This is a genomic window from Nocardia pseudovaccinii NBRC 100343 (assembly GCF_001613225.1).
Classification (GTDB): domain Bacteria; phylum Actinomycetota; class Actinomycetes; order Mycobacteriales; family Mycobacteriaceae; genus Nocardia; species Nocardia pseudovaccinii.
This window is the reverse complement of the sequence record NZ_BDBY01000228.1, coordinates 1-55,487: the sequence shown is the minus strand read 5'-3', so window position 1 is coordinate 55,487 and position 55,487 is coordinate 1. Positions and strand designations below refer to the sequence as shown.

Here is a 55,487-nt window from a genome sequence, read left to right as displayed (position 1 = left end):
GGACAGCCACCTACAAGGAGGTCATGATGACCTATACCTTCGATATGACCGATTACTCCGACGAACGCGCTGTCGTCGCCGAACGCGCGCTCTACAACCTCGGCGGCGTGCAATCGGTCGACGTCGACCGCACCTCGGAAACCATCACCGTGAATTCCACCCTTTCCTACGGTGAAGTGCTCGACGCGATCCGCTCCGTGGGCGTCGGCGCGAAGTAGGCGGACCTGGTGTATTCGCTCGGGCTCGCCCCGCGCACGCGTTTGAATGCCGTGCTGAATCCGAAGGCATCCGCGTAGCCGACCCGGCGGGCCACCGCACTCACGGTGGCGCCGGGTTCGGTCAGCAGGTCCGCGGCGATCGTCATCCGCCAATCCGTCAGATAGGCCAGCGGCGGTTCGCCGACCAGTTCGGCGAACCGCTTGGCGAGCGTGGTGCGCGAGACTCCGGCGACGGCGGCCAGCGTGGTGAGTGTCCATGGTGCGCCCGGTGTTTCGTGCATCGCCCGCAATACCGGACCGACCACGTCATCGCTCGCGGCCCGGTACCAGGGCGGGGATTCCCGGTCGAACCAGTCGCGCAAGGTGCACACCAGTAGCCAGTCAAGTAGCCGGTCCAGTACCACCTGACGTCCAGGGCGCGGACCGGACAGCTGCACCTCCAGGTAGTCGCGCATCGGACCGCAATCGTGGTCATCGCTCACGACGGCCACCCGCGACAGCACGCGCAGCAGCCGATCGGGTACCGCGCCGCTGAGTTGATAGGTGCCCGCGAGCAGGACGGTGTCGCCGACCGGCTCCTCGACCGCGGTGCAGCACACGTCGACCGGATTGCCGGTGCCCGCCGGGTCATCGGTGAACACGAACGGCTCCGGACCGCGCACGATGGCGGTCTCCCCCACCCCGATACGGTGCGCCGCGCCGTCGACCACCAACCAGCCCTCGCCACGCAGCGGCGCGAGCAGGGTCAGCGCGGCGGCGTCGGTGAAGCGCACCGCGAACGACGCGGTCAGCACCGATGTACCGAATATCGCGCCGGTCGCGCGCACACCGCGCAGCAGATCGTCGAACGGGTCCACATCCCAACGATATCCACCGCGGATGATCGGACATGGACGGCGGACGCTCGTCCATGGTCGTCCGCCGCGGCGCCCGGTTGACTCGAATCATGACGATTCTGGTTCTCGGCAGTACCGGCAAGACCGGGCGACGGCTTGTCGCCCGCTTACGTGCGGCGGGCGAAAAGGTCCGCGCGGCCTCGCGTTCCGGCGAGGTGCGTTTCGACTGGTCCGAACCCACCACCTGGGCGGGTGCGCTGGAGGCCGCGGAGGCGGTCTATCTGATCGCACCCGATGATCCGGATCCGGTTGCCGCCTTTGTCGCAGAGGCGGTTTCGAGCGGTGTGCGGCGCTTCGTCGTGTTGTCGGGGCGCGGAATAGAGCATGTCAACGAGGAGTTCGGGGAGGGCATGCGCGCCGCGGAGGCGGCGGTCCGGGCCAGCGGTGCCGAATGGACCATATTGCGCGCCAATAACTTCGCTCAGAATTTCGACGAAGACCTGTGGTTCGACCCGCTGCGCGCCGGTCGGCTCGGCCTGCCGATGGGCGAGGTCGGTGAGCCGTTCGTGGATGTCGAGGATGTGGCCGAGGTGGCCGCCGCGGTGCTCACTCGGGACGGCCATGCGGGGCGGGTCTACGAGTTGTCGGGGCCGCGTGCGCTGACATTCGCGCAGGCCCTCTCGGAAATCGCCACGGCGGCAGGGCGCCCCATCGAATACGAGACTTTGACACCCGACGCCTACCGCACCGAACTGCTCGCCCATGGTCTTCCCGAGGAGGTCGCGACAGCGCTGAACGCGATGTTCGAGCTGATGCGCACTGGGCGCATCGCCGAACCGTCGGACGGCGTGCATGCGGTACTGGGCCGACCTGCCACCGATTTCGCCGAGTACGTCGAACGCGTCTGGTCCGCCCGACCGGTCTAACGCCGACCGAGGTCGAGGCGTCGAGTTACCCGGTCGACCAAGTCCGGAGGCATGCCGGGTTCGCGGCGGGCGGCCAGAGCTTCGCGGCGGCCCGCTTCGAGGACATCGGCCTGGATATCGCGAATCTTCATCACCAGATTCAGATCTCGGGCCGCGTGGGCCTTGGCGTCCTCGTCGGCGGCCTCCGGATCGGCGCGAGCCACGCGTTGGCGGAGTTGGCCGCGCAGGCGTTCGTGAAGGTCGTCGGGGAGCCCTTCGGTTTCGGCGATCTGCTCGAGGCAGTCGAGTTCCGCGCGGACGACACGTTCCCAAAGGCTCCGTTCGAGCAGCCGTTCCTTCTGGGAGTCGGCCTGAACACCGGTGAGCCGCACGACAAGTGGCAATGTCGGGCCCTGTAACAGCAGGGTGAACAGGACGACGGCGAAGGCCGTGAAGAGGATCTGGGTGCGGCCCGGAAACGGTTCGCGGGCATCGGTGAGCAGCGGAATGGCCAGTGCCAGTGCGATGGTCGCGACGCCACGCATGCCCGCCCACCAGGTGACGACCGTTTCCTTCCAGGTGTAGGGCTCGTCGGCGTCCTCGTCGCGCCACCACCACCTGCGCAGGGAAAGGGTGGTCAACAGCCACACCAGCCGCAGTCCGACCACCACCCCGACAACAACGCTCGCGACGCCGAGCAGTCGCGGCCAGCCGTCGCCCGTATCGTCGAGTACGACACCGAGTTCCAGGCCGATCAATCCGAAAGCGAAACCGCTGATCAGCATTTCGGTGATCTCCCAGAAGGCATCGCCGACCAGGCGATAATCGCGATCGCCGAAATTGGTGCCCGCATCGGTCAGATACAGCGCGCACACCAGTACCGCCAGCACCGCCGACCCCGAAAACGCCTCGGCCACACCGTAAGCGGCGAACGGCAACAGCAGGGTGAGCGCCACCTGCCAGGACGCCTCCGCCAGCTTGCTGGTCAACTTGCTGCCCGCATAGCCGAGCGTCATCCCGACCGCGATCGCGACGACCGCCGAGATCACGAACTCACCGGCCGCATGCCATGCCGAGAACTTGCCGGTGAGCACGGCCTGCACCGCGACGCTGTAGATGACGATCGCGGTCACATCGTTGAACAGCCCCTCGCCACCGAGCGTCACCACGAGGCGGCGCGGCAGGCCCAGCTTGCCCGCCATGGCCGTCGCGGCCACCGGATCAGGCGGGGCGACAACAGCACCGAGCGCCAGGCAAGCCGCCAATGGCAGCGCCGGATACCAGGCGTGGAAGACCGCCGTCACCGCGGCGGCCGTCGCGAACACCAACCCGACCGCGCGCAATGCGATCGGACCCCAATTCTCCGCGAACTGCCGCCATGAGGTCCGCCGTGCTGCCGCGTACAACAGCGGCGGCAGCACCAGCGGCAGGATCAGGTCGGGCGGCACATCGACTCGAGGAACCGCGGGTATCAGCGCGAGCACACATCCGAATACCGTCATCAGGACCGCCGATGCGATACCGAGTCGCCGCGCGAGCGGTTCGGCCAGGATCGTGGCGAACAGCAAGACGAACATCAGCACCAACTGGTCCATGACGCCCCAGTCTGCGGTGAGTTGCTGAGATTTCCCTAGCGACCGCGCCCATACGGCACTGTGAGTTTCCGGCGTTCCTGTCGCGTCAAACGGTTGGGCACCAGCTGCCACCAGGTCACACACCGCCACACCCATTCCATCGGGCCGTAGCGGAACCAGCGCAACCAGTAACAACTCCACAGTGCCTGCACCGCGATAATTGCGGCGGCCGAGCCGAGCAGTGCGCCGTAGCGATTGGAATCGGATAGGCCGAGCCATGGATCAGCGGCCAGGACAAGTCCGGTTGCCGAGACGTAATTGGTCAGCGCCATCCGCCCCATCGGCTCGAGCATCTCCGCGAAGACCTCACCGGTCTCGGTGCGCAGGAATAGCAGGAATCCGGTGAGATAGGCGAGCGCGCCGAGCAGTCCGGCGACCGGAGCCACACTGCCGGTCCACAGCGCGCTATACGGCATGCGGTACTCCCATACCCCTGCGGCCGCCGCCGCGGGCACTGCCAGCACGAACACCACCGCGATCCGCCAGCCGCGATAGCGCAGGTTATCCGCGAGGCCGAAGCGGTCGGCGGCCAGACCCAGCAGGAACAAACCGGGTACCAGGCCGAGCCCGCCGCCGATCGTGACCGGAACCCCGATCGTCGCGACCAACCCGCCGAGCAATATTCCATAGCGCGGTAGTCGTGCGGCAGGCAGCAAAACCACCAACCCGACGATCGCATACGGCAGCAACGCCTCACCCGGCTGGAAAACATGGTGGATCAGACCGAACACACCGAGCGCGACGAGCCGCCGCGCAAGTACCAGCCGCGGCCGGTCATCGCACTCGGCCGCGCGATCCAGGAACAGCGAAAAGCTGAGCCCGAACAGGAACGAGAAGATCGGAAAGAATCGTCCCTCGAACAGCACGCACAACACGTGCCGTGTCGGATCCACAGTTCCGGACCCGACCATCGCCCGCATATCGGTGATCTGCCAGATATTCACCACCAGAATCCCGCACAGCGCGAAACCACGCACGGCGTCGAGCTCGTGGATGCGCGGGCGCGCACCGGCGGGATCCATGCATCCACGCTATCGAGGGCCCGCTCCAGATCCGGTGAAGACAACGCCGCTCAGCCGAGGTTGGCGACGACCAGCGCGCACAGCTAAAGCATCCTTCGCCTGCCGCACCCATGCCGGTGAGCTCGAACACTAACACTTCATGCATTAACTATTCATGCGCTAAGTTTGATGGCGAACCTAGGAGGTGCCATGGAGATCGACGATCCGTTGCGGCTGGATCGGCAGGTGTGTTTCGCGCTGGCCGTGGCCAATCGGTCGGTGCTCGGTGTGTACCGCCCACTGTTGGAGCCGCTCGGGCTCACGCATCCGCAGTATCTGGTGATGTTGGCGCTGTGGGGTGAGGCGCCGATGTCGGTGAAGGCGATTGCCGAGGCGATTCAGTTGGATTCGCCGACGCTCTCGCCGCTGCTCAAGCGGCTGGAGTCGGCCGGGCTGATCACACGAGGTCGCGATAGTCGTGACGAGCGCAACCTCGTGGTGGATCTGACCCCGGCCGGGCGGGCGCTGCGCAAGCAGGCCGAGCGGATTCCGCCCGCCGTGGTGGAGCGGCTCGGCGTGACATTGGCGGATCTGGAGGAACTGCGCGAAGTACTGACCCGGGTCAACGAGGCCGCGCGTCGCGCGGGTGACCCTGCCACCGCACGAGGAGTGCACGCATGACCCGACCCAATCCCATCCAGTGGATCGGCTACGCCTTCGGGCGACGCCTGCCGGATTCGTTGCGCGAATGGGTGCGCAACGACCTCACCGGCAAGTACGCGACGCCACGTCATATCGTGCGCGGGCTGGTGCCGTTCACCCCACTGTTCGCCGTATTCCTGTTGTTCCCAGGCGAATTGTGGTTGCGCGGGTCGATGGTGCTGTTGGCACTACTGCTCGCACTGTTCTACACAACGGCCTTCATGCCGATGAATCGGGCGCATCGCCTGGCGAAACACGGACTCCCGGCGGATTTGCAGAATCCGGAGCGGGCGCGGCGGCGGGCGCTGGAGCGGGCGACCTACGCGGCGCAGCATCCGCATTGAGCAGACCAACCTGTCAGTGGACGGTGAGGTCCAGACGACGGTGGCGGCGCACGAAAATGCTCGGAACCCATTGGGCTGCATCGGGATTCGACGCACGGCCGAATGACGTGCCGCGGGTCAGGAGGGTTTGCAGAGCAACGCGGGCCTCCAACCGGGCCAAGGCCGCGCCGACGCAGAAGTGGATGCCTTTGCCGAAGGCCAGGTGATTACGTTGAGCCGGGCGGTCGAGGCGGATTTCGTTGGGCGCGGGGAAGATTGCGGGATCGCGATTGGCGGCCGACCACAGTAGGAGGAGGTGGCTACCCGCGGGGAGATCGGTGTCGCCGAGGGTGGTGTCGCGGACGACGTGGCGGTGGTGGGCGCGGAACGGAGACTCCAGGCGCAGAACCTCTTCGAGGAACGCGGCGAGCATGTCGGGTTCGGCGCGGAGACGGGTCTGGAGCGCGGGATCGATGGCGAGGATGCGGGTCGCATTGCCGATGAGGCCCGCGGTGGATTCGCCGCCCGCGCCGACGAGTTGGATGAGGATCAGGACGGCGACATCGCGGGCGAGTTCACCTGTGGCACAGGCTTTTGCCAGGTCACCGAGAAGGTCGTCGCCCGGATGGTCGCAAGCTCGGACGAGTTGGCGGCGCAGATAATCGGCGAGTTCGGTTGCGGCGGTTACGACGACAACCAGCCGGTCGGTGGTGACCACGCCGTCGAGCAGTTCATTACTCGTATAGCCCCAGGCCAGCAACTGGGGAATGTCCGCATCGGGCAGGCCGATCAGCTCGGCCACCAAGGTCATCGGCAATCGGTCGCCCATGGCCGACATCCACTCGATGTGTCCGTCACGGAAACCCTCCTCCCACAGTCGGTCCGCCGCAGCGGTAATGGTGGGTTCCAGTGCGCGAATGCGTTTCGCGACAAGCGCGGGCAGTACCAGTTTGCGGTGCGCCTGGTGGGTCGGATCGTCACCGGTGGCCAGGACGTGGATGGCCTGTCCCCCGCCGTCCAGATCGAAGACCGCCGCCGAACCATCGGGTTGGCGCACCAGGGCGGCGGTGAGGTTGGCGGAGAAGTCGGCGGGGCGGGTGGTCGCCGCCGTGACCAGATCCCAGCGACTGACCAAGTAGAAATCGGTGTCGGCGATGCGGTGCACCGGCGATTCGGTGCGCAGCCGGTCGTAGAGCGGATACGGATCGTCGAGTATCCCGGGGTCGAACAGGTCGATTTCAACTCGGGTCATTCGCTCGCCTCTCCGGCACGGTTTCGGTTTCCGCACACCAGATTTCGCGGTGCCGCCCGCCCTCGTCAATAGCCTCGGAAAACTGAGATTCCGGTACCGAATCCGCAGGTCGGACGCTGTCTCGGAGCCTGCCGCCCACCTCCTGATGTACTGCGAATCCACACCTAGAATGTCTCATCCTGAGACAAATTTCTGGAACCGTATCTGGAGGTCGCGATGACCGGACACCCCGACTGGCTCACCGGCGGCCACCGCCGCGACCTCGCGATCGAACGCATCCACGCCGCCGCGGCCGACCTCATCGCCCGCAAGGGCATGGCCGGACTGAATATCGACCACGTCGCCGCCGCGGCCGGATGCTCGCGCGCGACGGTCTACCGCTACGTCGGCGGGAAGTCGGCATTGCGCGATGCCGTATTGAGCGAGGCCACCGCCCGCAACGCCGAGATCATCCGGCGCGCCGTCACCGCCCACACCGGCCCCGACCGCATCACCCACGCGATACTCGCCGCGCTCGCAGCGGTCCGCGCCGACCCGGTCGCCACGGCCTTCCTGACGACGACCAGCCCGAACGAGGTCGACACCTATCTCGCGGGCAATCCCCGATTGGCCGAAGTCGCAACGGAACTCACCGGAACCAGCGGTGACCCGCTCGCCGGACAGTGGATCGTGCGCGTGGTCCTCTCGCTATTGTTCTGGCCCGCAACCGATCCCAGCGCCGAGCGCGCTCTCGTCGAACGCTACGTCCTCCCGGCCTTCGCGATTCACCAGTAGCGACGACGCGCGGAGCGTCGAGCGGTGAAGTTCGGCGGCCTGGTCTCGGTCGGCCTGGCGCGCCGACGGCTGCGCCATGGGGCGTCTGCGGGGCGGGTGGCGTGGAGTCGTTTCTTTCGCATAGCCGGGAGCGTCAGCGCAGGGCCCACGGGGCAATGGCCTGGACGGCGGGCCAGCCGAAGTCTTCGGTGTCCTCGTCTTCGACGAACCACAGCCAGTTCTGCACGGCTCGGACCAGCGTCCAGGCGCGGGCGCGATCCGGATCGAGTCCGGCGATATCGACGACGGCGGCGAATCGATCGTCGAGGGCGGACTCGGCGCGCCGATTCCACAGCAGCGACAGCGTGGTGAATTCGAGATCGCCCGCCAGGGGCTGCGGATCGATGACCAGCCATGGTTCGCGGGTGCCGCCGAGGACGTTCTCGTAGTGCAGATCCTCATTCACCAGCAGCCGGTCCGCACTCGGACCGAGCTGAGCGCAGACGTCGACGGCCGCGTCGAGCATCGTGCGCGGGAAGGGTCTGCCGAGGCGCTGCCAGTTCTTCGGTAATTCCTCGACCATGCGCCCGGCCTCGGTACGCAGGTCGCGAGAGATTCCCGGCGGAGCGGGGATGGCGAGCCGACGCAGCAGGACGGAGATGATCCGAACCGCGTCGTCGATGGGCTCGAAGTCCAATGACCGGGTGGGATCGAGTCGTTCCAGCAGGAGCGCGCCGTGCTCGGCGTCGCTGTCGAGCAATCGCACCGCGCCATTGCCCGCCCAAGCGGTCAATGCGACCGGTTCGTCGCGAGTCTCGGGAGTGAGATGGCCGAGTTTGAGCACAACCCGATTGCCATCCGAGCGCACGGCGGGCAGCACCAAGCCGCCGTAGCCATACATGGGTGCGCCCTCGAACCGAAGCCCCCAGCGCTCGGCGAACCGAGCCGCGAGTGCGGGCAGACCATCCAGCCAAGCCCGAGCCGCAGGCTCAATCTTGACGAGACGATCGGCGAAGAATTTGGGGACAACGATCACCAATCGAGCATCTCAGCCGTGTCGAACGAATTTCGTCGTCGTTCGGCTACGGGAATCCGGGCAGCGGGGGCAGTGGCGGCAGGAAAGGGAACGGATTCTCAGGCATCGGATTGGGGACCGGGTTGGGATTCGGATTCTGCGGGACTGGATTCTGCGGGACTGGATTCTCCGGCACCGGATTCTCCGGCACCGGGTTCTGCGGGACCGGGTTCTGCGGGACCGGGTTCTGCGGGACCTGGTTCTGGGGGACCGGGTTCTGGGGGACCGGGTTCTGCGGGACCTGGTTCTGGGGAACCGGATTCTGCGGAACCTGGTTCTGGGGAACCGGATTCTGCGGAACCTGGTTCTGCGGGACCGGCGGCGGTTCCGCGACGCCCTGACCTTGCGGTATGCAGGTCCAGTGGCCATCCGGCGACTGTCCCCATTGCGCGACGACCCCTTCGTGGGAGCAGTCGTCGCCGCTCCGGTGCGCCTCGCGCGCCTGTTCCTGCGGCGCGCAAACCCACAGGCCGTTGCGCTGATCCCATTGCGCGACGACCCCTTCGTGCGAGCAATCGTCGCCACGCTTGCGCGCCGGTTGCCCCGCGGAGGTCGTCGCACGGTTCGACTGTGGCACGAGCGGGGGCGCTTGACGGGCGGTGCTGCCTTTTGCGCTCGACGTGGCCGATGTCGGTGCGTCGTTGTTCGAATCCTGATTCGATCGCAGCAGCGCGATCGCGACCACCAGCGCGAGCGCGGCGGCGATAACGGCCGCGATGGTCAGGACACGACCGCTATCGTTTCTCGATGTCGTACCGCCGCCGGGTTCCACCATCACACCGCCTTCGTGCCGAGTAGGGACTACCTTCACGAAAAGCTCTGCTGGCAGGCTACCGAAGATCGCAGTGCGAAATACCAACTTTTGCGACCTGCGTTTGCGCAGGTAGTGCCTTATTTGATGCCGACGCGCACCTTGACGGCGTCATCGCCGGTTTCGTGCAACGCCTGACTGATCAGACCGCTGAGATCGATGCGCGGCGCACTGGCCGCGACCGCGTCGGCCAGCGGCCGCAACCCCGGAATGAGCGATTTCAGCTCGGGCCCGACCTTGTCCATCCATTCGGTCACCCGCTGCAGGAACGGCACCAGTCCGTCGCCCTCCAGATACATCTCCGGACTGTTCCCCGCCGTGACCAACCGACCGACCGCCTCGACGAGATCGTCCAGCGACTGACCGAACCGCACCAGATCGGGCGCACCGATCGAGGTGGCCGGTCCGGCCCATTCGATATCGCTCGCGGCCAGCTGAAAGCTATTGAGCAGTTCGGCGATTTTCGAGGCCCTGGTCATGATGGTGGCAGCGAGCAGATCGCCCGAGCGTGCCAGTTCCGGCATTACCGCGGACGTGCCGGAGATGGACTTGCCGAGCGTATCCACGATCGAGCCGACCACAGTGGGGTCCAGCTGGTTCATGGTCTTGGTGACCAGCCGCGCCACCTCCGGAATCGATAGCGGTGTGCGAATGTCTTTGGTATCGAGCCGCTGTCCGTCTTTCAGATACGGCCCGCCGTCAGTATTCGGCACGAACTGCACATAGGGCTCGCCGAGCGCGGAGAGCTGTTCGATGGTGACAGTGCTGTCGGTCGGCACCTGCTGGCCCTTGTCGACGCGGAAGCCGACCTCGACGCCAGCGGCCGTATTCTCCACCGATGTCACCTTGCCGATCGGGATACCGGTGAGCAGAATCGGTGAACCGACTCCCAGGCTGCCCGAATTCCGCAGCACCATGGACACATTGGTGTAATCGGCGAGCGGATCGAACCGCACCACACCGAAGGTAAGATAGCCCGCGCCGAGGATCAGGATGGCGGCGATGCCGCCGAGCGAGGCCAGCGAACCCACCTTCATCGGACCGCTCCGATCATGCGCAACGTTTGAATGATCCGATCCACCTGCTCGGGTTCGGATACCGCGGTGCCATCGGTCCTGATATTCAGCTTCGGCCCGCGCTCCACGAACGGAATGATCTTGTCGCGCAATAACGCGACGAGCATGGCCAGATTCGAGGGTGACCGCAGGTCCAGCGGACCACCGGTCAGCATCGGCACGAAGGCCTGCAGCATCGCGTCATCGGCCTGCATCAGCGGCGCCAGCCAGGTCATCGAGCGACCGACCGGGCCGAGTACGCCGAAGATATTCGCCACTCCGGCAAACGAATTCGTCGCCGCATTCACCTGCGCTACCGACTCCGCACTGAGGATATTGTCCAGTTCGGGCCGAATATCATGCAACACTTCGGAATTGGTGAGCAGGCCGTACAGCAGCGAATCCACCTGGTCGAGATTCGCCGCCAGATCCGCGGCATCGCCGCCCATCACCTTCGAAATGCGCGCGGTCTCCCGGGGATCCCGCGGCAGTACGGAATTGAATCGAGTGATGATGTCCTGCAGCTGGCCGATCGCACCGCCCTGCACGAAGAAGGCCATGGCGGCCATGGTGTCCTCGAGCTGTACCGGCGGCTTGGTCCGCTCGATCGGAATGGTGCCGTCGGGTCCGAGCAGCGCACCGAAACCATTCGACGGCGTGGTCAATGCGATGTGGATATCGCCCAGCACGGTGTTCTGCCGCAGCTCCGCAATGGTCGTGGTGGGCAGTTGCACCGACTTCGCGATATCGGCGTCGACTACCACGAATCCACCGCGGCCCGTTGGCGCATCGGCCGCCGGGACCACGGTCACCTTGTCGACCGTGCCGATCTGCGCACCATTGGCGATCACCTTGGCCTTGGCGGGCAGGTTGAGGACATTCGCGAATTCGATCCTCACGCGATAAGTGGCTCCGGATACCGATGTGCCGGGGACCGGCACCGATGACGGATCGAAAGCACAGCCGCCCAAGGCGATTCCGGTCGCCAGCACCGTCGCCACGAGACGCTTTTTCATCGTCCACCTGCCAATCCCAGTACCAGCGGGACGAGGTGCATATCGACCAAGCCGTCCGCGGCGCCCAGGCATTCGCCCGGCGCGAGGGCATTGACCGCGGCACAGACCTCTTCGGCGTTCTGCTGCGCAATGGCCACCTTCGGCGGCGCATAGCTGATGCCCGGCGCACCATCGGAAATCACCGTGCGGAATGCCGAGGTGAGCGCGGGCGTCATGAGCACCACATCGCGCAGCGAACCGACATTGGCGCGCAAGAGTTTGATCAGCGGCACACTGGCGTCGAGCGCGCGCATGATCGGATCACCGAACATGGTGGTGATGTCATTGAGCATGGGCAGAATTTGGCGCAGACCGTCGAAGAGTTGCACTGCGGGACCGAGCAATTCGGTACTGGCCTGATCCAGTGCGGGGCCGATGCGAACCAGCATGGACTGCAGGTCGCCCCAATACTGAGTCACCTTCTGCGATACCGAAGCGAACGCATCGAAAATGCCTGCCAGATGGCCGATATCGGCATCGGGGGATTTCAGTGCCGAGCCGAGTTTGCGAATCAGCTCGTTGACCTGTGGACCGGTGCCTGCGGTCGCCGCATCGATCGAGGCGAGCCCCTTGGCCAGCGAATTCTGATCGGATCCGTTGAGCTGATCGGAAAGCGAGGACAGCGCCGTCAACGTTTCGGTGAGGCTCTTCGGGGTGAGCGTTTTGGTGATGCACTGACCGCTGTCCCAGGGCCGCATGTTCTTATCACTGGACAGCACGGCCAGATTGCGATCGGCGACCACGGTGTCGGACACGGTGGTGGCCGAGGCATCGGCGTACACCGGATGGTCGGCATCGACATCGAATTCGACCCGCACGCTCTTGCCCTGGTTCCGCACCGAGGTCACCGTGCCGACCGTGATGCCGCGCATCGTCACCTGATTGCCCGGATAAAGTCCGATGCTGTCGGGCATTATGGCGCAATAGGATTCGGTCTTCCGCAGCGGATCGAAGGCGATGGAATACCCGCCGACGGCAAGCGCGGCGACAACGACGGCACCGGCGATCGACATGAACGCCTGCGAGCCGAGCACCCGATTCAGCATCAGCACGCCTTCCCGGGGAGCGGCACGCACACTGCACCGGACTGATCCACCACGATCCCGCCCTCAGGAATCACCAGGCCCCGCAATTTCTGACTCAGGTCGTGTGCGGAGGAGATGATCGGCTCGAGCTGACCGCCCATCTGCTCCAACCGCGGCAGGGCATCGGCCAACTGCTGCGCCTTGGGTTTCAGTGTGGAATCCCAGAACGGCGCGACGGCAGCGACCCGCTGAACCACGCTGTTGAGCAAGGCAATCGATTCGCGCAGCTCGGCGCGCTTATCGAGGAGTACGGTCTCGAGCAGATTGGCATTCTCCATCAACCTGCGCAGATCGCTCTTCGCGCCGTCGTACATGGTCACGTATTCATCCGCCACCGCAATGGCATTGGAAACCTGGGTGCGCTGGCGGTCGATGGCATCGATATAACTGCCGACCGTGTCCAGCGTGGTGCGCAAGGTATCCGGCGCACCCTCGACCGACTTGTCGAGTGCGGCCAGATTGCGCCGCAAGGTATCACCGTCGATCTTGCCGATCGGGGTCGTCGCATCCTGGAAGGTCTGAATCAGGCTGTAGGGCAGGCGAACTCGATCGGCCGGAATCGGCTTGTCGCCGAGCGGCTCGGTGCCCGCCGGGAACAGCGCGATGTAATGGCCGCCGACCACGGTTAGCATGCGCACGTCCAGCGAGGTCTGGTCGCCGACGAAAACATCGGAGTCCACGGTGAATCGCATGACGACTTTATCCGGTTTCAGCTCCAGCGATTTCACGGTGCCGACCGAGATGCCCGCCAATCGGATATCGTCGCCGGACTTCACCGACTGCGCCTCGGACAGCTCAGCGGTATAGGTCGTCTTGCCGAACGGAATCACGTAAAGCGCTGCGGCAGTGCCCATTGCGATGACCACGAGCACCGCGCCGATAATGCCGAGCCGCACTTCTTTGCGCAGCCGGGCCGGTTCGTCGAGGATCGGCCTGTTTCCGCCGAACCACCGTCTCACCCGTTGCATACGGCCACCTTCTGTCCGCCGATCAGCACCTGCACCGGATTCGGCAGCTCCGCTTTCCCTCTGCTGCACTCCGGTTTCCAGTCCGCGATGGTGCGCGGCACGGCATTGTCGATCGAGGCGAGCAGCCCCGGTAACTTGCCGAAAACGTCGACGGCTTCCTGCGGGTCGGGAAAGAGTTTGCGGATGAGCCCGTCGATATCCGCGCCGCTGTCGGCGGTCAGGCCGACGGAGGCGAGCAGCCGGTCGAGCGGTCCGAGCACCGAGGGCGCGTTCATCGCGAATTCGGCGAGGCCGCCGATATTCGCCTGCAGCGCTTGGAAAATATCGGTCAGCCGGGCCAGCAGCGGAACCAGATAGTGCACCCGGCCACCGACCCGGTCGGCGAGTTCGGACATATTGCGCACCAGCGTCGCGATCACCGTCTGCCGATCGCCGACGTATTCGCTCAGCTTGCCGATGGCATCCATGGCCGGACCCAAACCCGAACCGTCGCCCTCGAGCACCGCGAGCATGCTCTCGGTGAACTGGTTGACGGCTTCCGGAGACATGGTGGCCAGCACCGGTTTCAGGCCGTTGAACAGGCTGGTCACATCGAAGGACGGCAACGTCATCTCGGTATCGACGACCGCGTTCGCGGGCAGCCGGACACCGGGATTCGGCTGCTGCTGCAGGTCGATATACCGCTGGCCGGTGAGGTTTTGATAGCGGATCGCCAGGGTGCTGTTGTCATAGATCGGCGTAGAGGTCTTGACGGTGAGCCGGACCTTGGCCTCGAGGCCGTCGAGCGATAGGCCCTCGACCTTGCCGACCTGCACGCCGTACATGCGCACGTCATCACCGACCTTCAGGCCGTTGGCATCGGTGAACAGCGCATCGTGCACCTCGGTATCCCCGGCCACCGGCCGCTTGATCGCCGTCAGCACGAGCGAGAGCACCACGATCATCACCGCGGCGAAAACCCCGAGCCGCCAGGCCGCGCCACGTACCGTCATCGCACACCCGCCTGACCGAGCAGCGGGACCGCGATACCGGGCACACCCCGCAGATCGACATCGAGATTCAGCACCGGACCGTCGGGCGTATCCGGCATGGCGGCCCGCAGCCGCTCGAGCAGGGCGCGCAGTTCGGCCGCGGACTGCTGGGGCCTGGGGACCATCTGCGCCAACACATTCAGTATCGGCGCGAGCATGTCGGCGCCCTCGGCGAAGTGGCCGCCCGCGGTGGTCAGCGTGGTCCCGAGCGCGGGCAGGATGCTGCCGGTCAGCGCGGCGACACCGCGGTCGTAGCGTTCGCGATCGGTCTGCAGGATCTTGATATCGCGGATCTGGTCGAGAACCTGGATGGTCGCGCCCGCGAATTTGCCACCGCCGTCGAAGGCCGGGCCGAGTCTGCCGACGAGTTCGGAGGTCGGCATGGTCTGGTTGTCGGCAATGGTGCGCGCCACCGTGATCAGCGCCTGCACCAGTGGGGTGAAAGCCTGGAAATCCGCGGAGACCTGGGCGATGACACTGGCCAGCTGCGGTGTGAATATGGTCGCGCCGACCTGGGACAGGCTGCGCAGGATGCTGCCCATCGTCGCGTCGTAGACATCCGCCGCGCGTCTCCCGGTCAGCTCGATGACCGCATCCGGTCGCAACGGCGAACCGCCCGGGCCACGGCGCAATTCGAGTTCGCTGATGCCGAACAGGTTGGCGGGCGCGTAGTCGACACGCAGGCTGTCATCGATGCCGAAGAGCCGAGACTGGTCCAGCTGCAAGGTGATTCGCTGGGTGCCGCGCTCATCCGGCGCGACCCGCGCGACCGTGCCGACCAGTACACCGTCGAGACGCACCTGCGTGCCCGCACTGACACCGTCACCGATTTCCCGGGTGTGCAAGGCGATCCGCAGGCCCTCGTCGGCGCGCAGGTTCCGATAGAGCGTAGTCGCAAGGGCGACGACGGCTATCAGCGCGATGATCGCCGAACCAACCGTCCGCGAACGCTTCTTATCCGCGGCAACGCCGGGCATTCCATACTTCGGCATCCGCTACCCCGTAAAACTGATCGCCGCGTTGAAGCCCCACAGCACAATGCTGAGCACCATGTCGATCGCGATAATGGCCACGAAACTCGTGCGCACCGCGCGACCCGACGCGATACCGACGCCCTCGGGGCCGCCCGTGGCGAAGAATCCGTAATAGCTGTGCACCAGGATCACCACCGTCCCGAAGATGGCGACCTTGATCACCGCGGCGATCACGTCGAAGCCGGAGACGAACTGGAAGAAGTAGTGGTCGTAGACACCCGCGGACTGGCCGTGCACGAGCGTGATGATGCCGCGGCAGGCCGCGTAGCTGAGGATCAGCGCGATCAGGAAGGTCGGCACGATGGCCAACGCACCCGCGAGCACCCGGCTGGTGACCACGAACGGCACCGAGCGCAGACCGAGCGCCTCGATGGCGTCGATCTCCTCGGAGATGCGCATCGAACCGATCTCCGCGGTGATCCGGCAACCCGCCTGTGCCGCGAAACCGACCGCGGCCGCGATCGGCGCCAACTCACGAGTGGTGGCGTAGGCCGAGACGATGCCGGTGACCGGCCCCATCCCGAGCATGCTCAGCGTCGCGAACGATTCGACCGCGACGGATGCGCCCATCACCAGACCGAGCACGATCATCATCGGCACTGTCCCGCCGCCGACCACGACCGAGCCGCGACCCCAGGTCATATCGGTGATGGCACGCATGGTCTCACCGCGATACCGCTTCAGCGTCAACGGAATCGCCGCGAGCACCTGCCACACGAATACCGCGACGAAGCCGAACCCGTCGACCGCACCGAGCACCCGACTACCGCGACGGAAATACCGCGTGATCCAGCCGAACCCCTTGGGGGCGTAGGACGAAATCGCCATCACGCCAGCCTCGTCGGCAGGAACATGGCGGTGACCTGCGTGAGCACCAGATTCACCACGGTGATCGAGACGACCGAAAGCACCACGGCGGCGTTCACCGCATCGGCGACACCGCGCGGTCCGCCCTTGGCCTCTAGCCCGCGCTGGCACGCGATGACCACCACGAGAAAGCCGAATATCAGCGCCTTCACCAGCGAGACCCACACATCCGCGGTAGTGGTGAACGAGCCGAAGGTGGCCCAGTAGCTACCCGGCGTGACGCCCTGTCGGCCGATGGCGACCGCGTATCCGGCCATGATGCCGACGAAAATGATCAGGATATTCAGCAGCGGCGCGACCACCAGCATCGCCGCCATTCGCGGGATCACCAGGCGGTGGATCGGGCTGATGCCCATGGTGTTCAGCGCGTCGATCTCTTCGCGAATGGTGCGCGCGCCGAGGTCCGCCGCAATGGCGGCCGCGCCTGCGCCACCGAGCAGAAAGCCGGTCGCCATCGGTGCGCCCTGCTTGATGACGCCGAGTCCACCCGTCGCGCCGAGCAGCGAATCGGCGCCGAGGGTGTGAATGAGATTGCCGACCTGGATCGAGACGATCACACCGAACGGGATCGCCATCAAGATCGCGGGGACGGTCGTGACGGTGATCAACCGCCAAGCCTGGAGCAGGGCCTCGCGCCATTGGAATTGGCCGCGGGCGATATCACCGACCGCGCCGAAGACCGACTCCTGCGCGACGCCGAACGCCCGGCCGAAGGTGCGCAGCGACGAGCCGACCGTATCCGAAAAGTTCTTCCGGACAACCGAACTCGCGGATTCGCGGGTATGCAGGTCCGGCGTCATAGTCCGTATCCCGGTGTCGCGCCTGCGGCACGGGCTGTGTCGAATTTCATGCCGCACTCTCCGGATTCGGCGTCGATGCCAACATCCAGCAAGCTAATCGTTACGGCGAGTAACAACAAAATCAGCGAGCTGTGATGCTCGACACCTAGTCGCCGTTTCCCCGCTCAGCGTGGTCATTCATGGATCCGGTCACACCGGCTACGGACTGGCGGCGAGAAACACAAAAGCCGAGAACAGAGCCACATGGACACCACCCTGCAGCAGCGTCGCGCGACCCGGCACCACCGTCAGCACACCGGCGACGACCGTCAAAGCGAGCAGCACCATCTGCGTCGCACCGAGCCCGAGGACCAGCGGACCGTCTAGCCAGATAGTTGCTAAGGCGATCGCCGGAATAGTCAAGCCGATGCTCGCCATGGCGGAGCCGAGCGCGAGATTGAGGCTGATCTGCACCTGATCGCGGCGAGCGGCACGCACGGCCGCGAGAGTTTCCGGCAGTAGGACGAGCAGTGCGATGACCACGCCGACCGCGGACTGCGGCAGACCAGCCGAGGCGACGGCTGATTCGATCGACGGCGAAACCACCTTGGCCAGACCGACGACCGCGACCAAGGCGACCATCAACATGGCCAGGCTGAGCAGCGTCGCGCGCACGGTGGGCCGATCGCCGCGCTCATCAGCGCCATCGGATTCCTCGACGGGCAGGAAATCATCGCGATGCCGGACGGTCTGCACCATTACGAACAGGGCATACAGCAGTAGGGAAGCCGCCGCGGCGAAGGCCAACTGCGCTGGGGAGAATTCCGGCCCGGGCTTACTGGTGGTGAAGGTCGGCAGGACCAGACTGAGGGTGGACACGGTCGCAACCGTGCCGAGCGCCGCGCCGGTGCCCTCGGCATTGAATACCGCCACCCGCCTGCGAACCGCACCGACCAGCAACGCCAGACCGAAAATACCGTTGCAGGTGATCATGACCGCCGCGAAAACGGTGTCGCGGGCCAGCGCCGCGGACTTCTCCCCACTGCTCACCATCATCGTGACGATCAGCCCGACCTCGATCACCGTCACCGCCACCGCGAGCACCAGGGACCCGAACGGTTCACCGACCCGATGCGCGATGACCTCGGCGTGCTGCACCGCCGCCAGCACCGCACCGGCCAGTGCGGCGATCACCACGACCACGCCGATTCCGGGTAGCGATCGCCCCCAGGTGGCGGCCAGGATGATCGCGGCTAGTAGCGGGATGAATACGGTCCAGCGGGAAGTCGACGCACGGAGCATGACTTCCATCGTGTCAGCAAATTATTCGCGCTCGATCGCGTGTGATCGGGCGCATGCGGTGCGTCAGTCGTCGAGATCGATCCGGACGGTCAGCAAGTCGGTGCCGAGCAATCGAACACCCGCGCTGTTGGCCTTGGGCAATGTTTGCAACCGCGCGCGCGGATCGTCATCCGGCAGTAGGTGCGCGGTACCGGTGTGCCAATGTCCGTGCAGCCGCAATCGAACCTGGTTGTCGGCCTTGATATTCCGAATGTATTGGGACTTGTCACCGAATTCGGAGACGAGCCAGAACTCCTTGCCGACTCGTCGCCCCCCGATCGGCGTGATACGCGGCTGCCCGCTCTTGCGCCCGACGGTCTCCAGCAACTGCTGCGTCGGCAATCTGCGCAGAATCGGATTTCCCAACCGCCGCTGAAATGTAGTCACGACTCGGTGCTGAACATCACGCAAGTTCGCCATGTGCCGACGCTAGCACCGGCCGATCGCATCTGCGGCGACCGTTGCTCGCCACGCCGACATCCGATGCCGGTTCGATGTTCGCCGCGACAACGGTCGCGCTGTAGTGCACGCACAGATGGGCCGAGACATCGCGCTTCACCTCACGATCCCGCCAGCCGAACACGCACGGATTTCGGCCATTGCGACGATCGACTCGAGATTCGTGTACTGGATAGCGCGGCGATAAGCGACAATGTGCGGAGTGCGGACCCAGTTCACTCGCGAGCTCATCGCGTTGACCAATGATTTGACGCTCATGTGTCGGCTCGCCCACGATGCCGCCGAGCGTGCCACGGCCGCGCTCGGCGATGCCGATCTCGCCGCCACCTATGAGGCCTTCGCAATCGACGAGCAGCTACAGAAGATGTACTCCGCCTGCGAGGCGAGAACGGTGGTGCTGCTCGCACTGCAGGCGCCGGTCGCGCGCGACCTGCGGCATGTGGTCACCGCCATCCAGATCGCCGGTGAACTGTCCCGGATCGGCTCGCTGATCAACCGCGTCGCCGATCAGGTCTACAAGTACCATCCGGAACCCGTTGCGCCCCAACCACTGATGGATATCCTCACCGCCATGGGTCGGCTGGCCGCACACCATACCGCGCTCGCAGGCGAATCGGTCGCCACCGGTCGTCAACCCGTCACTCCCGAATCCGGGGCCCCCGCAATGGATCAACTTCAGCAACAACTCCACTCGGCCCTGACCGAACGAACCGCCACCGAAGCCGCCATCGATATCGCCATGGTGGGCAATAACCTCGAACGCTGTATCGACCACACCATCCGCATCGATCGCCTGATCCGCTTCCTGGACACCGGAATTCCGCCGACAGCCCAAACTTCCGACGCAGGTTAGGAGTTGCGGCGGGCAATGGTGTAGAGGTCGCGGGCGGGGCCGGTGAGGCGGCGGCCCGTCGGCCAGACCGCACGCAGGGTTCGAGTCAGATCCAGGCCGGTGACGGTCAGGGAAACGAGAGTGCCCGAGGCGATTTCGGCGGCTACGGCCAGGGAGCTGAGGACGGCGGGCCCGACGCCGGAGGCGACCGCGGTTTTGATCGCGGTGGTGGAGGACAGCTCCAGCGCGACCGTGGGTTCCCAGCCCGGAATGGCCCGCGCGACAGCATTTTCGAACCAGGTCCTGGTGCCCGATCCGGGTTCGCGTTGGATCAGCGCGGTTCGAGCGAGTTCGGCCAGGTCGACCGAGCCCTGCCCGGCCCAGCGGTGCTGCGGGGCGACCACGACGACCAGCTGATCGCGGGCGACGATATGACTGTCCAGCCCACGGAAATTCCGCGGGCTCTCGATAAAGCCGATGGCGTCCTTGCCGTCGAGCACCGCCTGCGCGACCTCGACGGAATTGCCGGACTGCAGCGCGATCGCGGTATCGGGTGCCGTGGCGCGCAGGGTCATGAGCCAGCCGGGGAACAGGTATTCGGCAATGGTTTGACTTGCCGCCACCCGCAGGTGCGAATCACGCTCGGAGCGCAAGCTGTCGATGCCCGCGTCCAATTGCTCCGCCGCATCGACGACCCCGCGCGCCCATTCGGCGATTAATGCCCCGGCGGGCGTGGGCCGGGAACCGAGCGTGGTGCGCTCCAGCACCGGCACGCCGACCAGCTTCTCCAGATAGCGGATGCGGGAGGACGCCGAGGGCTGGCTGATGCCGTGTGCCTGCGCCGCGCGTCCGAGACTGCCTAGTTCGATGACCGAAAGCAGCAGGTCAAGCGCGGCCAGGTCGGGGACACGCGGCGACAGGGGCATAGAACGAGTCTATGCATCCATAGGAACGCGGTGGCTACTCGACACCGCCGAAGCCGACGAACCTGGACTCATGACCGCCATAGCGACCCTGCGCCCCGCACCCACGCGGCAACTGCTCGGCGAGAGCGCGACCCACCGCATCGAATCCCCCTCACTGCGGCATTTCGCGCCCAATTGGTTCGCCGCCGTCATGGGCACCAGCATTGTCGCCAATGCCGCCGCCACGCTGCCGCTGCAGTTGCCCGGACTGCGCGGCGCGGCGACCGTCGTATGGGCACTGGCCGCACTGCTGCTGGTGGCATTGAGCGCCGCCTGGATCGTGCACTGGGTGCGCTACCCGAAGCAGGCCCGCAGCCACAAGGATCACCCGGTCATGGCACATTTCTACGGCGCACCGCCCATGGCACTGGTGACCGTCGGCGGAGGCACCCTGGTGCTCGGCCGCGAGGTGATCGGCCTCGACGCCGCGCTCACCATCGATTGGCTGCTGTGGTCGCTCGGCACCGCGCTGGGCCTGCTGACCGCCGTCGCCATTCCCTACCGGATGTTCACCCACTTCCACATCGAGCCCGACGCCGCCTTCGGCGGCTGGCTGATGCCCGTGGTGCCGCCGATGGTATCGGCGGCCATGGGGGCACTGCTGGTCCCCTATCTGCCCGAAGGCCAGTTGCGGCTCACCATGATCCTGCTGTGCCTGGCCATGTTCGGCCTGAGCCTGATCGCCGCACTGGTCACCACCACCATGATCTGGTCACGCCTGGTGCACCACGGCGTCCCGCAGTCGGGCATGGTGCCCACCCTCTGGCTCGTGCTCGGCCCGTTCGGCCAATCCGTCACCGCCGCGGGCCTGCTCGCCACTGCCGGTCCCTCGGCGCTGCCCGACCTCTATGCCAAGGGGCTGACCGTCTTCTCGGTCATCTTCGGCGTCGTCACCTGGGGATTCGCGATGCTGTGGCTGGCGCTGGCCACCGCCGTCACCGTAAAGACCGCTCGCGCAGGCGAATTGCGGTTCAACCTGACCTGGTGGGGCTTCACCTTCCCGCTCGGCACCTGCATTACCGGCAGCACCGTGCTCTACGGCCACACCGGCGCCGATCTCTTCGCCGTCGCCGCGGTCGTGCTGTACGTCGGACTGGTCAGTGCCTGGGCCGTCGTCGCCGCCAAGACCATTCGCGGTGTACGCACCGGGCCGCTGCTCCGACCGGCCTGATCCGTCAGGCCTTGAAGTACACCAGCTGATGACTCGTCGCGAGCAACCCACCGTCGTGCGCCCAGAGTTCGGCCGACTGATCGAAGAACCCCTTGCCGAAATGCTGGGAGCGCGCGGTGGCCAGCAGCGGGTGATCGGCTTGAGCGGCGAGGCGATCGGTATCGGCGTGGAAATACACGGTCAGCGTGACGGTTCCGGCGGGGACGACGCGGCCGAGTCGCAGCATCACCCGCGGGAAGAACACATCGCTCAGCGCGGTGAGGGCCGGATAGTCCAGTGGGCGCGCGGGCCGGTCGCGGACCCAGAGCGTCGTGGTGGAAGTCGGTTGTGCCGCAGCGCCGTCGAGTTGGGTGATACCACCCTCGATGAAGCGCATCTCGTAATTGTCCACCCAGGCAATGAATTCGGGCAGCGCGTCCGGCTCGACGGTATCCGGTGGCGGTGCGGCGGGCGCGGTGGCTTCGGTAGCGGTCCAGGTCTCGCGGCGGGTACCGAAAACCGCCGTGGCCGTGGTGGTCACGATGCCGTCCTGGCTCATCGACAGCGTCCAGTGCTGGGTGTTGCGATTGGTCCGCACCGGTTGCGCCGCAATGGCGAAGGGGCCCTCGGCAATCGGGCCCGCGAAGTTGACGGTGAGCGAGATCGGGTCACCGAGACATTGCGGATGTTGTTGTACCGCACGCAATATCGTTGCCGCGGTGATGCCACCGAACGGGCCGACCATATTGCCGTATTCGGGAGTCGTCCGACCGCTGAAGTTTCCGGCGCCGTCGGAGGTCAGCGCGACCGCGCTGTCGAAGGCGTGCGGTGCGGTGACGGTCGGACTCATCGTGTTCTTCTCCTCGAGGTAGGCGCCGGTCGATCGCGGGGGCGCAGACCATAGGTCAGCTGGGTAATCGTTTCGGTCAGTGCCACGTCCACGTTCTCCGCGTCGACGAACCCGGACCCTACAAAGGTGGCCAACCCCTGCAGCGCGGCAATGGCGGCGATACCGATCCGCATCGGATCCCCCGCAACGACTTCGCCACCCGCCTGCCCCTCGGCGATCAAGGCGATGGGCACGGTGAATGCCCGCCCGACCGCGGCAAGCATTTCCTCGCCCGAACTAGGACTGTGCTTGCGTGCGAACATCAGCGCGAGCAGCGCCGGATTGTCGATCGCGAAATCCAGGTAGGCGCGCGCGACGGCATGCAGCCGCTCGGAGAACGATCCGGTCGGGCCGACCTCGCCGTACACCGCGGCGAGCCGGTCGAAGCCGACCAGAGCGAGCGCGTCGAGCAGCGCCTGCTTGTCCCGGAAGTGCCTGCTCGGGGCGGCATGGCTGACGCCGAGGTCGCGGGCAAGCTGACGCAGCGAAAGCCCGTCGACGCCGGACTCGCGCAATGTGGCCTCGGCGCGCTGGAGCAGCTCGGCACGCAGGTCACCGTGGTGATAGGAGCGGGAGCGGACAAAACTCATGGTTGCTGCAGGATATCCGATATCGCGACATTGTTGGCATTGACTACTTTGTTGTCGCTGCCTACATTGGGCGCTATGACGAACCACAAGTGGACTTCCGCAGATCTGCCCCGATTCGACGGCCGCACCGTCATCGTCACCGGCGCCAACAGCGGGATCGGCCTGGTGACGGCCCACGAACTGGCCCGCGTCGGCGCCCGCGTCGTGCTCGCGGTGCGCGATATCGCGCGCGGCGCGGAAGCGGCGAAGAGCATGTCGGGTCGCACCGAGGTGCGCGAACTCGACCTCGCCGACCTGGCCTCCATTCGCCGCTTCGCCGCGGACTGGTCCGGCGATATCGATGTGCTGGTGAACAATGCGGGCATCATGCTGGTCCCCGCCGGACGCACGAAAGATGGTTTCGAACGCCAAATCGGCACCAACCACCTCGGCCATTTCGCGCTGACGAATCTGCTACTGCCGCATATCACCGATCGCGTGGTGACCGTCTCCTCGCAGGCGCACCGACGTGGCAGCATCGACCTCGACGACCTCAACTGGGAAACCCGGTCCTACAGCTCCGCCGCCGCCTACGGGCAGTCCAAACTGGCCAACCTGCTGTTCACCCTCGAACTACAGCGGCGGTTCACCGAATCCGGATCCCGGCTCGCGCTGAGCGCCCACCCCGGTTGGGCCGCAACGAATCTGCAGGGCCATTCCGGCAACCGGATCCTGCACGAGGTCATGCAGGTGGGCAATAAACTGCTCGCCCAGGATGCGAGTTTCGGCGCGCTGCCCACACTGTTCGCCGCCAGCCAGGAGTTGCCGCCGGGAAGCTATATCGGCCCCGACAGCTGGTTCGAATTCCGCGGTCACCCGAAGCTCGTCGGCCGCAGCACAGCCGCCGCGAATGCCGACCTCGCCGCCGCATTGTGGACCAAATCCGAAGAACTGACCGACGTGCGCTTTCCGGCCAACGCGTAATCAGCCGAGCATCGGGAACCTGCCCGAATTCAGTAGCCCGGCGATCGCATCCATTTTCGCCTGCGGCGCAGCGTAATCCGGATGCAGCCGGATTACCGCCGCGGCGTCGTGCAGCCGGATCATCTGCTGTTCGGCATCGGTGACGCTGCGGCCGCCCGCACTCACCGCATGCCGGGCGAATACCGGCCGCTTCGGATCGACGCGCCCCAGCGCCAATGCCTTGTCCACCCGACGGGAGCAGCGACAGAAGGCCTCGGGATTTGCCACCCCGCAGGTCGCGTTCAGGAATGTGCCGATGCGTTTCTTGGCTCGTTCCAACCGCTTTCGGAAGGCGGGTGCGGTGATACCCAGAATCCAGGCCGCATCGGCGGAACCGAGTTCGAAAACGTCACCGAGCACGAAGGCGACCCGCTCGTCGCGGGCCAGGCATTGCAGCATGGCCTGAGTACAGTTCAACCGCACCTCATGGGAGAGCAGCTCGGCCTCGGGGCCGCGATAGTCGTCGGCGGCGAGACCGTCCGACAAACCGTCGCGGTAGGTGTCGAGGCTGAGCTGCGCCGCCTCCTGGGGCGTCTGCCGTTTCAGGTTCAGCAGATAGTTGACACCGATCCGATATGCCCAGGTCAGCAGCTTGGCCTCACCCCGCCACGTCGCGAGATTGCCGACCACGCGCAGCAGGATTTCCTGCGTCGCATCCTCGGCCTCGGCGGGCCGCCACACCATGCGCAGCGCCAGCCGGTACAGCGGATCCTGTAGCCGCCGCACCACATCCGAGATGGCTGCCGCGTCACCGGCAATCGCCCGATCGACCAGTTCCCGCTCCCGAGCGATGTCTTCGGTGTTTTCCGCCGTGGGCGGGTCAGGGTGCGATAGCTCGGGTTCCACCGCACAATCCTTCGGCGGTATCCGCCGTTACGCAAGTCCTATCTGCGCCGCGCGGGTGACTCGCACCCGCGCGGCGCACCCGGCTCATGCACTCGCGGTCGCCGCCGTCAACGAGTGCGCGCGCAACCACGTCGCGACGGCGGTCCCGATGGCATCGGGCTGATCCTCCGGAGCGTGATGTCCCGCCTCCCCGACCGACACGACCTCGGCACTGGCGAACATCTCGGCAGCCCAGCCGATCACCTCCGGCGAACCGAGGCCGACGCCATTGTCGAGCGCCATGATGAGCTTCGGCACCTCCGGCGAGTCCGCGGCCCACCGGTCGTAGTTCTCCACCAGCGCGACCACATCGGCGGGTTCGCCCTCCAGCGGAAATTCCCGCGACCAGGCCAGCATCGGCTTGCGCGATTCCGGCGTCGGGAAGGGTGCGCGATACACATCGTGATCTTCCTGCTTCAGATCGACAATGCCCCTCGGCAAGTTGAATTCGATGAACATATTCTCCGCCAGCACCATTCGCTCCCCCTCGGCCGTCCGGAATTTCCGGAACAGTTCGGCGCCGAGCGGCGGGAGTTCCTCCCAGCGCATCGGCCGCAGGAACGTCTCGATCAATGCGATGCCCCGGATGCGCTCGGGATGCCGTGCCGCCCAATGCATGCCGAGCGCGCCGCCCCAGTCGTGGCCGACAATGACGACCTGGTTCAGGCCCAGCGCATCGAACCAGGCGTCCAGATAGCGGGCGTGATCGGCGAGGCGGTAGGCGCTTTCCGGCTTCCCGGATGCACCCATTCCGATCAGATCCGGTGCGAGCACCCGGGTTTGATCGGCGACGTGCGGGATCACATTGCGCCACAGATGCGATGAGGTCGGGTTGCCGTGCAGGAAAACCACCGGTACCGAACCGGTACCGAGGTCGGTGTAGTTGATGAACGAGTCGAGAACGTCGACGGTGGCCATGATGTGGGTCCTTCCTGGATCCGGCTGTTTGTGCCTGCACCCGGTTTCGACACACGTTTCTGCCGCGCTGTGACCGCCACCGAATGTGACGCTCGTCACCAGCCTGGAAGGCGCCTGTACGGCCGATCTCAGCGCAACCGCAGGTAAACCTAACTTCCGTATGTGAGCCGTACATGTTTCAACCGGCCAATGCACCATTCAGGAGATTCTCAGACTTAAGTAAAGCGATTGCAAAGGAATCCGGAATGATCTACTGTCTCTCTACGTAAGAACAATGAAGTTCACACAGACCGTCACGAGGAGTTATCCGCAGTACGACACGGCACGACGAGACTTCCCTCATCAGCCTCGTGGCGCCGCGAGAACGGATCATCCGGCCTGGACAACCGGCCCGTTCATTCGGCCGCGCACGAGCTCATTCGTGACACGACCACCCCTGGAACGGCGCCGGCACGCCGAGTCAGGGGTGGTTCCATGTCTGCCGTCGAGTCCCCTTGCCACGCCATGCGTTCCTCGACTAGCTGTGCCGAATGTCATACGCGACAATCACATACGGGACGAGCCACCGCAGGTAGCTTGACGCCCGACAAATTCATCGGTGCGAGGCTAGGAAGTTCGATCTTTGTGAAGTGGTTGTCGTCCCACACCGCGCGTCGCGTACTCGCTGTTTGTGCACCCATCGTATTGGCTGTCGTTGTCGCAGTTGGCTGTTCCTCTACCGGCAAGGGATCCGGACCCGCGAATGCCGCGAATGCCGCGACGGTCTCCGGCAAGGACATCAACGATCTGCTCGGCCAGCTCGTCGATGCGCCCGAAGAGGCGATGGAAGGCTACAGCCGGGAGAAGTTCCCGCACTGGGACACCAATAAGACCGAGCACGGCTTCGGCCCCGATTTCGCGCAGTACAGCAAATGCACCAGCCGTGACGTGATGATGCTCAGGGACGCGACGGGATCGGTCAAACTCGACCCGAAGACGTGTGAGCTCACGGTGGGTAAGGGTGGTGGCTGGCAGGACCAGTACGGCGTCATGGACTCGAAGACCGGAAAACTCAAGCCGTACAAGTTCATAACCGACCCGGCCGGTGTCGACGCCGAACACATCGTGCCGCTGGCCGAGGCCTGGCGTTCGGGTGCGAATAAACGCGATGAAGATACCCGTCGGCGGATCGCCAACGACGCCGTCAATCTGATCGCCTCCGATCCTTCGGCCAACAGGTCCAAGGGTGATCAGGACGCCGCGAACTATCTGCCGCCGGGAAAATTCCGGTGTGGCTATCTCGAGCATTACGTCAAGATCAAAGTAAAATATGCGCTGAACGTTGATCCCGCCGAACACACCGCACTGCGCAACGCAGTCGCCGACTGCGTGAGTCGAGGAGAGTTCAAATAAGCGACATCATCGAGATTTCCGCCAAGGCGGCCGTCATGACCGAAGAGGAAGGGACGGTCTCCGGCGAGCTCGATGTGACCGTCGATGCGACGGGTAAAGGCCTGGTTCGCTATCGCAAGACCGAGACCTGGTACACCATCGGCAATCTCGAGGCGGAGCCGCCGCGCACCTGGACCACCGTCACCGAGCTAGCGGCCGCCATCGAAGCCACCGCCGGAACCCGCGATGCGGCAGGCAATACCGTGCCCTTCGAGGCCTGATCGGGGCTACGGCATGGTGATGACGACCTTGCCGAACGGATTGTCCTCGCGGAAGTAGCGGTACGCCTGCACCGCCTGGTCGAGCGGAAATGTTCGATCGATGACCGGGCGCATGCGGTGTGCCGTGATGGTGCGGTTCATCGCCTCGAAATCGTCCCGGCTGCCGACCGCGATCCGGCGGATCGCGAGATACGGTCCGACGAACGGATTCTCGAATGCCTCGCCTTCCGCCAGCTGTGTGGCGCCGATCATGGTGATCATCGCGTTGTAGCCCGCGGAGCGCACCGATTTCGACAGGGTGGGCAGTCCGACGGCCTCCACCACATGTTCGACGCCGTGGCCGCCGGTGAGTTCGAGTACCTTCTCGTCCCAGTCGGGCGTCGCACTGCGGTCGATGGTCTCGTCCGCGCCGAGCTTGTGCAGCCGCTCGGCCTTATTCGGGCCGGAGGTGATCGAAATGACCCGTGCGCCGAGCATTTTCGCATGCTGCACAGCGAACAACGCCACGGTACCGCTGCCGACAGTCAGTACCGTCTGGTCCGGCGAAACCGGTACCGGTGTGGTCAGCGCAGCCCACGCGACGACTCCCGCGCAGGTCAGCGTGGCCGCCTCGATATCGGTGAGGTGGTCGGGGACATGCACCACCGAATCCTCTTCGATCACCGCGTAGGCGGCGAGCATCCCGTCGAAATTGGCGCCGTACTGTTCGGCGACCTGCGCCAGCCGCTGCGGGCCGTTGATAAAGCGCACGAAGTACGACGCGGTCACCCGATCGCCGAGGGCGGCGCGAGTCACGTTGTCGCCCACCGCGATGACCTCACCGACGCCATCGGACAGCGGGATGATGCCCGGGGTGGCGGGCAGCGGGTAGATGCCGTCCATGAGCATGAGGTCCCGCCGATTCAGCGAGGCCGCGCGCACCCGGATGACCACCTGATTCGGTCCCGGCTGTGGCAGTTCCTGGTCTCGGACGGTCAAACCGGCGAGGCCCTGTAGTGGATCGAGGTGGTAGGCAATGGCTTTCATGATCTGCTTCCTGTGGTGGGCACGAACAGCGCCTCGAAGGGCGCTGCTCCGATACCGGTGGTGATGTGGCCGTGGCCGTCGGTGTCCTCGACATGGACCAGGTCGCCGGGCCCGAATCTGCGCCGAGCGCCGTCGCTCGTCGTCACTTCGATCACGCCGCGCAGCATCACGACCCACTGCCGCGCCGGAGCGGGATGCGGTTCGCTGTCGAATTGCGCACTGCGCAAGTAGGTTACGGTCGCCGCCGCCGACATTCCGGCGACGGCCATCGCAGGTACACCTGCGGCGACGGTTCGTCCCGTCAATGCGAGTTGCGCATCGACGAATCGGGAGCCGCCGTCCGCAGTGCGCACGATTCGACTGAACCGCAAGGTCGTGCCGTCGGTCACCGCACGCCTTCGATGAATTGGTGGTCGAAGGTGATGCGGCCGTCGGAGTCGAGGCCGATCACCTCGTAACCGCCGCCCGCGACGGAGCCGTCGGCACGCGAAATCATCGACCAGGGCAGGCCGATCAGACCGGCGGGCAGCTGGGTGGCAACGCCCACCTCGAAGGTGTACCCGCCGGGTGCCACGAACATCTCGTAAGCGCGGGACACCCGGGCATCCATCGCGTCGTGGCCGCGCACTTCCAGGGCGGGGACGCCGAAATTCAGGTTCGCCGCCGCCTCGCGGATCTCCACCGGCGGGTCGACCAGGGTCTGCGCACCGGCGGGCGCCCAGATCTCCTCGATCATCTTGCGGCGGATCGCCGGATCGGATTCGTTCCACTGGGCCATGTAGCGCTCTGCGAAGTGGGCCAGGTTGTTGTCATCTCGGTTGCTCATGGCACCGAGTTTTGCGAGCGCGGCGCTGCGGCGCGATTCCCTCCAGGGAATGAAGCCGATGTGGGTTCGGTGATTCCCTCCGGGGAATGGCGCGGACACCGCGGGTCGGATATCACTGAACTCATGACGACAGTGGTGGAGCCGAATCCGTTCGCTCAGCAGTTGCGGCACTGGCGTACGCAGCGACATGTGAGCCAGCTCGATCTTGCCATTCGCGCGGACACCAGCCAGCGCTATCTGAGCTTCCTGGAGCAGGGCCGCTCGCGTCCGGGACGCACCATGGTGGTGCGGCTGGCCGAATCGCTGGAGTTGTCGCTGCGCGAGCGCAATGCACTGCTGCTCGCCGCTGGTTATGCCCCGATCTTTCCCGAATCCGACCTGGACACACCGGAATTGGGCCCGGTGCGGGTCGCATTGGAACGCATTCTCGAGGGGCACATGCCCTATCCCGCGGTCGTCACCCGCCCATACGGCGAACTGGTCGCCGCCAATGCCGCCTTCGATATCCTCACCGAGGGTTCGGCGGCGGAACTGATCACCCCGCCGATCAATGTCCTGCGCCTCGCCCTGCACCCGAGGGCCTGGCACGACGCGTGCTGAATCTGCCCGAATGGGGCCGCCACGTCACCGAAAGCCTGCGCGGCAAGGCCCTGCGCAGCCCCGACCCCCACCTCGACGACTTCATCGCCGAACTCGAAAGCTACCTCCCCGCCGCCACCCCCGGCCCCGACCACCTCGGCTTCGCCGTCCCCCTACGCCTGACCAGCCCCGGCGGCGAACTCCGCCTCATCACCACCATCACAAGCTTCGCGACTGCGGTAGACATAACCCTCTCCGAACTCCACCTTGAAGCCTTCCTCCCCGCCGACGACCGAACCGCCGAATTCCTCCGCCGCCGCTCCGAACAGCGCCGAACGCACGCCAACTAGCGTTTTGTCGCGCGATGTGAACTCGGAGGCGACGACGCAGCGGCCGACCTCGGCTCGACAGCCGTCGGCATCGGCACCCGGCGGCTCTGCAACCCGGGACACCGCTGGACAGCGGACCTTGGCCCCGGTGCTGGCGTCAGCGTCAGTCACCTCACCAGCAAATCCCCTGGCTGCCCCACCGCTCGCAATCGACCGCGGACCGACCCGCCGGACGGACTTTGGCGGCGACGGGTGCCGACGTCCACGTCGGCGCGGGGTTCACCAGGCTCGGGCGGCGGAACGAAGGTGGTTGTGGACCAGGTCTATGTGGGGGCGGGAGTTCGTGCCGGGGCGGCGGACCAGGAAGCCGGTGTTGATGGGCGGGTCGTCGGGTTCGAGTAGGGGGACCAGGGTGCCTGCGGCGAGTTCGCGGGCACAGAGGTAGCGCGGGAGGACGCTGATGCCCGCGCCTGCGGCGACGGTTGCGGTGATGGCGCGCAGGTCGGCGACCACTACTGCGGCTTCGGCGGCGAGGCGGACGCCGAAGACGTGTCGCCAATAGCGGCGGAGAATGGGGAGGTCGGCCGAGTAGCTGACCAGGGGTAGACCGGTGAGGGCGGTCGGTCCGTCGGTGCGCAGTCGCACGGTATCGATGCGGGCGGCCAGCTGGGGGGCGGCGACCAGTACGAATTCCTCGTCCGCGAGCGGCTCGGCGACCAAAGCGCGGCCGCGCGGGCGGATCGTGGACACGATGAGGTCGTAGTGTCCGGCGCGGAGTCCGGCCAGCAGCTCCTCGGAAAGACCCGCGGTGACCGTCAGCCGCACACCGCGCTCGATCAACGGTGCGAGGGCCGGAAGTGCCTGCACCGCAAGCAATTCGGCGGGTCCGGCCAAGCGCACCGGCGGCTGTGGCACCGGTTCGGCGGGAACGGCCCGCGCCGTAACCGCGTCGAGCGCATCCAACGGCCCGCCGACCCGCGCCGCCAGCTCCAGGGCAGCGGTGGTCGACGCCACCCCGCGCGGCAAGCGCTCGAACAGCCGATACCCCAGCCGCTTCTCCAGCGCCTGCAACTGCGTCGTCACCGTCGGCTGGGACAGCCCCACCAACCGCGCCCCCGCCGTAATGGATCCGGCACGATGCACCGCCAGGAACGTCCGTAGCTGATTCAGATCGAGACTGCCATCGGAATCCCTATCGCCCACCCAACAAGTGTATTTCTCTCCCAATACTCGACCAGCCGATCACCGCTCCCATGCCCCTCCGCCCCTCGCCCGAATCCCCGCCATGACCTCTGGGCCATTCGATTCGCGGCCAGGCGTGACGAGTGCGCATTGCGCTGATTGCCCCAGCCATGTCCCGTTGGCCCGATCCAGCTCGTACCCCGTCCAGATGGGCGCTATCCGGTTCGCCGAGCGCAATCGAAACGCGGCACGACACGTCCGGCGGCACCGCCTCCGGCGGCACCGCCATACGACTGCGCTCGACGGATCGCGATTGCTTCGGCTGGACGCGGCGCTAGCTGCCCCTGGGCGCAATCGTCGACGGGTCTACCCGACTCCCTGAACTTCCGGCCTCCAGACGATCCGCTGCTCGCACGCACAAACGACCGCGCCCGCCGATCGCGTTCCTGACCAGTGTCAACGCGGCTGCACAGCGGCAAGTATTTCCGGTCCACGAGCGGACAACCGCTCCTCGGCGAGGCGTGCACCGACCACTGCTCCGATGATCCCGATCGCGATCCCGACCGGCAGGGCCAGCCACAGCACGGAGGTCAGGTCGAGGACCAGGCCGATGATCAGCACGATCAGGACCGGGATCAACGCGACCAGTTGGCCCAGGCAGGCGGCGATTTGCACCAAAGCCTTTGCACAGCCTGGATTTCCAGAGGACGCGAAGGGGTTTCCGGTGCGCGGCGGTAGCGGGTAGGGCGCGGTTACCGACAGGAATACGGCCGATCCCGCGCCGACGCCGAGCACGGCGAACAGCGTCGACAGCGTCCACGGGTACATCGACCACCGGCCGAGCGCACCCGGCAGAACCACGGCCAGCAGCACGGACGGCAAGCCGATCACCAGCAGCAGGGCCAGCAGCCGCCCCCGCACATCGGCGCGCACCGCGCCGGGCGTCACCAACGTCTGCCAGAGCGCGGTTCCGTCATAGCCGTAGAGATTGTTGACGGCCAGGCCCGCGAACCACGCGGCACTCACACCCGCGAACACCGCACCGCCCGAGCCGTTGCCCTGTATTGCCGGAAAGACCGGCAACAGGGCCCCTACCAGCAGCAAGGGCAATAGCGCCGCCCGGCGTCGACTGTCGCAAGACCACGTCCGCAACTCCTTGATCACCACCGCACCCACCGGCCCGGACGTCCGCACCCGGCCGAGCAGCATCCCACGCCCGCCCGTGCCGGATACCGAATCCAGCGGTGCGGTCAGCCGCCGCCGCAACAGCACCGACCATGCCTGCCACAGCACCGCCGTCAAGGCCAGCAATCCGGCCAACGCGCCGAGCGCCATCAGCCAATCGCCGCGCGCGGCTGCCCCCACCGCAACAGGTGCCCACCCGGATGGCAAGGCGCGCAGTACATTCGCCAACCACGGTGCCGATTCCCGCACCGAATCCACATGATTCAGCAGGAGACTCATCGGGTAGTAGGCCAACCCGGCAAGCCCGGCGAGCAGCACCCCGAGATCGCGCCCCCTCCGCGAACGCATCGCGGCACCGATCCACGCCAGCACCACCCGCGAGAGCACCACCACGAATATCAACTGCAGCACCACACCGACCAGCGCCACCGCAGCCGCACCCCAACTCAATTGCACTGCAAGCACAATCAGTCCGGAGAAGGCGAGCAGATTGATCACCGGCGCGGGCCCGACGAAGGCCGCCGCCAATAACCCGGTGGCCAACTGCCGATGACTCAGCGGCAACAGCCGCAGATGTTCGGGCTGCACGGTCTCATCGCTGCTGCCCATCAATACCGGACCGCACAGCCAGCCGAGCGTCCATATCCCGAACCACGCTGCGGCCACCGTGATGCCACCGGCCACATCACCGTCCCGGACCCCGAATCCGACGAGACCCGCTGTGCCCAGCGCGAACACCAGACCGATGATCACACCGCTGACGAACGTGACGCCCTGCCAGCCATTGCCCAGCGCGCGCTTGGTCAGCAACAACCGCATCCGAATCAGGACGCCAACCACGACAGCCCGTCCTCCCCGCCGACCCGGCCGCCGACCAGATGCACGAACGCCGTCTCCAAGGTGCTGTCCCCGCGCACTTCGTCGAGCGTCCCCGCGGCCACCACCCGCCCGGCGGTGATCACCGCGACCCGATCGCACAGATTCTCCACCAGCGCCATCACATGACTCGACAGCACCACCGCACCGCCCGCCGCGACGAACCGCTGCAGAATGGTGCGAATCGTGCTCGCCGATACCGGATCCACGGCCTCGAACGGCTCGTCGAGCACCAGCAGTTTCGGTGCGTGCAGCAGCGCCGTCGCCAAGCCGATCTTCTTGCGCATGCCCGCGGAGTAGTCGACGACGAGCGTCCGTTCGGCACCGGTCAATTCGAAAACTCCGAGCAATTCCTCGGCACGTTCGGCCACCGTATTCGCGGGCAGTCCGCGCAGTAAACCGGTGTAGGTCAGCAGTTCTCGGCCCGTCAGGCGCTCCGGCAGGGCGAGTCCATCCGGCAATACGCCCGCCAAAGTCTTCGCCGCGATCGGATCGGCCCACACATCGACGCCGAAGATCCGCGCCTGTCCGGCGTCCGGGCGTAACAATCCGCAGGCCATCGACAGGGTGGTCGTCTTGCCCGCACCGTTCGGGCCGACCAGCCCGAAGAACGAGCCCGGCGGCACGGTGAGGCCGACATCGTCGACCACCCACGGACCGCCGAATCGCTTATAAAGCCCCGTCAGCTGCAGCGCAGGATCGGCGTGCACCATCTATCCCCCCTGGTGTTCGGTTCCATCTCCTACGTTACGGACGAACCGGCCATCGGGTTCGAAAATAATGCCGCCTGCCCCTGGACGAGGCAGGCGGCACCAGCCCTACGCCTGCACAGTCGCCAGCTCCTGCTGCACCGGCGCATCCCAATCGATCCGATACCGCTGCTCGACCCCCATGGTCTTCTCCGGGTTCATCCCTTTGATCAGCAGCGGCATCAGCATGGACATCATCCGGCGCGCCACCGGCCCCGGCGTCTTGCTGTGGTTGATCTTGCGCGCCCGCGCCGCGACAGCCTCCACCCGCGGCCGCCGCACCCCTTCATAGGCGGCAAAGGCCGAGGAGTGATCCGGCAGGTCCCGCAGACACCGTGCCAACTGCACCGCACTCTCGATGGCCAGCGACGCACCCTGACCCGAGCTGTTGGACGGCGCATGCACCGAATCCCCGACCAGCACCATGCGCCCCCGATGCCAGGTCGGGACCGGCGGCATAATGTGCAGGGCCCCAGTCGTTTCCAGGCTTTCCGCAGTGGTCCTGCGGGCGAATTCACCGCCCGGGGTGTCCTCGGCATAGGTCTCCCGCAGGATGGCCAACCAGTGCTCGGCCGGAATCGCACGCGCCTCGGTCAGCGACAGATACTCCTTGTGCGGCAGATTCGCACCCCACATGACCTTGTTGCCGTCGACGGCTCCGTAGAGGTAGTACGCCTTCTTCCCGAAGGCGAAAACCATTGTCTCGGGCGGAATTCCGAAATCACCATCGAGAATCGCGCCGAATCCGATCATCCCGGTGTAGTCCGGTCCCGGATTATCCGGGTCGATGAGACCGCGCACCGTGGATCGAATACCGTCCGCGCCGATCAGCACATCGGCGGTCGCGCGGCTGCCATCGGCGAAATGCGCGGTGACACCGTCAGCGTCCTCCTCGACGCGCACGAGTCGCTTGTTGTATTCGAAAGGAACACCGGCCGCGACCGCGTGATCGTGCAGCGTCCGGTGCAATTCATTGCGGTCGACCATCTTCAACGACGGAACGTCCGGCATTTCCGGCATCCGCAGCACTTTGCCACCGACCGACAACTGGGTATGCGATATCGGACTCGCTATCTCACGAACGAGGTCGCCTGCACCGACAATGTCGAGGGCGGCAACACCATTCGGTGCCAATGCCAGCCCGCTGCCGATGCCGTAGGTAGGACCCGGATAGGCCTCGTAGACGCGAGCGGCAATGCCCGCCTTGTGCAATGCGGTGGCCGTGACAGGTCCGGCGATACCACCGCCGATAACGATGGCCGTTTCTGTTTTGGACATGGGTGTACTCCAGTTATATGCGATACGGGTTTCTTCGAAAGCCCGAACCGACCGCCCCACCGCACACCCAGTTATCCTGTGGTTGCCAGCCTTGTAGCCGGGTGCGCGCATGCGGACACGGTTCGAGACGGTTACATCGAGCTCGGCGGCGGTGTTGCCGCACCCCGCCGGGCTCGGTCTCTAATCCGTCATCCCCCTTTCCACGACCTCCGTGACCTCGGCGGGCGTCATGCCGACGGCATGCATATGCCGCCACAGATCGACACCGGGGAAAGTGCCCGCGGCGATCTCGTCACGCAGCGACGCGGCCCACGCCACCTCGGCCTCCAGCATCGCGACACCGTATTCGGCTTCGACGACGAACAGCCTTGGCAGATTGGCAGCCGCGAGTTGATCGAGTTCTCGGCGCGCGGCTTCGATGGTGCGGCCCAGCGCATCGATGCGCCGACCGAGCAACTCGACGACTTCATCCGGCGGCAGTGCCGCCACGACAGAGAGTCCGGCCGTGAACCGGTGGTGTTCCGGCGCTGGCTCGGCAATCAATTCCCTTGTCCAGTCAGCCATTTCGGCGCGACCGGCATCAGTTATCGCATAGATCGTGCGTTCCGGCCGAGCACCGTCGCGCTCATTGCCGACGACCTCGAGAAAGCCCGCCTTCTCCATGTTCTGCACGACGGTGTAGAGCGAGCCCCATTTGATGTCCATATCGCGGTCCTTGCCGCGCTCACGCATCTGCGAGGCGATTTCGTAGCGGTGCATCGGCCGTTCGATGACGGTCGCGAGCACCGCCAGCGCCAGCAGATTGTTCACCTTGCGCTTCGTGGCCATGGACACCTCCTTACTCGCATACGAATATACGTCCACGATTATTCGGGCACAAGTATCAGGCGTGAACAGGCTCGCACTCTCTGTCGGTCCAGATCGCGTGTCGCTCTTTCGCCGTAACTTACTCCAGAGTAAGGTCGGCTCATGGCATGGAACCCGAAAGATATGCCCGACCAGAGTAGGCGCACCTTTATCGTCACCGGAGCCAACGGCGGCCTCGGCGTCGAGACCACCACGGCGCTGGCGAGCAAGGGCGGCACCGTGATCATGGCCTGCCGCAATGTCGCGAAGGCGCAGCCGATCGCCGACCGGATCGACGGCGACGTCCGGGTCGAGCAATTGGATCTGGCGGATCTGGCATCGGTGCGCGAATTCGCCGCCAAGACTGTCGAATTCGATGTGCTCATCAATAATGCCGGTCTGATGAACATTCCGTTCTCCCGCACCAAGGACGGGTTCGAGACCCAGTTCGGCGTCAACCATCTCGGACATTTCGCGCTGACCGGACTGCTGTTGGATCGCCTCCGGGACCGGGTGGTGAGCCTGGCGAGCATCGCGCACAAGCAGACCCCGAAGCTGTGGATCGACGATCTCAACTACGAAAACCGCCGCTACCAGCGCAATCTCGCCTACGCCCAGTCCAAGCTGGCCAACCTCATGTTCGCCCGCGAACTGCAGCGGCGACTGACCGAAGCGGGCTCCGACAAGCGCTCCTACGCGGTGCACCCGGGCGTCTCGGCGACCGATCTGTTCGCCAGGACCGAAACCCCACTGGACCGGATCAGCAAACCCTTCATCCGCATCGTCGGCCATCCCCCGGCCAAGGCCGCCCACTCCACGCTGTTCGCGGCCACCATGCCCGATGCCGACCCGACCACCTACTGGGGTCCGAACCGATTGTTCCAGAGCCAGGGCCCGGTCGAGCCCTCGCCGTCGAGCAAGCTGTCGAACAATCCGGAACTGCTGCGCCGCCTGTGGGAGGAATCCGAACGCATGACCGGGATCACCTACAAGTTCTGAGGCCCGACCTGCTCCTACGTATCGTGTAGTAGACGGGTACCGTGGTATGCGTGTCCGCTCCACCTCGCCGCTCGGCACACAATCGCCCGGCCCTCATCGTGCTGGTGATCGTGGCCGCCCTCGCCTGCCTGGCATTGGGATGGTGGCAGTGGGAGCGGTTCGAATCCGCGAGCGGCACCGGTCAGAATCTCGGTTACGCATTGCAATGGCCGCTGTTCGCGGGGTTCGCGGTCTTCGCGTACTTCCGGTTCGTGCGGCTGGAATCGGAAGCGGATAAGGAGCCGGAAGCCGAACCGGCTCCCGCGAAGGCGCGCCGACCCGCGAAAGTCGAGGCACCGCGCGAGATTCCGGCCGGACTGCTGCCCGAGCGGCCCAAGGCCGCCCGCGACGATGATCCGGTGCTCGCCGAATACAACAAATATCTGGCCGAGCTGCACGCCCAAGATATCGACCAACACGTCCGTGATGCGGGCCTGGCCCACGACACACACAGGAGCGCCGGTTGACCACCAGCGAGAACTCGACCGAATCCGCCGCGACGCTCACCCCCGAGCCGACGGCCATGAACGTCGCGAAGATCAAGCCCGCGCTGCTGCGCTATCGCGTGCTCGCCTGGACGACGGGTCTGTGGCTGTTGCTGCTCACCGGCGAAATGATCGCCAAGTACGGCTTCGATGTGCACACCCCGAACTGGATCGCGGTCGTGCACGGCTGGGTCTACTTCGTCTACCTGCTGGTCACCGCCGACCTCGCGGTCAAGGTGCGCTGGCCGATCCCGCGCACCGTCGGCACCCTGATCGCAGGCACCATCCCGCTGCTGTCCTTCTTCGTCGAACACGTCAACGCGAACAAGGTCAAGCAAGACTTCAACCTCTGACCGGACGATGTCGCCGGATCCGCACCCGCTGTGGAGCCGAACCCGGCGCCCGCACGCGTCGTCGGGATCCGCCTCCATGGCCGGAGCACAGCCCCCGTTGCGCGGCGCACATCCGTCGCCGGGATCCGCATCCATTGTGGCCCCGAGCGTGCCGCTGATTCAGGACTCGGCGAGGGCCGCGAGCGCAGGGAGAAGTTGGGTGAGCGCGCGTCCGCGGTGAGATACGGCGTCCTTCTCGGCGGGGGTCAGCTGAGCAGCGGTGATATCGCCGCCCGCCGGAATGAACAGCGGGTCGTAGCCGAAACCGCCGTCACCCACCGGTTTCCGGCCGATCGCACCGGGCCACTCACCGCGCACCACGATCTCGGTACCGCCGGGCACCACCAGCGCGCAGGTGGAAACGAACTGCGCACCGCGCCGCTCGTCCGGTACGTCACCGAGTTGCGCGAGCAGCAGCGCGTTATTGGCCGCGTCATCGCCGTGCCCCCCGGACCAGCGCGCGGACAGCACACCGGGCATCCCGTTCAGCGCATCCACCGCGATACCGGAATCGTCTGCGACACAAGGCAATCCGGTGGCGGCGGCGCCATCGCGCGCCTTCGCCAGCGCATTCTCCTCGAAGGTCGCGCCGGTCTCGGGCGCCTCATCGTAGGCGGGCACATCGCCGAGTCCGACGATCTCGATGCCCGCGATACCCGCATCGGCGAGAATCCGACGCAGTTCGTTCAATTTCTTGGCATTGCGACTGGCGACCAGGACGCGGCGCGACATCACTTCTTCTTCGACTCGGCAGGCTGCGGCAGCACACCCGGATACGGCAGTGCGAGCGCCTCTTTCTGGATGGCGAACAGCCGGTCGCATCCCGCGAGTGCGGAGTCGAGCAGCTTGTCCAGGGTGGAGCGCGGGAAGGTGGCGCCTTCACCGGTGCCCTGGATCTCCACCAGGGTGCCGGTATCGGTGGCAACCACATTCATATCGACCTCGGCGCGCGAATCCTCTTCGTACGGCAGGTCCAACCGCACCCGGCCGTCGACGACACCGACGCTCACCGCGGCGATCGCACACGAGATCGGCTGCGGGTCGGCCAATCCACCCGCCGCGCCGAGGTAGGTCACCGCATCCGAGAGCGCGACATACGCGCCGGTGATGGCCGCGGTCCGCGTACCACCGTCGGCCTGCAGCACATCGCAGTCGATGGCAATGGTGTTCTCGCCGATGGCAGCCAGGTCGATGCATGCGCGCAGCGACCGGCCGACCAACCGGCTGATCTCCTGGGTGCGCCCGCCGACCTTGCCCTTCACCGATTCCCGGCCGCTGCGGGTATGGGTGGCCGCGGGCAGCATCGCGTATTCGGCGGTGAGCCAGCCGAGCCCGGAATCGCGACGCCACGGGGGCACGCCCTCGGTGACGCTCGCGGTGCACATCACCCGGGTCTGCCCGAACTCCACCAGCACCGAACCGGCTGGATGCGTGGTGAAGCCACGGGTGATCCGTACCTCGCGGAGCTCATCGTCCGCCCTGCCATCGGCTCGTCTCGACACGCGCCAAGCCTAGTCACATGGCTTACCGCGCGCGGCAACCGGTCAGATGTCGAAGGTTTCGCCCGGTGCGACGGCGTGCACCGGCCCGGAGAACTGCGCCTTCGCCTCCGCGATCACGTCCTCGCGGGAGGTCCACGGCGGAATGTGGGTGAGCAGCAGCTCTTTCACGCCCGCACGGGCGGCGATAATGCCCGCCTCGGTGCCGGAGAGATGAATGCCGGGAGGCCGGTTGGCCGGGTCGTGCGTCCACGACGCCTCCGACATGAGAAGGTCGGCGCCCTGCGCGAGTTCGAGAACCGCATCGCACATCGCGGTATCGCCGGTGTAGACGAAGGTCCGCCCGGACGCGGTCGCGATGCGCAGCCCGTACGACTCCGGCGGGTGATACATCCGACGCGCGAGCACCGTATGGCCAGGACCGAATTCGACCGCCTCGCCGTCGACCCACGTCTGGTGATCGATGACGTCGGACCAGTCGTCGCATTCACCGCCGATCTCGGCGGAGGCATTGCCGATGCGCACCGCGCTATCGGACGGACCACGCACGATCGCCTGCCCCACCGGGGGGGACGGGTGGTAGCGCCGCCAGACCAGCAGTCCTGGCAGATCGAGGCAGTGATCGGCATGCAGATGGGTGAGGAAGATGTCGACCTCACCGGGATCGGCATAGCGCTGCAATGCGCCGAGCACGCCTGGTCCGAAATCGATGACCACCGGCGACATATCCGGCCCGGTCAGTAGGTACCCCGACGCTGGGGAGTCCGGGCCGGACACACTGCCCGAGCACCCGAGGACGGTAAGGCGCATTCCCCCATGCTCCCACGACGAATTCTCACTCAAGAACCGATCCCCCACATTCCGCTGCGCGCCACGCGAGTACCACGGCTACGCATTGACTCCGGCTCGATCCCCGCGACGGTGTCGACGTTCATCACCAGAGAGTACCCAGGCGGCCAGCACCCCACCCATTGCCCCGAAAAGATGCCCCTGCCAAGAGATTCCGGGTTGTCCGGGCACCACACCCCACAGCACCGACCCGTAAATCGCCAGTACAACCAGGCCGATGCCGATCTGCACGAGATTGCGGGCAAACCAGCCGCGACAGATAAGGAAGGTCAGCCAGCCGAAGATCAGCGAGGACGCGCCGAGGTGCACCGATCCGGTGGCGCCGGTGAGCCAGACGCCGACTCCGGCCACGATCCAGACGATCGCGGTGGCGGCGAGTCCGCGCCCGATGCCCGCGAGCAGGGTGATGAAGCCGAGGACGATAACCGGAAGCGTATTGGCGAACAGGTGGTCCCAGCCGTGGTGCAGGACCGGGGCCCAGAGAATGCCCCACAGACCGTCCGCCTCGCGCGGTTCGATGCCGTTGTAATCGAGTTGATTGTGGTCGAGCTCGTCGACGCCTTCGACGCCGTAGAGCAGTGCGACGAATGCGGTGACGATGATGCCCGCGCGCAACCAGAGCTGTTTGACCGGCGCGAAGCTGTTCGCCTTCGCGGGAGTCGAACCGATCGGTTGCCCCAGTTGGGCGCGTAGTGCGGCGATCCGCTCCGGATCGAACGACGAACCGATTCCCGAACCGCCGGTCATCGCAACCTCCTCGTGGAGCGAGTCCTCGGCGCGCGAAGGCCCGCTCCTTCGAGGGTACCGGGCCTATCGCGACCCGGCGGCCGATGAACTCAGGCCCAGAGCTGGCCGTCGAGGCGTTCCTCGGCCTCTTCGAGAGTTCCGTCGTACGCGCCGGTGGACAGGTACTTCCACCCGCCGTCGGCCACCACGAAGGCGATGTCCGCCCGCGTGCCCGCACGCACGCATTTGCGCGCGACACCGAGCGCCGCGTGCAGAATCGCGCCGGTCGAAATGCCCGCGAAGATGCCCTCTTCCAATACCAGCTCGCGCGTGCGCTTCACCGCATCGAAGGGGCCGACCGAAAAGCGAGTGGTCAGCACCGACTCGTCGTAGAGCTCGGGAATGAAGCCCTCATCGATATTGCGCAGTCCGTACACGAGTTCGCCGTAGCGCGGTTCGGCCGCGACGATTTCGATGCCGGGCACCTTCTCGCGCAGGAAGCGACCGGTGCCCATGAGCGTGCCGGTGGTCCCGAGACCCGCTACGAAATGCGTGATCTCGGGCAGGTCGGCGAGGATCTCCGGGCCGGTGGTCTCGTAGTGCGCCAAGGCATTGGCCGGATTGCCGTACTGGTAAAGCATCACCCAGTCCGGATTCTCCGCCGCGATCTGCTTGGCCAGCGCGACCGCCTGATTCGAACCGCCCGCGGCCGGGGAATCGATGATCTCCGCACCGAACATGGTCAGCAGCTGACGGCGTTCGACCGAGGTGTTCTCCGGCATCACGCAGACCAGCCGGTAGCCCTTGAGTTTGGCCGCCATGGCCAGCGAAATGCCGGTATTTCCGCTGGTCGGCTCCAGGATCGTGCAGCCGGGCGTCAGCAGGCCGTCGGCCTCGGCCTGTTCGATCATCCGCAGGGCCGGCCGGTCCTTGATGGAACCGGTCGGGTTGCGGTCCTCGAGCTTGGCCCACAGCCGCACCGGATTGTCACCCTCCCACTGCGGGGACAGGTTGCGCAGCCCGACGAGCGGGGTGTTGCCGAGGGTCGCGATCAGCGATTCGTAACGCGCCACGGGGTCGATCAGCCTCCGGCGACGGCGGGCAGGATGGTGACGCTCGCACCCTCGGGCACCTCCGCCTCGAGGCCGCCCGCGAAGCGCACATCCTCGTCGTCGACGTAGATGTTGACGTAGCGGTTCAGCTTGCCGTCCTTGAGCAGCCGCTCCGCGAGGCCCGGATGGTTGGCCTCGAGGTTGTCGATCAGCGCGGACAGGGTCGAGCCCTGCGCGTCGACGCGCTTCTCGCCTCCGGTAAGGCCACGCATGATGGTCGGGATGGACACGGTTACCGGCATGGGAACTCCTCGAATTCGACGAACATAGCCAAAACAATCTCGGAAAACACGGTCTAAACGGTCTCGTACGCATCGACGATCCGGACCGGCTCCTCGGTGACCCCACCGTCCACGATCCGGTAGCTGCGCAACTCGTGCTGCTCGGGATCGCGGGTGGAGATCAGCACATAATGCGCGAACGGCTCGGACGCGTAGGAGATATCGGTGCGGCTCGGATAGGCCTCGGTGGCGGTATGCGAGTGGTAGATCACCACCGGAGTCTCGTCGGCATCGTCCATCGCCCGCCACACCTTCAGCTGTTCACCGGAATCGAACCGGTAGAAGGTCGGCGAGCGCTCGGCATTGACCATGGCGATGAACCGCTCCGGCCGATCCGAACCCTCCGGACCGGCGATGACGCCGCAGGCCTCGTCCGGGTGATCGGCGCGCGCGTGCGCCACCATCGCCTCCACCAGGTCGGTCCTGATCACCAGCACGAGTCAAACCCTTCCGCATTCGGCATGTCCGCTGCCGACATATCGCACCCGACAACGATCCAGAATATTCGGCTATTCCCGCCCACCTGTCGGCCGGTACCCTCCCCGGCGCTGTTGCCATGGCTCCCGCACACTTTCGCGGAGTCTGCTCGGCGGGTCGATATGCGAGGCGTCCGAAGCTCTGCGGGACTCCGCCAGCAACGCGGGACGATGCGCGCGGCCGTTCGAAGCTGCGCGCGCGACCGCTAGGAGTGGGGGAAGAGGTCGGAGTAGGCGGGGATGCCCGCTACGGAGTGGGCGGACAGGATCGCGTCGACGATGGCGCGCTCGACGCAGACGGCGGCGGCGGTGCAGACCTCGTCCAAGACCAGGAGGTCGGCCGGGAAGGCAGTCGGCATCGGGGCGGCGGTGATTTCGGCGGTACCCGTGGACAGGGCAAATATGGTGTCGCCATCGAGCGGTGAGTGAGCGGGTCGGATGGCGCGGGCGAGTCCGTCGTGGGCAGTAGTGGCCATTCGTCGACAGTTGGCGGGGTCCAGGGGTGCGTCGGTGGCGACCACACCGATGGTCGTGTTGAGAACGGTGCCCTTGACCGGGAGGGCGTTGGCCACGGCCAGTTGCTCGGGCGTCGCGGGATACAGGCCGAATACGTCGGGGCCTTCGGTCCCGACGCCCCATGGCAGGCCGGTACGCGGATCGAAGACCGAGCCGACCGGATTGGCGACGACCAGCGCCGCCACCGTGACGCCCGCGGCGTAACCCTCGCTGAGCACGACGCTCGCGGTGCCCACGCCGCCCTTGATCGAACCGGCACGCGCGCCGACGCCCGCGCCGACGCACCCGCGCTCGAACTCCTCCGCCGCAGCTTCGGCCGCCAAGAAACCGAAGTCGGCGGTCGGTCGAATTCGCCAGTCCCCCACCGGAAGATCGAAGATCACCGCGCCGGGGACGATGGGCACCACCCGGCTCGGGTCGGCCGGATCCATCGGTATGCCCTCGTGATGTTCCTCCAGCCAACGCATTACGCCGTCCGCGGCCGCGAGTCCGTAGGCGCTACCGCCGGTGAGCAGAATCGAATTCACTTGGCGCACAGTGTTGCCCGGGTCGAGCAGATCGGTTTCCCTGGTCCCCGGTCCGCCGCCGCGCACATCGACCGCGGCGACCGCACCGCCGGGTACGCGCACGACGGTACAGCCGGTCGCCGCGCCGGAACCCAACGTCGCATCCGGATCGAGCACATGATGATGCCCGACCAGCAGGCTGGGCACATCGGTGAGCGAATTCCGCTGTCCCGCTTGCACATTCTCCTGGCTGTTCGTCACGATCAACCCCGGACCGTCAGGGCGCGAGGGCCTGCAGCAGGGAATCCTGCATCCAAGTCAGCCAGTGATAAACATCCAGATGCGGCCCACGCGGATCGTCGGGTTCGAGGTGATCCGGTGTCTCGGCATCGATTCCGAGCACCGTGCCCAATGCCAGCCGCACATCGGTCAGCGCGGTCAACCAGGCGTCGGCCTGCTCCGGCGTCAGGACGACCTTCCCGCCGTCGGTCGGCACCGTTTTCAGCACCACCGATCCGGCCGCCAATTTGGCATCGATGATCTCCGGCTCGTGTAAGCCGCGCAGCGCGCTGTTGAGATCGGCGCGATCGGCGTCGGGAGAGCCCGGTTCACTCCGGTGGAAATCCGGCAGCAACCGGTGCAGCCGGGGATCATCGGGCGGGGTCGTATTGCCGCTACGCAGCCCGGTGAGCTCGGCGAGCTCATCATCGGGTGCGGATTCGGCCCGCTCGGTCAGCAGGCCGGAAACGGCGCCGACCAGGGACCGCAGTACGCTCGCCTCACGCGCGTCCATTTCGGATCGCAATTTGAGGCCGCTCAGCGAGTTCTTCCGGCTCCACTTACGCACTGACGTCAGGGTAGTCGTACCGGTCAGTCGTCCCGCTGCATGGTCGCCCAGAGTCCCGCGGCGTGCAGCCGTCGCACGTCCTGTTCCATCTTGTCCCGCGAACCCGACGACACCACTGCCTTGCCCTCGTTGTGCACCTTGAGCATCAATTCGGTCGCCTTCGCTTTGCTGTAGCCGAACAGCTTCTGGAAGATGTAGGCGACGTAGTGCATGAGGTTGACCGGATCATCCCAGACGACCGTCACCCACGGACGGTCCTCGGCCTCCAGGATCTCGGTGTATTCGACCGCCTCCGGAGTCGCCTGTGCCGCCGACAGTGTCGCGTTCACTTCGCACAAGGCCATAACACTCAGGGTACGACTCGACTCCGGATACACAACACCCGCGCACCAGGAATCGACAGACGCCCCGGCCACACCGGCCTATCATGCCCGCCACGGCTGTCTACAGTGGCTTGCGTGGACATGCGCAGCACCGCACTGCTGACCGATCAGTACGAACTGACCATGCTCGCGGCCGCCCTCGGCGACGGCTCGGCGCACCGCCGCTGCACCTTCGAGGTGTTCGCAAGGCGCTTGCCGAATGGTCGCCGCTACGGCGTTGTCGCGGGCACCGGCCGATTGGTCGACGCGCTGGCGCATTTCCGTTTCGAGGAATCGGAGCTCGCGATCGTGGCCGGTTTCCTGGACTCGAAGACCATCGATTGGCTGCGCGACTACCGCTTCACCGGCGATATCGATGGCTATCCCGAGGGCGAGCTGTATTTCCCGGGCTCCCCGATTCTTTCGGTGCGCGGCAGCTTCGCCGAATGCGTCCTGTTGGAGACCCTCGCCCTGTCGATCCTCAATCACGACAGCGCGATCGCCTCGGCCGCCGCCCGCATGGTGAGCGCGGCCGACGGTCGCCGGATGATCGAAATGGGCTCGCGCCGCGCTCACGAACTCGCCGCGCCGTCCTGCTCGCGCGCCGCATATCTGGCTGGCTTCGACGCCACCTCCAATCTGGAGGCCGTGCGTCGCTTCGGCGTGCCCGGCGCGGGTACCAGCGCGCATGCGTTCACCCTGCTGCACATGGGGATGGCAGTCGGCGGAGCCGACGGGGTGAGTAAGTACAGCGCCGCCGACGGTGCGCACGAGGCGGCCGCGTTCCGCGGCCAGATCGACGCGCTCGGCATCGGCACCACACTGCTGGTCGACACCTTCGACATCACCCAGGGAGTGGCGACCGCAATCGCGATCGCCGGACCCGAATTGGGTGGCGTGCGTATCGATTCCGGTGATCTCGGCGTACTCGCGAGGCAGGTGCGCGACCAACTCGACGGACTCGGCGCGACCAAGACCCGCATCGTGGTCTCCGGTGATCTGGACGAGTACGCGATCGCCGCACTGCGCGCCGAACCGGTGGACGCCTATGGGGTCGGGACGTCGCTGGTCACCGGGTCCGGGGCGCCTACCGCCGGAATGGTCTACAAGTTGGTCGAGGTGGACGGGCTGCCGGTCGCGAAACGCAGCAGCCACAAGGAGTCGCGCGGCGGCACCAAGAAGGCGATTCGGCTGTCCCGCCGGACCGGCACCGTGGTCGAGGAGATCGTCTACCCGGCCGCCGGAAACCAGCCCGCCGCAAACGGATTCGAGGTTCGCGAGCTGCTGGCACCGCTGGTGCGCGGTGGCGAACCGGTCGACGGACTGCCCACCCTCGCGGACAGTCGCAAGTTGGTGGCGCGCGGGTTGGTCAGCCTGCCGTGGGAGGGCCTGAAACTGTCGGCTGGGGAACCCGCGATTCCGACGACATTTGTGAATTGACCCGGGCTGCGGCGTTGCGTCGGTTCGCCCATTCCACGACGGAGACGGCTACCGCCACGATCAAGACGCCCTTGAGCACCAGCCGTACCCAGTCGACGGCCTCGTCTGGTCGGTTGCCGAGCAGAAAGTCGACGGCGAGATAGGCCGTATAGCCGATGAAGAAAGCGATCGAGATTCTGACGGTGCTGCTCACCTGGACCTCCGAGTGTTCGTAGCCCGCCCGATCGATCAGGCGGCACAATGTAATCCACAGACAGGTGCCGAGTGTTTACAGCCTCGGTGCTCAGATCGTGGGAAAGTGAGGTCGACATGAACCGAGCGTTGATCATCGTCGACGTGCAGAACGATTTCTGCGAGGGCGGATCGCTGGCCGTCACCGGCGGGGCCACGGTCGCCCGGCGCATCACCGGCTACCTGAACTCCGCGCATTACAGTGCGGTCGTCGCCACCCGCGACTACCACATCGATCCCGGCGGCCATTTCTCCGAACACCCCGATTATGTGGACACCTGGCCGCCGCACTGCCGGGTCGGCACCTCCGGCGCGGACTTCCACCCCGCCCTGAATACCGAGCAGATCCAGGAGATCTTCTCCAAGGGCCAATACTCCGCGGCCTATTCGGGTTTCGAAGGCGCCACCGAGGACGGCACCGGCCTGGCGGACTGGCTGCGCGAGCGCGCCATCGATGAACTCGACATCGTCGGCATCGCCACCGACCACTGCGTCCGCGCGACCGCACTGGACGCCCGCATCGAAGGTTTCGACACCAGGGTGTTACTGGACTTCACCGCGGGCGTCGCACCCGACACGACCGCCGCCGCACTCGACCGCATGCGCACGGCCGGAGTCGACATCGAGGGTTCGGTCGTTCGCTGACGCAAACCGCCCGCCCCGACCTGCCGCGGGACACGCCGGGTTCGCGTATGGAAGGTGTGCGAAGCGGGCCGAGGATCCGATCGGCGGTGATCGGTGTCGGTCCCAAGCAGTAGGCTCGTCGCGTGCCCGAACTGCCGCCCGTCCCCGAGCTTTTGGCCACCGCTGTGCGCGCGCTCGGCGGGAAGGAGCGCGTCGGGCAGGTGACGATGGCGGCCGCGGTGGATCACGCCATCGATACCAAGGAACACCTCGCGGTGCAGGCGGGCACCGGGACCGGTAAGTCGCTGGCGTATCTGGTGCCGAGTCTGCGTCACGCGGTGCGCACCGGCCGGACCGTGGTGGTGTCGACGGCGACGATCGCGCTGCAGCGTCAGCTCGTCGACCGGGATCTGCCGCGGCTGGCCGAGGCGCTGAGCAAACCGCTGGGCCGGGAGGCGAAATTCGCGATTCTCAAGGGGCGCAATAACTATCTGTGCCTGAACAAGATCAATAGCGTGATTCCGGACGAGCCCGCGGAGGCGGAACTCTTCGACGCGTTCGCCATCTCGCGGTTGGGCCGGGAGGTGCAGCGGCTCAACGAATGGGCCTCCAATACCGAAACCGGCGACCGGGACGAGCTCGCGCCAGGTGTCACCGATCGGGCCTGGCGGCAGGTCAGCGTGTCGTCGCGGGAGTGCCTCGGCAAGTCGCGCTGCCCGTTCGGCCAGGACTGCTTCGCCGAATTGGCCAGGGCGGAATCGGCGCAGGCCGATGTGGTGGTGACCAATCACGCCCTGCTCGCCATCGATGCGATCAGCGGCATCCAGGTGCTGCCCGAACACGATGTGGTCGTGATCGATGAGGCACACGAATTGGTCGATCGGGTCACCGGCGTCGCCACCGCCGAACTGGCCGCATCGGCGATCAGCGCCGCGGCCCGGCGCTGCGCCAAACTCATCGACCAACAGGAGGTCGACCGGCTCGAGGAGGCCGCGGAGGCCTGGCACGCGGTGCTCGACGAACTGCCCGCCGCCCGCTGGGACGCACTGCCCGACGGCATCGCGCCGGTGCTGGCGCTGGTCCGCGATGCCGCCTGGAATGCCCGCACCGCGCTCGCGCCACAGGGCGGCACCACCGCACAGGGTGATCCGGAAAGCGCCGCCGCCCGCACCCAGGCGCTCGCCGCCATCGATGAGGTGCACGACAGCGCGGTACGCGCCTTGACCGCATTCGACGAATCCGATCCGGCCAAGCGTCACGATGTCATCTGGCTCGCCGCCGACGAGATCCGCGGCGTCACCCGGCGCACGCTGCGGATGGCGCCGCTGTCGGTGGGCGGACTACTGCGCAGCAGACTTTTCGGCACCGCCACCGTCGTGCTGACCTCCGCCACCCTACAGATCGGCGGCTCCTTCGACGGACTCGCAATCACCTGGGGCCTGCCCGCACAATCGGCCAACCGCAGCGATACCGCAACCGCCAACGGCGCGCAGGCGCCCTCGGACGCGGAGACCGTGCGCTGGAGTTCGCTCGACGTCGGCTCGCCGTTCGACCATGCCAAATCCGGCATCCTGTACGTCGCGAAGCATCTGCCCGCGCCCGGCCGAGACGGTCTGGCACCGGCCTACCTCGACGAAATCGAGCGGCTGATCGGCGCTGCGGGCGGGCGCACGCTCGGGCTGTTCTCCTCGATGCGCGCCGCACGCGCGGCCACCGACGCGCTGCGCGAGCGGCTGAAAACGCCCGTTTTGTGTCAAGGGGACGACGCAACCGGCGCGCTGGTGCGCAAGTTCGCCGACGACCCCGAGACTTCGCTGTTCGGCACGCTGTCGCTGTGGCAGGGCGTCGATGTGCCGGGTCCGTCACTGAGTCTGGTGATCCTGGATCGGATCCCGTTTCCACGCCCCGACGATCCGCTGCTGACCGCGCGGCAGCGGGCCGTCGAGTCGCGCGGCGGCAATGGCTTCATGACCGTCGCGGCCAATCACGCCGCGCTGCTGCTGGCCCAGGGCACCGGCAGGCTCTTGCGCAGCGTCGATGACCGGGGTGTCGTGGCGATCCTCGATTCTCGTTTGGCGACCGCGCGCTATGGCGGCTATCTGCGGGCCTCGCTGCCGCCGTACTGGGAGACCTCGGATCCCGAAGTCGTCACCAAAGCACTGCGTCGACTCACCGCCGCAAGCGCCTGACCTGGTGGAACTGTGAGACCACTCACAAAGCATTCCAACATTTCCAGACAGAAGTAAATTGGGTACCGGTGCTTCGGTGGAACTCCAATTCCCACACCGGATGTATCGGCGAGTCCCCGCGCCAAGCCCTGCACGCGGCGCGGGGACACCACAAATCCCTGCCACCGCCGGTTCGCCCGTGAGACCGTTTCCCAATGACGCACCAGCCAGATATCGACACTCTCGGCGAATTCTTGATCAGCGCAAGATCTTTGGCCGAATACCGTGCGATCTTCGCACTCACCGAAGCTGACCTCAGCGGACGCATACTCGACTGTCCAGGCGGCGCAGCAAGTTTCACCGCGGAGGCGAGTGAACTCGGGGCCACGGTCATCGCGGCGGATCCGATCTACGCCCAACCCGTGGAGCGACTGCGCACCCTCGCCGTCTCCGAAACCGATCGCGGAAACATTTGGGCAACAGCACATCTGGACCGATATCGGTGGGACTTCTACGGCGATCCGCAACAGCATCGAGCGATACGCCTGGCCGCGGCGTCCCGCTTCGGCGCCGACATCACCGCGCATCGCGATCGGTACGTCGCGGCGCTGCTGCCGTCGCTGCCCTTCCCCGACAACAGTTTCGATCTGGTCCTGAGCTCACATCTGCTCTTCACCTACGCCGACCGCCTCGATCCGGATTTCCATCTGGCGTCCCTGCTCGAACTCTCCCGAGTGTCGGCAGGCGAGACTCGCCTATATCCACTGGTCGATCATACCGGCGCACGCCAAGACGATCTGGTCGCGCATCTACAAAAAGAACTGCACGACAAGGGAATCCGCTCGTCACTCCGGGAGACGGCCTACGAGTTCCACCACGGCGCGACCACGGTTCTGGTCCTGCACTCGAGCCGTGACCAAACGTGAAAACGACAGATCAGAGCGTCCACTTGAGGATCAATGTGACGACGGCCGCGATCACGGCCAGCACGATCGCCGCCACGCCCCAGAGAAAGCCCTGACGCTGCCACGGGCGCCCGCGGTCAAGAGAGAACTTGCCGGGACCGGTGAAAGCGACGACCGCCCCGACGGTGGCGAACAGCAAGGGCATTTCATAGCCCTTACCGGTCAGCAGGCCGCCGCCCCAGGTCGCATTGATCGCATTGATCATGGTGCCGAGCACGATGGCCGAGGCCAGCGGCGTCAGCAGGCCGAGCAGCAGCAGGATGCCGCCGGTGAATTCACTGAGTCCGGCGAGGGTGCCGAACAGTTTTCCGGGGTTGTAGCCCATGGAGTCGAAGGAGTCGGCGTTGCCGCGCCAACCCGGGCCACTGAACCAGCCGAACAGTTTCTGTGAGCCGTGCGCCGCGAGCAGGCCGCCGAAGACGACGCGCAGCACCAGGAGGCCGATATCGGCGGCGGAGTTGTCGAGAGTCGCGCCACTCGGATGGGTGGGGCGTTCGAGTGTGCCGTTGGAAGTCATGCTGGTCCTCATCCGCGCATCGGTATGAACAATGGCTCTTTAGCCTCGGCAATGAATCGGACTGCGGTCCGATTATCCCACAGTTCAGCCCAACCGCGCGATAGGCGAGGCTTATTCCGCGAGGAAGAAGAAATATCCGAGGAACATCACCATCAGCGCCCACATCGCCGGATGCACCTCTTTGACGCGCCCCTTCGCGACCATGACGATCGGATAGAACAGCATGCCCATCGCCAGTCCATTGGCGATCGAGTAGGTCAGCGGCATCATGACGACGGTGATGAAGGCCGGAATCGAGTACTCCAGCCGATTCCAATCGATCTCGCCGAGCGCGCGGGCCATCAGCACGCCGACCACGATCAGCGCGGGTGCGGTGATGGCCGCCGAACCGGCGACCACCGCGAAGATCGGATAGCAGAACATGGCGATCAGGAACCAGCCCGCCGTGGTCACAGCGGTCATACCGGTCCGCCCGCCCGCTGAGACACCCGCCGTCGATTCGACGTAGGCGGTGGTTGTCGAGGTGCCGATGACCGCGCCCGCCATGGTGCCCACCGAGTCAGCGGCAAGCGCACTGGCCGCGCGCGGCAGTTTGCCGTCCTTGTCGAGCAATCCAGCCTGGTTGGCGACGCCGATAAGGGTGCCGGAGCAGTCGAAGAAGTCGACGAAGAGCATGGTGAGAACGACGACGGCCATCTGCCCGGTGAACGCGTCGGGCAGATGGATGACGGCCTGACCGAAGGTGTGCTCTAGGCCCTTGGGCATCGCGACGACACCGTTGGGCAGATCGACCAGACCGCTGATGACGCCAACGATGGCGGTGAGCACGATGCCGTAGAGCACCGCACCGTGCCAGCCGATGACCAGGAACACCACGGTCATCACGAGACCGAACAGCGCGAGCAGCGTGGTCCCCTTGGTGAAGTCGCCGAGAGTGACGAGGGTGGCCTCGCTATTGACCACGATGCCCGCGTTCTTCAGACCGAGGAATGCGACGAACATGCCGATGCCCGCGCCGACGGCCAGCTTCATCTGCATCGGAATCGCATTGAGAATGCGTTCGCGCACCTTGGTGATCGCGAGCACGAAGAAGATCACCCCGGACAGGAGGGTCCCCGACAGCGCCACCTGCCACGGGATCCCCATCCCGAGCACCACCGAATAGGCGAAGAAGGCATTCAGGCCCATACCTGGCGCGAGTGCGATCGGATATCTGGCCCACACCCCCATGACCAGCGTGCCGAAGACCGCGGCGACGGCCGTCGCGGTGAAGACCGCCTGCATGGGAATGCCCTTGGCACCGAGCGCACCCTCGTCGCCGAGCACCGACGGATTCACGGCGAGCACATAGGACATGGCGAGGAAGGTGATGGTTCCGGCCATCAGCTCACGCTTCATGGTCGAACCGCTCGAACTGATGCCGAAGTACGCGTCGAGGCGTCCTCGGGTTCGCGTCAGAACGTCGGTGACCATGAGCTCTCCAGTCGAAAAACGAGTACAGGCGTGCCAGGGCACGGTAGCCGACAATTCACTGCACTCGAGAACCCGACCCATCAGCAGGTATTGGGTTCTCGTGAGCAGCGTCACGGTAGCCATCTCAGACAGATTGATCTACCTTGCTTCGCACGGACGTCTCGCAAGCAACCGCACACCTGCAGTTCGGCGGCAAGGTCGAACCGTTCCCCAGCCCACTGACCTCACTGCTCGGCGGCGCCACCACCTTCCGCGGCCTGGATTTCAACAAGGGCGCCAAGGCCACCATCAACCTCTGGTTCGCCTATTCGATCCACTGGCCCGTGGAGGTCGAAGTCGAAAAACACACCACCATCGACGTCCCCGCAGGCAAATTCGACGCCTGGCAGGTCAAGGCCGAACCCAGCTTCGCCCACCTCAACGGCCTACTCGACAAGGTGATCCACGGCATCTTGCCCGCCTTCACCCTGCACTTCGATGCCGCCGCGACCCACCGAATGCTGCGCTTCAGCTTCCCGACCAAACCATTGCCCTGGGACCCGAAGGGCCTGGTCCAACTGAGCTCCGAGTAGGTCCCGGATTCGACATCAGCCGTTCGGGGCGATTACCAAGCCCAGTTCGGCGTCGCTGGCGAGTAGTTCGTTGTGGGGCAGGACCCGGACCGTGTAACCGACTGCGCCGGACAGGGGGACCGGGGTTTCGACGGTGAAAAGGTCTACACCGGAGTCGGATCCGGTGTGGGTCATCGGGAAGGTGGTGGTGTCGGAGAGGTCGTCGGTCGGTGAGACTCGACCGAGTACCGCCTGCACCGTGACGTCGGCGGGGGTGAGGCCGCCGAGGTCGATGCGGGCGGCGAGCGAGAGTTCTGCGCCGATGACCGGGGTATCGGGCAGACCCGCGCTGTCGACCTGGATGATCTTGACCGAGGGCCAGGCGGCCTCGACCCGGCGGCGATACTCCGAAACCGCTCGGGCACCGGCGAATTCGTCGGCGCTCACGCGCTTACCGGCCGACGCGGCGGGGGTGTAGTACTCGACGGCATAGTCGCGAACCATGCGGGAGGCCAGCACCTGCGGACCGAGCGTTTGCAGGGTGTGACGCACCATCTCGACCCAGCGCACCGGCATATCGGAGCCGTCACGGTCATAGAAGCGCGGTGCGACGGTGCGTTCGAACAGGTCGTAGAGGGCTGCGGCCTCGAGGTCGTCGCGGCGGTGTTCATCGGAGACGCCGTCGGCGGTCGGTATGGCCCAACCGTTTTCGCCGTCGTACATCTCGTCCCACCAGCCGTCGCGGATGGAGAGGTTGAGCCCGCCGTTCAGCGCGGACTTCATACCTGAGGTGCCGCAGGCCTCCAGCGGACGCAGCGGATTGTTCAGCCAGACATCGCAACCCCAGTACAGGTAGCGGGCCATCGACATGTCGTAATCGGGCAGGAAGACGATGCGATGTCGCACTTCCGGATCGTCGGCGAACCGAACGACCTGCTGAATCAGCGCCTTGCCGCCATCGTCGGCCGGATGACTCTTACCCGCGACGACCAGTTGCATCGGCCGATCGGGATTCAGCAGCAACGCACGCAAGCGCTGCGGATCGCGCAGCATCAGGGTCAACCGCTTGTAGGTCGGCACCCGGCGCGCGAAACCGACGGTCAACACATTCGGATCGAAAACGCTATCGACCCATCCCAATTCAGCCGAAGCAGCGCCGCGCTCCAACCAGGACGCGCGAACCCGACGGCGCACCTCGGCAACGAGGGTGGCGCGCAAGGCATTCCGGGTCGACCACAATTCACCCAGGTCGAAATCGCGCAGCTTCTCCCAGCCACGCGCCTCCTCGACCAGCTCGGGACCGATGTGCTCGCGTGCCTTGTCGAACCATTCGCGCGCCGCCCAGGTCGGGGCGTGCACACCATTGGTCACCGAACCGATCGGCACGTCGGTCGCGTCGAAGCCGGGCCACAGGGGCGCGAACATGGCGCGGCTCACCTCGCCGTGCAATTTGGAAACACCGTTGGCGCGCTGGGCGAGTCGCAAG

General features: G+C 65.9%; 61 protein-coding genes and 1 pseudogene. 19 read left to right on the top strand and 43 right to left on the bottom strand.

Going from position 1 to position 55,487, the window contains the following annotated elements; genetic code table 11:
- Nucleotides 1–26 precede the first annotated feature (26 nt).
- Complete coding sequence (locus NP3_RS28900) at nt 27–218, top strand: heavy-metal-associated domain-containing protein (protein ID WP_157124600.1); 192 nt, start codon at nt 27–29, stop codon at nt 216–218.
- Here NP3_RS28900 and NP3_RS28895 read toward each other — a convergent pair.
- A complete protein-coding gene (locus NP3_RS28895) occupies nt 167–1,075 on the bottom strand; it encodes an AraC family transcriptional regulator (RefSeq protein WP_063044753.1) in 909 nt (302 codons plus the stop codon). The two genes, NP3_RS28900 and NP3_RS28895, sit on opposite strands and share 52 nt — an antisense overlap.
- Nucleotides 1,076–1,164: 89 nt before the next feature.
- On the opposite strand from NP3_RS28895, the gene NP3_RS28890 reads away from it, so the two are divergent.
- Nucleotides 1,165–1,980 carry an NAD(P)H-binding protein gene (locus NP3_RS28890; RefSeq protein WP_063044775.1) on the top strand — a complete coding sequence of 272 codons (816 nt, stop codon included), beginning with the start codon at nt 1,165–1,167 and terminating at the stop codon, nt 1,978–1,980.
- On the opposite strand, the gene NP3_RS28885 is transcribed toward NP3_RS28890, so the two are convergent.
- Both NP3_RS28885 and NP3_RS28880 read right to left on the bottom strand, forming a co-directional pair.
- Nucleotides 1,977–3,554: a Na+/H+ antiporter gene (locus NP3_RS28885; protein ID WP_063044752.1), complete on the bottom strand. Its 1,578-nt coding sequence runs from the start codon at nt 3,552–3,554 to the stop codon at nt 1,977–1,979. The two genes, NP3_RS28890 and NP3_RS28885, sit on opposite strands and share 4 nt — an antisense overlap.
- Nucleotides 3,555–3,589: 35 nt before the next feature.
- A complete protein-coding gene (locus tag NP3_RS28880; RefSeq protein ID WP_063044751.1) occupies nt 3,590–4,615 on the bottom strand; it encodes a DUF418 domain-containing protein in 1,026 nt (341 codons plus the stop codon).
- A 189-nt stretch (nt 4,616–4,804) separates the two neighbouring features.
- On the opposite strand from NP3_RS28880, the gene NP3_RS28875 reads away from it, so the two are divergent.
- Both NP3_RS28875 and NP3_RS28870 read left to right on the top strand, forming a co-directional pair.
- On the top strand, nt 4,805–5,275 hold the full coding sequence (locus NP3_RS28875) for a MarR family winged helix-turn-helix transcriptional regulator (protein ID WP_157124599.1): 471 nt from the start codon (nt 4,805–4,807) through the stop codon (nt 5,273–5,275).
- On the top strand, nt 5,272–5,640 hold the full coding sequence (locus NP3_RS28870; RefSeq protein ID WP_063044749.1) for a DUF5313 family protein: 369 nt from the start codon (nt 5,272–5,274) through the stop codon (nt 5,638–5,640). The genes NP3_RS28875 and NP3_RS28870 overlap by 4 nt, the downstream gene beginning before the upstream one ends.
- Before the next feature lie 13 nt (nt 5,641–5,653).
- On the opposite strand, the gene NP3_RS28865 is transcribed toward NP3_RS28870, so the two are convergent.
- Nucleotides 5,654–6,871, bottom strand: coding sequence for a cytochrome P450 (locus NP3_RS28865; RefSeq protein WP_063044748.1), 1,218 nt, complete (start codon nt 6,869–6,871; stop codon nt 5,654–5,656).
- A gap of 216 nt (nt 6,872–7,087) precedes the next feature.
- Between NP3_RS28865 and NP3_RS28860 the strand changes: the two genes are divergently transcribed.
- Complete coding sequence (locus NP3_RS28860) at nt 7,088–7,645, top strand: TetR/AcrR family transcriptional regulator (RefSeq protein ID WP_063044747.1); 558 nt, start codon at nt 7,088–7,090, stop codon at nt 7,643–7,645.
- A gap of 133 nt (nt 7,646–7,778) precedes the next feature.
- Here the strand turns inward: NP3_RS28860 and NP3_RS28855 are convergent, their stop codons facing one another.
- From NP3_RS28855 to NP3_RS28800, 12 genes are all read right to left on the bottom strand, one after another.
- Nucleotides 7,779–8,660 (bottom strand): aminoglycoside phosphotransferase family protein, encoded by an 882-nt coding sequence (locus NP3_RS28855; RefSeq protein ID WP_084509117.1) that lies wholly within the window; start codon nt 8,658–8,660, stop codon nt 7,779–7,781.
- A 46-nt stretch (nt 8,661–8,706) separates the two neighbouring features.
- Nucleotides 8,707–9,474 carry a hypothetical protein gene (locus tag NP3_RS28850; protein WP_063044745.1) on the bottom strand — a complete coding sequence of 256 codons (768 nt, stop codon included), beginning with the start codon at nt 9,472–9,474 and terminating at the stop codon, nt 8,707–8,709.
- 116 nt (nt 9,475–9,590) lie between these two features.
- Nucleotides 9,591–10,547 (bottom strand): MlaD family protein, encoded by a 957-nt coding sequence (locus NP3_RS28845; RefSeq protein ID WP_063044744.1) that lies wholly within the window; start codon nt 10,545–10,547, stop codon nt 9,591–9,593.
- Complete coding sequence (locus NP3_RS28840) at nt 10,544–11,581, bottom strand: MlaD family protein (RefSeq protein ID WP_063044743.1); 1,038 nt, start codon at nt 11,579–11,581, stop codon at nt 10,544–10,546. Before NP3_RS28840 ends, NP3_RS28845 begins: the two co-directional genes overlap by 4 nt.
- On the bottom strand, nt 11,578–12,666 hold the full coding sequence (locus tag NP3_RS28835) for an MlaD family protein (RefSeq protein WP_063044774.1): 1,089 nt from the start codon (nt 12,664–12,666) through the stop codon (nt 11,578–11,580). The genes NP3_RS28840 and NP3_RS28835 overlap by 4 nt, the downstream gene beginning before the upstream one ends.
- The gene (locus NP3_RS28830; RefSeq protein WP_063044742.1) at nt 12,666–13,673 is read right to left on the bottom strand and encodes an MlaD family protein; all 1,008 of its coding nucleotides are present in this window, start codon (nt 13,671–13,673) and stop codon (nt 12,666–12,668) included. Before NP3_RS28830 ends, NP3_RS28835 begins: the two co-directional genes overlap by 1 nt.
- The gene (locus NP3_RS28825) at nt 13,661–14,665 is read right to left on the bottom strand and encodes an MlaD family protein (RefSeq protein ID WP_063044741.1); all 1,005 of its coding nucleotides are present in this window, start codon (nt 14,663–14,665) and stop codon (nt 13,661–13,663) included. The genes NP3_RS28830 and NP3_RS28825 overlap by 13 nt, the downstream gene beginning before the upstream one ends.
- A complete protein-coding gene (locus NP3_RS28820; RefSeq protein ID WP_063044740.1) occupies nt 14,662–15,696 on the bottom strand; it encodes an MlaD family protein in 1,035 nt (344 codons plus the stop codon). Before NP3_RS28820 ends, NP3_RS28825 begins: the two co-directional genes overlap by 4 nt.
- Before the next feature lie 3 nt (nt 15,697–15,699).
- A complete protein-coding gene (locus tag NP3_RS28815) occupies nt 15,700–16,566 on the bottom strand; it encodes an MlaE family ABC transporter permease (protein WP_063044739.1) in 867 nt (288 codons plus the stop codon).
- Nucleotides 16,566–17,405 (bottom strand): ABC transporter permease, encoded by an 840-nt coding sequence (locus tag NP3_RS28810; protein ID WP_063044738.1) that lies wholly within the window; start codon nt 17,403–17,405, stop codon nt 16,566–16,568. The genes NP3_RS28815 and NP3_RS28810 overlap by 1 nt, the downstream gene beginning before the upstream one ends.
- A 198-nt stretch (nt 17,406–17,603) precedes the next feature.
- Complete coding sequence (locus NP3_RS28805) at nt 17,604–18,686, bottom strand: calcium:cation antiporter (protein WP_063044773.1); 1,083 nt, start codon at nt 18,684–18,686, stop codon at nt 17,604–17,606.
- A gap of 63 nt (nt 18,687–18,749) precedes the next feature.
- Nucleotides 18,750–19,145 (bottom strand): nitroreductase/quinone reductase family protein, encoded by a 396-nt coding sequence (locus NP3_RS28800; protein WP_063044737.1) that lies wholly within the window; start codon nt 19,143–19,145, stop codon nt 18,750–18,752.
- 241 nt (nt 19,146–19,386) lie between these two features.
- Between NP3_RS28800 and NP3_RS28790 the strand changes: the two genes are divergently transcribed.
- Nucleotides 19,387–20,037 carry a phosphate signaling complex PhoU family protein gene (locus NP3_RS28790; RefSeq protein WP_063824942.1) on the top strand — a complete coding sequence of 217 codons (651 nt, stop codon included), beginning with the start codon at nt 19,387–19,389 and terminating at the stop codon, nt 20,035–20,037.
- Here NP3_RS28790 and NP3_RS28785 read toward each other — a convergent pair.
- Nucleotides 20,034–20,942, bottom strand: a complete 909-nt coding sequence (locus NP3_RS28785) for a LysR family transcriptional regulator (protein WP_063044734.1) — start codon at nt 20,940–20,942, stop codon at nt 20,034–20,036. The genes NP3_RS28790 and NP3_RS28785 overlap by 4 nt on opposite strands.
- A gap of 70 nt (nt 20,943–21,012) precedes the next feature.
- Here NP3_RS28785 and NP3_RS28780 point away from each other — a divergent pair, with 70 nt between their 5' ends.
- On the top strand, nt 21,013–22,152 hold the full coding sequence (locus NP3_RS28780; protein ID WP_063044733.1) for a TDT family transporter: 1,140 nt from the start codon (nt 21,013–21,015) through the stop codon (nt 22,150–22,152).
- Between the two features lie 4 nt (nt 22,153–22,156).
- Here NP3_RS28780 and NP3_RS28775 read toward each other — a convergent pair whose 3' ends face one another.
- Nucleotides 22,157–22,981: an acyl-CoA thioesterase gene (locus NP3_RS28775; protein ID WP_063044732.1), complete on the bottom strand. Its 825-nt coding sequence runs from the start codon at nt 22,979–22,981 to the stop codon at nt 22,157–22,159.
- A complete protein-coding gene (locus NP3_RS28770; protein ID WP_063044731.1) occupies nt 22,978–23,610 on the bottom strand; it encodes a TetR/AcrR family transcriptional regulator in 633 nt (210 codons plus the stop codon). Before NP3_RS28770 ends, NP3_RS28775 begins: the two co-directional genes overlap by 4 nt.
- A 75-nt stretch (nt 23,611–23,685) precedes the next feature.
- On the opposite strand from NP3_RS28770, the gene NP3_RS28765 reads away from it, so the two are divergent.
- Complete coding sequence (locus NP3_RS28765; RefSeq protein ID WP_063044730.1) at nt 23,686–24,573, top strand: oxidoreductase; 888 nt, start codon at nt 23,686–23,688, stop codon at nt 24,571–24,573.
- Here NP3_RS28765 and NP3_RS28760 read toward each other — a convergent pair whose 3' ends face one another.
- Both NP3_RS28760 and NP3_RS28755 read right to left on the bottom strand, forming a co-directional pair.
- Nucleotides 24,574–25,458, bottom strand: a complete 885-nt coding sequence (locus NP3_RS28760) for an RNA polymerase sigma factor (protein ID WP_063044729.1) — start codon at nt 25,456–25,458, stop codon at nt 24,574–24,576. It lies immediately after the preceding gene.
- A gap of 84 nt (nt 25,459–25,542) precedes the next feature.
- The gene (locus NP3_RS28755) at nt 25,543–26,415 is read right to left on the bottom strand and encodes a haloalkane dehalogenase (RefSeq protein WP_063044728.1); all 873 of its coding nucleotides are present in this window, start codon (nt 26,413–26,415) and stop codon (nt 25,543–25,545) included.
- A 624-nt stretch (nt 26,416–27,039) separates the two neighbouring features.
- Between NP3_RS28755 and NP3_RS28750 the strand changes: the two genes are divergently transcribed.
- Together NP3_RS28750 and NP3_RS28745 are read left to right on the top strand one after the other, a co-directional pair.
- Nucleotides 27,040–27,807: an HNH endonuclease family protein gene (locus NP3_RS28750; protein ID WP_063044727.1), complete on the top strand. Its 768-nt coding sequence runs from the start codon at nt 27,040–27,042 to the stop codon at nt 27,805–27,807.
- A gap of 35 nt (nt 27,808–27,842) precedes the next feature.
- Nucleotides 27,843–28,067 (top strand): hypothetical protein, encoded by a 225-nt coding sequence (locus tag NP3_RS28745; protein ID WP_084509107.1) that lies wholly within the window; start codon nt 27,843–27,845, stop codon nt 28,065–28,067.
- A gap of 6 nt (nt 28,068–28,073) precedes the next feature.
- Here NP3_RS28745 and NP3_RS28740 read toward each other — a convergent pair whose 3' ends face one another.
- From NP3_RS28740 to NP3_RS28730, 3 genes are read right to left on the bottom strand one after another with little or no spacing between them, the layout of a single operon-like run.
- On the bottom strand, nt 28,074–29,093 hold the full coding sequence (locus NP3_RS28740; protein WP_063824939.1) for a zinc-dependent alcohol dehydrogenase family protein: 1,020 nt from the start codon (nt 29,091–29,093) through the stop codon (nt 28,074–28,076).
- On the bottom strand, nt 29,090–29,482 hold the full coding sequence (locus tag NP3_RS28735; RefSeq protein ID WP_063044725.1) for a cupin domain-containing protein: 393 nt from the start codon (nt 29,480–29,482) through the stop codon (nt 29,090–29,092). The genes NP3_RS28740 and NP3_RS28735 overlap by 4 nt, the downstream gene beginning before the upstream one ends.
- Nucleotides 29,479–29,919, bottom strand: a complete 441-nt coding sequence (locus NP3_RS28730) for a hypothetical protein (RefSeq protein WP_063044724.1) — start codon at nt 29,917–29,919, stop codon at nt 29,479–29,481. The genes NP3_RS28735 and NP3_RS28730 overlap by 4 nt, the downstream gene beginning before the upstream one ends.
- Before the next feature lie 123 nt (nt 29,920–30,042).
- Here NP3_RS28730 and NP3_RS51620 point away from each other — a divergent pair.
- A pseudogene (locus tag NP3_RS51620) lies at nt 30,043–30,848 on the top strand (helix-turn-helix domain-containing protein).
- A gap of 258 nt (nt 30,849–31,106) precedes the next feature.
- Here the strand turns inward: NP3_RS51620 and NP3_RS28720 are convergent.
- From NP3_RS28720 to NP3_RS28700, 5 genes are all read right to left on the bottom strand, one after another.
- The gene (locus NP3_RS28720; RefSeq protein ID WP_063044723.1) at nt 31,107–32,030 is read right to left on the bottom strand and encodes a LysR family transcriptional regulator; all 924 of its coding nucleotides are present in this window, start codon (nt 32,028–32,030) and stop codon (nt 31,107–31,109) included.
- Between the two features lie 435 nt (nt 32,031–32,465).
- Nucleotides 32,466–34,034, bottom strand: coding sequence for a hypothetical protein (locus NP3_RS28715; protein ID WP_063824938.1), 1,569 nt, complete (start codon nt 34,032–34,034; stop codon nt 32,466–32,468).
- Nucleotides 34,019–34,783, bottom strand: coding sequence for an ABC transporter ATP-binding protein (locus tag NP3_RS28710; RefSeq protein WP_063044721.1), 765 nt, complete (start codon nt 34,781–34,783; stop codon nt 34,019–34,021). Before NP3_RS28710 ends, NP3_RS28715 begins: the two co-directional genes overlap by 16 nt.
- 105 nt (nt 34,784–34,888) lie before the next feature.
- Entirely contained in the window at nt 34,889–36,097 is a 1,209-nt protein-coding gene (locus NP3_RS28705) for an FAD-dependent oxidoreductase (protein ID WP_063044720.1), read from the bottom strand.
- Nucleotides 36,098–36,277: 180 nt separating this feature from the next.
- Nucleotides 36,278–36,925, bottom strand: a complete 648-nt coding sequence (locus NP3_RS28700; RefSeq protein WP_063044719.1) for a PadR family transcriptional regulator — start codon at nt 36,923–36,925, stop codon at nt 36,278–36,280.
- A gap of 141 nt (nt 36,926–37,066) precedes the next feature.
- Between NP3_RS28700 and NP3_RS28695 the strand changes: the two genes are divergently transcribed.
- Genes NP3_RS28695 through NP3_RS28685 form a run of 3 tightly spaced genes read left to right on the top strand, consistent with a single transcriptional unit; the run spans nt 37,067 to nt 38,819 of the window.
- A complete protein-coding gene (locus NP3_RS28695) occupies nt 37,067–37,942 on the top strand; it encodes an oxidoreductase (protein WP_063044718.1) in 876 nt (291 codons plus the stop codon).
- A 50-nt stretch (nt 37,943–37,992) separates the two neighbouring features.
- Entirely contained in the window at nt 37,993–38,448 is a 456-nt protein-coding gene (locus tag NP3_RS28690; protein WP_063044717.1) for a hypothetical protein, read from the top strand.
- A 56-nt stretch (nt 38,449–38,504) separates the two neighbouring features.
- Nucleotides 38,505–38,819: a DUF3817 domain-containing protein gene (locus tag NP3_RS28685; RefSeq protein ID WP_063044771.1), complete on the top strand. Its 315-nt coding sequence runs from the start codon at nt 38,505–38,507 to the stop codon at nt 38,817–38,819.
- Nucleotides 38,820–38,978: 159 nt separating this feature from the next.
- Here NP3_RS28685 and rdgB read toward each other — a convergent pair whose 3' ends face one another.
- From rdgB to clpS, 10 genes are all read right to left on the bottom strand, one after another.
- A complete protein-coding gene (rdgB, locus tag NP3_RS28680; RefSeq protein WP_063044716.1) occupies nt 38,979–39,590 on the bottom strand; it encodes an RdgB/HAM1 family non-canonical purine NTP pyrophosphatase in 612 nt (203 codons plus the stop codon).
- Nucleotides 39,590–40,360 (bottom strand): ribonuclease PH, encoded by a 771-nt coding sequence (gene rph, locus NP3_RS28675; RefSeq protein ID WP_040687192.1) that lies wholly within the window; start codon nt 40,358–40,360, stop codon nt 39,590–39,592. Before rph ends, rdgB begins: the two co-directional genes overlap by 1 nt.
- Nucleotides 40,361–40,402: 42 nt before the next feature.
- Nucleotides 40,403–41,167 carry a cyclic nucleotide-degrading phosphodiesterase gene (locus tag NP3_RS28670; RefSeq protein ID WP_084509105.1) on the bottom strand — a complete coding sequence of 255 codons (765 nt, stop codon included), beginning with the start codon at nt 41,165–41,167 and terminating at the stop codon, nt 40,403–40,405.
- Between the two features lie 78 nt (nt 41,168–41,245).
- A complete protein-coding gene (locus NP3_RS28665) occupies nt 41,246–41,953 on the bottom strand; it encodes a rhomboid family intramembrane serine protease (RefSeq protein ID WP_084509103.1) in 708 nt (235 codons plus the stop codon).
- Between the two features lie 89 nt (nt 41,954–42,042).
- Nucleotides 42,043–43,005, bottom strand: coding sequence for a PLP-dependent cysteine synthase family protein (locus NP3_RS28660; RefSeq protein WP_063044715.1), 963 nt, complete (start codon nt 43,003–43,005; stop codon nt 42,043–42,045).
- A gap of 8 nt (nt 43,006–43,013) precedes the next feature.
- On the bottom strand, nt 43,014–43,286 hold the full coding sequence (locus NP3_RS28655; protein ID WP_063044714.1) for a MoaD/ThiS family protein: 273 nt from the start codon (nt 43,284–43,286) through the stop codon (nt 43,014–43,016).
- A gap of 53 nt (nt 43,287–43,339) precedes the next feature.
- Nucleotides 43,340–43,762: a M67 family metallopeptidase gene (locus NP3_RS28650; RefSeq protein ID WP_063044713.1), complete on the bottom strand. Its 423-nt coding sequence runs from the start codon at nt 43,760–43,762 to the stop codon at nt 43,340–43,342.
- A 245-nt stretch (nt 43,763–44,007) separates the two neighbouring features.
- A complete protein-coding gene (locus tag NP3_RS28645) occupies nt 44,008–45,084 on the bottom strand; it encodes a P1 family peptidase (protein WP_063044768.1) in 1,077 nt (358 codons plus the stop codon).
- A 16-nt stretch (nt 45,085–45,100) separates the two neighbouring features.
- Nucleotides 45,101–45,670 (bottom strand): oxidative stress transcriptional regulator AosR, encoded by a 570-nt coding sequence (gene aosR / locus NP3_RS28640; protein ID WP_063044712.1) that lies wholly within the window; start codon nt 45,668–45,670, stop codon nt 45,101–45,103.
- Nucleotides 45,671–45,693: 23 nt separating this feature from the next.
- Nucleotides 45,694–46,014: an ATP-dependent Clp protease adapter ClpS gene (gene clpS / locus NP3_RS28635; RefSeq protein ID WP_040687186.1), complete on the bottom strand. Its 321-nt coding sequence runs from the start codon at nt 46,012–46,014 to the stop codon at nt 45,694–45,696.
- 120 nt (nt 46,015–46,134) lie between these two features.
- Between clpS and NP3_RS28630 the strand changes: the two genes are divergently transcribed.
- Entirely contained in the window at nt 46,135–47,472 is a 1,338-nt protein-coding gene (locus tag NP3_RS28630; protein ID WP_063044767.1) for a nicotinate phosphoribosyltransferase, read from the top strand.
- Here NP3_RS28630 and NP3_RS28625 read toward each other — a convergent pair.
- Nucleotides 47,402–47,665 carry a hypothetical protein gene (locus NP3_RS28625; protein ID WP_157124598.1) on the bottom strand — a complete coding sequence of 88 codons (264 nt, stop codon included), beginning with the start codon at nt 47,663–47,665 and terminating at the stop codon, nt 47,402–47,404. The two genes, NP3_RS28630 and NP3_RS28625, sit on opposite strands and share 71 nt — an antisense overlap.
- A 116-nt stretch (nt 47,666–47,781) precedes the next feature.
- Between NP3_RS28625 and NP3_RS28620 the strand changes: the two genes are divergently transcribed.
- From NP3_RS28620 to NP3_RS28610, 3 genes are all read left to right on the top strand, one after another.
- Nucleotides 47,782–48,348 (top strand): nicotinamidase, encoded by a 567-nt coding sequence (locus tag NP3_RS28620; protein ID WP_063044710.1) that lies wholly within the window; start codon nt 47,782–47,784, stop codon nt 48,346–48,348.
- 122 nt (nt 48,349–48,470) lie between these two features.
- Nucleotides 48,471–50,516 carry an ATP-dependent DNA helicase gene (locus tag NP3_RS28615; protein ID WP_063044709.1) on the top strand — a complete coding sequence of 682 codons (2,046 nt, stop codon included), beginning with the start codon at nt 48,471–48,473 and terminating at the stop codon, nt 50,514–50,516.
- Nucleotides 50,517–50,710: 194 nt separating this feature from the next.
- The gene (locus NP3_RS28610; RefSeq protein ID WP_063044708.1) at nt 50,711–51,421 is read left to right on the top strand and encodes a methyltransferase domain-containing protein; all 711 of its coding nucleotides are present in this window, start codon (nt 50,711–50,713) and stop codon (nt 51,419–51,421) included.
- A gap of 10 nt (nt 51,422–51,431) precedes the next feature.
- Here NP3_RS28610 and NP3_RS28605 read toward each other — a convergent pair whose 3' ends face one another.
- Both NP3_RS28605 and NP3_RS28600 read right to left on the bottom strand, forming a co-directional pair.
- Nucleotides 51,432–51,977 (bottom strand): DoxX family protein, encoded by a 546-nt coding sequence (locus NP3_RS28605; RefSeq protein WP_063824937.1) that lies wholly within the window; start codon nt 51,975–51,977, stop codon nt 51,432–51,434.
- Between the two features lie 111 nt (nt 51,978–52,088).
- Nucleotides 52,089–53,450, bottom strand: a complete 1,362-nt coding sequence (locus NP3_RS28600) for an NCS2 family permease (protein WP_063044707.1) — start codon at nt 53,448–53,450, stop codon at nt 52,089–52,091.
- Between the two features lie 143 nt (nt 53,451–53,593).
- Between NP3_RS28600 and NP3_RS28595 the strand changes: the two genes are divergently transcribed.
- Nucleotides 53,594–54,022: a hypothetical protein gene (locus tag NP3_RS28595; RefSeq protein WP_063044706.1), complete on the top strand. Its 429-nt coding sequence runs from the start codon at nt 53,594–53,596 to the stop codon at nt 54,020–54,022.
- A 15-nt stretch (nt 54,023–54,037) separates the two neighbouring features.
- Here NP3_RS28595 and glgP read toward each other — a convergent pair.
- Nucleotides 54,038–55,487: alpha-glucan family phosphorylase (glgP, locus tag NP3_RS28590; RefSeq protein WP_157124597.1), on the bottom strand; the 1,450-nt coding region annotated here is incomplete at its 5' end.

Bases quoted from the DNA above. Each gene is read 5' to 3' on its own strand.
- NP3_RS28900 (WP_157124600.1), top strand. From the start codon at position 27: ATGACCTATACCTTCGATATGACCGATTACTCCGACGAACGCGCTGTC.
- NP3_RS28890 (WP_063044775.1), top strand. From the start codon at position 1,165: ATGACGATTCTGGTTCTCGGCAGTACCGGCAAGACCGGGCGACGGCTT.
- NP3_RS28885 (WP_063044752.1), bottom strand. From the start codon at position 3,554: ATGGACCAGTTGGTGCTGATGTTCGTCTTGCTGTTCGCCACGATCCTG.
- NP3_RS28880 (WP_063044751.1), bottom strand. From the start codon at position 4,615: ATGGATCCCGCCGGTGCGCGCCCGCGCATCCACGAGCTCGACGCCGTG.
- NP3_RS28875 (WP_157124599.1), top strand. From the start codon at position 4,805: ATGGAGATCGACGATCCGTTGCGGCTGGATCGGCAGGTGTGTTTCGCG.
- NP3_RS28870 (WP_063044749.1), top strand. From the start codon at position 5,272: ATGACCCGACCCAATCCCATCCAGTGGATCGGCTACGCCTTCGGGCGA.
- NP3_RS28865 (WP_063044748.1), bottom strand. From the start codon at position 6,871: ATGACCCGAGTTGAAATCGACCTGTTCGACCCCGGGATACTCGACGAT.
- NP3_RS28860 (WP_063044747.1), top strand. From the start codon at position 7,088: ATGACCGGACACCCCGACTGGCTCACCGGCGGCCACCGCCGCGACCTC.
- NP3_RS28850 (WP_063044745.1), bottom strand. From the start codon at position 9,474: ATGGTGGAACCCGGCGGCGGTACGACATCGAGAAACGATAGCGGTCGT.
- NP3_RS28845 (WP_063044744.1), bottom strand. From the start codon at position 10,547: ATGAAGGTGGGTTCGCTGGCCTCGCTCGGCGGCATCGCCGCCATCCTG.
- NP3_RS28840 (WP_063044743.1), bottom strand. From the start codon at position 11,581: ATGAAAAAGCGTCTCGTGGCGACGGTGCTGGCGACCGGAATCGCCTTG.
- NP3_RS28835 (WP_063044774.1), bottom strand. From the start codon at position 12,666: ATGCTGAATCGGGTGCTCGGCTCGCAGGCGTTCATGTCGATCGCCGGT.
- NP3_RS28830 (WP_063044742.1), bottom strand. From the start codon at position 13,673: ATGCAACGGGTGAGACGGTGGTTCGGCGGAAACAGGCCGATCCTCGAC.
- NP3_RS28825 (WP_063044741.1), bottom strand. From the start codon at position 14,665: ATGACGGTACGTGGCGCGGCCTGGCGGCTCGGGGTTTTCGCCGCGGTG.
- NP3_RS28820 (WP_063044740.1), bottom strand. From the start codon at position 15,696: ATGCCGAAGTATGGAATGCCCGGCGTTGCCGCGGATAAGAAGCGTTCG.
- NP3_RS28815 (WP_063044739.1), bottom strand. From the start codon at position 16,566: ATGGCGATTTCGTCCTACGCCCCCAAGGGGTTCGGCTGGATCACGCGG.
- NP3_RS28810 (WP_063044738.1), bottom strand. From the start codon at position 17,405: ATGACGCCGGACCTGCATACCCGCGAATCCGCGAGTTCGGTTGTCCGG.
- NP3_RS28805 (WP_063044773.1), bottom strand. From the start codon at position 18,686: ATGCTCCGTGCGTCGACTTCCCGCTGGACCGTATTCATCCCGCTACTA.
- NP3_RS28800 (WP_063044737.1), bottom strand. From the start codon at position 19,145: ATGGCGAACTTGCGTGATGTTCAGCACCGAGTCGTGACTACATTTCAG.
- NP3_RS28785 (WP_063044734.1), bottom strand. From the start codon at position 20,942: ATGCCCCTGTCGCCGCGTGTCCCCGACCTGGCCGCGCTTGACCTGCTG.
- NP3_RS28780 (WP_063044733.1), top strand. From the start codon at position 21,013: ATGACCGCCATAGCGACCCTGCGCCCCGCACCCACGCGGCAACTGCTC.
- NP3_RS28775 (WP_063044732.1), bottom strand. From the start codon at position 22,981: ATGAGTCCGACCGTCACCGCACCGCACGCCTTCGACAGCGCGGTCGCG.
- NP3_RS28770 (WP_063044731.1), bottom strand. From the start codon at position 23,610: ATGAGTTTTGTCCGCTCCCGCTCCTATCACCACGGTGACCTGCGTGCC.
- NP3_RS28765 (WP_063044730.1), top strand. From the start codon at position 23,686: ATGACGAACCACAAGTGGACTTCCGCAGATCTGCCCCGATTCGACGGC.
- NP3_RS28755 (WP_063044728.1), bottom strand. From the start codon at position 26,415: ATGGCCACCGTCGACGTTCTCGACTCGTTCATCAACTACACCGACCTC.
- NP3_RS28745 (WP_084509107.1), top strand. From the start codon at position 27,843: ATGACCGAAGAGGAAGGGACGGTCTCCGGCGAGCTCGATGTGACCGTC.
- NP3_RS28740 (WP_063824939.1), bottom strand. From the start codon at position 29,093: ATGAAAGCCATTGCCTACCACCTCGATCCACTACAGGGCCTCGCCGGT.
- NP3_RS28730 (WP_063044724.1), bottom strand. From the start codon at position 29,919: ATGAGCAACCGAGATGACAACAACCTGGCCCACTTCGCAGAGCGCTAC.
- NP3_RS28710 (WP_063044721.1), bottom strand. From the start codon at position 34,783: ATGGTGCACGCCGATCCTGCGCTGCAGCTGACGGGGCTTTATAAGCGA.
- NP3_RS28705 (WP_063044720.1), bottom strand. From the start codon at position 36,097: ATGTCCAAAACAGAAACGGCCATCGTTATCGGCGGTGGTATCGCCGGA.
- NP3_RS28700 (WP_063044719.1), bottom strand. From the start codon at position 36,925: ATGGCCACGAAGCGCAAGGTGAACAATCTGCTGGCGCTGGCGGTGCTC.
- NP3_RS28695 (WP_063044718.1), top strand. From the start codon at position 37,067: ATGGCATGGAACCCGAAAGATATGCCCGACCAGAGTAGGCGCACCTTT.
- NP3_RS28685 (WP_063044771.1), top strand. From the start codon at position 38,505: ATGAACGTCGCGAAGATCAAGCCCGCGCTGCTGCGCTATCGCGTGCTC.
- rdgB (WP_063044716.1), bottom strand. From the start codon at position 39,590: ATGTCGCGCCGCGTCCTGGTCGCCAGTCGCAATGCCAAGAAATTGAAC.
- NP3_RS28670 (WP_084509105.1), bottom strand. From the start codon at position 41,167: ATGCGCCTTACCGTCCTCGGGTGCTCGGGCAGTGTGTCCGGCCCGGAC.
- NP3_RS28665 (WP_084509103.1), bottom strand. From the start codon at position 41,953: ATGACCGGCGGTTCGGGAATCGGTTCGTCGTTCGATCCGGAGCGGATC.
- NP3_RS28655 (WP_063044714.1), bottom strand. From the start codon at position 43,286: ATGCCGGTAACCGTGTCCATCCCGACCATCATGCGTGGCCTTACCGGA.
- clpS (WP_040687186.1), bottom strand. From the start codon at position 46,014: ATGGCCTTGTGCGAAGTGAACGCGACACTGTCGGCGGCACAGGCGACT.
- NP3_RS28630 (WP_063044767.1), top strand. From the start codon at position 46,135: ATGCGCAGCACCGCACTGCTGACCGATCAGTACGAACTGACCATGCTC.
- NP3_RS28620 (WP_063044710.1), top strand. From the start codon at position 47,782: ATGAACCGAGCGTTGATCATCGTCGACGTGCAGAACGATTTCTGCGAG.
- NP3_RS28610 (WP_063044708.1), top strand. From the start codon at position 50,711: ATGACGCACCAGCCAGATATCGACACTCTCGGCGAATTCTTGATCAGC.
- NP3_RS28605 (WP_063824937.1), bottom strand. From the start codon at position 51,977: ATGACTTCCAACGGCACACTCGAACGCCCCACCCATCCGAGTGGCGCG.
- NP3_RS28600 (WP_063044707.1), bottom strand. From the start codon at position 53,450: ATGGTCACCGACGTTCTGACGCGAACCCGAGGACGCCTCGACGCGTAC.